Source organism: Amycolatopsis keratiniphila (assembly GCF_000400635.2).
GTDB lineage: Bacteria > Actinomycetota > Actinomycetes > Mycobacteriales > Pseudonocardiaceae > Amycolatopsis > Amycolatopsis keratiniphila.
In genome coordinates this window covers 8716767-8770929 of sequence record NC_021252.1, presented here as the reverse complement: position 1 = coordinate 8770929, position 54163 = coordinate 8716767, and the positions used below count along the sequence as shown (strand labels likewise).

Sequence of the window (54163 nt, the reverse complement as noted above, 5' to 3'; positions counted from 1 at the left end):
TGATCCCGAGACGGTCCACGCGATGCTCGAGGACTACCGCGCCGGCCTCGGGCCCGACCGCGAAGCCGACGACGCCGACAAGGCGGCCGGGCGGAAGCTCGCCTGTCCCGTCCTCATGCTGTGGTCCAGCCGCGACGACATGGCCGAGCTCTACGGCGACCCGATCGCGGTGTGGCGCGAATGGGCCGACGACGTCCGCGGCTTCGCCATCGAGTCCGGGCACCACGTCGCCGAGGACAACCCGGCCGACCTCGCGGTGGCGCTGCGGGAGTTCCTGGGCTGAGCGGGTCGTGAGTGGCGATTCGGGTTAGAACCCGAATCGCCACTCACGACCGACCGGACCCACGCCGCACCGCCGCCCTGGCCTAGGCGAACTTGTTCAGCGCCGCGGTCAGTTCCGTCAGCTGCGGCGTGAAACGCTGGTACGAGAACGGGGTTTCGTTGTTCCACGGGATCAGCTTCCCGGCCTTCACCGCGGGCAGCTGGGCCCAGGTCGGCACGCCGCCGAGCCCGTCCGGGCCGAGCGACAGCGAACCGCCGCGGTTGTCGTACATGATCACGTCGGCCGGGTACTTGCCGATGTTCTCCCAGCTGATCTGCTGGTAGTAGCCACCCTGGCTCTCGTCCGGCGCCTCCGGCGTGACGAAGTTCAGCCCCTTGCTCTGGTAGTGCTTCGAGGTCGCGAACTTCGGCGCGTTCGAGACGTAGACGGCGTCCTTCTGCGCGGACACGAGGAGGATTTTCAGCCCGGCGGCCTTCTTCGCCGCTTCGGCGAGCGCGGCGTCGGCCTTCTCGTACTCCTCCTTCGCGGCCTTGATCGCCGGAGTCTCGGTGTCGGCGCCGAGCGCCTTCGCGAGCGCGATGAACTTCGCGATCCCTTCGGGCATCGAGATGTCCTGCAGCCGGACGCCGACACTCGGCGCGGCCTTGTCGATCTTCTCCGTCTGCGTGTCCGGGACGTACCACATCTGGTCCTTGAGGTACATCACGCTGACCAGCAGCTGTGGATTCAACGAGACGAACTTGTCGAAGTTGAACTCGTTCCACACGTTCCCGAGCGAGGTCACCGCGTTCAGGTCGACGCCGCCCGCCTGCGGGTCCGGTTTGCCGTCGGCGAACTTCGACGGGCCGAAGATCCCGACCGACTTCACGCCGAGGTCCCACAGCGCCGCCGCCGCGGTCACCTGCGCGACGATCCGCGTCGGCCGCTCGCCTTCGAGCTTGCGGCCGCGGTCGTCGGTGAAGGACCAGGCCGCGCCCGCTCCCTGGGTGGGCGTCTCTTCCTGATAGCCGCAGGCGGTCAGGAGGCCGGTGGCGCCGAGCGCCGCCGTGCCGGCGAGAAAGCCGCGTCGGGAGAGGTGCATGGAGATCTTCTTTCGCCAGGTGACCGGATTTCGTCGTTAGGCTAGCCTTCCCTTATCGTGGACGCCATGGTCCAGGTCACGGAGCGCGGCACAACCATGAGGACCAGCGTTTCCGTGCGAACGCTGGTCCTCATGGGGTCCCTGGCAGCGCTCGTCGCGGTCATCCTCCTGTCGATCGGCTTCGGCTCGAACCTCCTCTCGCTCGGCGAAGTCCTGCACGCCCTCTTCGCCTACGACGGGAGCTACAACGACGTCGTCGTCCGCGACGACCGCCTGCCCCGCACGGTGCTCGGTGTCCTGGTCGGGATGGCGCTCGCGCTGGCGGGCTCGCTCATGCAGGCGATCACCCGGAACCCGGTCGCGGAACCCGGCCTGCTCGGCATCAACCACGGCGCCGCCGTCGCGATCGTGCTCGGCTCGACGCTGTTCTCGGTGACTTCGCCGGGCGAGTACGTCTGGTTCGCCTTCGCCGGGGCGCTCGCGGGCACCGCGCTGGTCTCGGTGATCGGCGGGACACGCGGTGCGACGAGCCCGCTGAGGCTGGTGCTGGCCGGTGTCGCCATCCAGGCGGTGTTCGTCGGGATCAACCAGGGCATGCAGCTGGTCAACACGCACAACCTGCAGGCCATGCGGTTCTGGCTGGTCGGTTCGCTGGTGAACCGGAACCTGGATCAGCTGTCGGTCTTGCTGCCGTTCTTCGTCGCGGGTGTCGTGATCGCGATCGTGCTGGCCCGCGCGCTGAACGCGCTGGCGCTGGGCGAGGACACGGCCCGCGGCCTCGGCGCGAATCCGGCGCTCGTCCGCGTCGCCGGGATGGTCGCCGTCGGCCTGCTTTCGGCGTCGGCGACCGCGGCCTGCGGGCCGATCGCCTTCGTCGGCCTGATGATCCCGCACGTCGTCCGGACGCTGATCGGCCAGGACGAGCGGTGGGTGATGCTGATTTCGGCGTTGCTCGGGCCGGTGCTGCTGCTCGGCTGCGACGTCCTCGGCCGCCTGCTCGGCTCGCCGGGCGAGATCCAGGTCGGCGTGATGACCGACGTCGTCGGCGGGATCGCGTTCGTGATCGTGGCCCGGCGTCTGAAGGCGGTGCGCCGATGACCGCGCCCGTCCGTCGTGAGTCCGGTTTGGACAGACGATCGGTACTCGTCGTCGCCGCGCTGGCCCTGGTGACGCTGACGCTCGTCGTGCTTTCCGTCGGCACCGGCGACTACGAGATGAGTCCCGGCGAGGTACTCGCCACCTTGTCCGGTCAAGGGACGAAGGCGCAGTACCTGGTCGTCATGGGCCGGCTTCCGCGCGTGCTGGTCGCGATCCTCGTCGGGGCCGCGCTGGCGCTGGCCGGGGCGGTCTTCCAGACGATCACCCGGAATCCGCTCGGCAGCCCGGACATCATCGGCTTCACCACCGGTTCGGCGACCGGCGGCATCGTGGCCCTGCTGCTCTTCGGCTCCGGCCCGGGGCTCGTCTCGGTCGGCGCGCTGGTGGGTGGGCTGCTGACCGCGCTGGTCGTGATGGCGTTGTGCGCGCCGCACGGCCTGCTGAGCTCGCGGCTGGTGCTGCTCGGGATCGCGATCAGCGCGGTACTGGTCGGGGTGAACTCGTATCTGCTGGTGAAGGCGAACCTCGAAGCCGCATCGCAGGCCGTCGGCTGGCTGGTCGGCGACCTTTCCGGTCGTGACTGGAGCTTCGTCGTGCCCCTGGCCGTCGCGGTGGCGGTGCTCGCCCCGGTCGTGTTCGCCAACGGCCGCGCGCTGCGCATGCTGGAGATGGGCGACGACACCGCCACCGGTATCGGCGTCGACGTCCACCGTGTGCGGCTGACCTTGGTGCTGGTCGCGGTCGCGCTGGTCGCCGCCGCCACCGCCGCGACCGGACCGCTGCCGTTCATCGCGCTCGCCGCGCCCCAGCTCGCGCGCCGGATGACGCGCCTGCCGGGGCCGAACCTGCTCGCCTCGGTCTTCGTCGGGGCGACGCTGGTCGTCACGGCGGACTACCTCGGCCAGCGTCTGCTGGAGTCGTCGCTGCTGCCCGCGGGTGTCGTGGCGGCGGCCCTCGGCGGCGCGTACCTGCTCTGGCTGTTGCTCCGGCGCAGGGCCTAGGTCAGCCGGGTCAGCTGCACCGAGACGTCCAAAGTGGACTGGCCGCCCCCGGTGAAGATGCCCTTGAGCGGCGGCACGTCGGCGTAGTCCCGGCCGTACGCGACCCAGACGTGCCGCGGCCCGACCGGGATCGCGTTCGTCGGGTCGTACGCCCACCAGCCGCCGGTCCAGACGTCGACCCAGGCGTGGCTTTCGCCTTCGACCGTCTCGCCGAGCTTCGCCTCCGGTTTCGTGTGCAGGTACCCGGAGACGTAGCGCGCGGGGACGCCGATCGCGCGCAACATCACCAGCGTGACATGCGCGAAGTCCTGGCAAACCCCTTCGCGCGCACGCCACGCGTCGGTCGCCGTGCTGTGCACGCCGGTGGTCCCCGGTTGGTACTTGAGCTGCTGGTTGACCCATTCGCACACCGCGAGCACGGCCTCCGCCGGGTCGAGCCCCTTGCGCAGTTCGCGCGCGACCTTCGTCAGCTCCGGATCGCGGGGCGTGTACGGCGTCGGCGTCAGGTACTCGGTGCGATGGTCGATCACAGTGTCACTGCGCAGGTCCTTCCACGTCGCCGAACGGACCGGCTCGCCTTCGTCGGCGGTCTCGACCACCGACGTCGCGAGCACGGTGAACTCGGTGTGCGGCGCGTGAAGGTCGAACGACGTCACGACGGTGCCCCAGTAATCCGTGTACCGGTAAGCACGGGTCGCGGGCGTCGTCTCGACCCGGTTCACGACCGTGGTCTGCCGCCGGTCGGAGCGCGGGGTCAGCCGCGCTTCGTTGTACGACTGCGTGGCCGGCGTCGCGTACCGGTACCCGGTCCGGTGGGCCACCCGAAGCTGCCAGGTCACAGCGAAACCTCCGCACCGCTCCAGGCCACCCAAGGCGACGAATGGAAGTACTGCACCGAAACCGCGTCGCCGATGTCCTTGATCGAGGTCTGCAGGGCGCCGAGCCGTTTCGGCAGATCCTCCAGCAGATCCGACGGCCGCAGGAACTCCAGCTCGCTGCGCGCGCGGCCGAGCTGCCGCAGCGCCTCGGACTTCTCGTTGGCACGCGAGTTGACGCCGGGGTCGAGCCGCTCCAGGCATTCCTCTGCCTGCCGCAGCGCGTGGAACACCGAACGCGGGAAGAGCGTGTCCCGCAACAGGAACTGCACGACCCGGGCGGCGTCGAGCGCGCCGCGATAGGTCCGCAGGTACGTGTCCTGCGCGCCCGCCGAACGGAGCACGGTGATCCAGCCGGGTGAAGACGCGCTGTCCTGCACTCGCGACAGCAGCAGCCGCACCACCATGTCCGCGCGTTCGACCGAGCGGCCGAGCACCATGAACAGCCAGCCGTCGTCGCGGCTCATCGTCGAATCGGCGAGCCCGGCGAACATCGCCGCGCGCTCCTCCACGAAGGAGAGGAACGCGTGCGGCCCGGCGCGGCGCGCGTACCGCTGCCTGTCCGGCACCGCGTTCCACGTCGCGTTCAGGCATTCCCACAGCTCTGTCGAGACGACCTCGCGGGCGCCGCGCGTGTTCTCGCGGGCGGAGTTGATCGAGCCGACGATCGACGCCGGATTGTCCTTGGCGTAGGCGACCAGCTCGGTCAGCTTCCACACGTCGAGGGTGTCCATGCCCTCCGGGCTGATGCCGAGGACGGCGAGCAGCTGGCGGCTCGCGTGGTCCGGGTCGACGCTCGCGTCTTCGAGCAGCTGATGCACGGAGACGTTGAGGATCCGGGAGGTGTCATCGGCGCGTTCGACGTATCGGCCGATCCAGTACAGCGATTCCGCGTTGCGGGCGAGCACATCAACCTCCCTTATGCCTGTTGCTGCTGCTGTTGCTGGGTGGTGGTCAGCTCCGGACCCTGTTCGGCGACCAGACCGTCCACTTGGGACAGTGCGCCGAGCGCGGGCCGCTCCAGCTCGCGCTCCGCCGTCGAAGATCGCGGCGCCAGCACCCAGGTGTCCTTGGAGCCGCCGCCCTGCGACGAGTTGACGACCAGGCTGCCCTCCGGGAGCGCGACCCGCGTCAGCCCGCCGGGCAGGACGAAGATCTCCTTGCCGTCGTTGACCGCGAACGGCCGCAGATCGACGTGCCGAGGCGCCAGTCTGTCATCCACTTTGGACGGAACGGTGGACAGCTGGACCACCGGCTGGGCGATCCAGCCGCGTTTGTTCGCGCGGACCTTGCGCTTCAGCGCGGTCAGCTCGGCCTGCGTCGCCTCCGGGCCGAACACGATGCCGTATCCGCCCGAACCTTCGACCGGCTTGATCACCAGCTCGTCCATATGCTGCATGACGTGGTCGAACTCGTCCGGCAGCCAGCACCGGAAGGTGTCCACGTTGGGCAGCAGCGGCTTCTCGTTGAGGTAGTACTTCACCATCTCGGGCACGTAGGTGTAGACGAGCTTGTCGTCACCGACGCCGTTGCCCACCGCGTTCGCGATCACCACGTTGCCCGCGCGCGCCGCGTTGAGGATCCCGGCCACGCCGAGCACGGAATCCGGCCGGTAGTGCACCGGATCGAGGAACTCGTCGTCGATCCGCCGGTAGATGACGTCGACCTGCTGCTCACCCTCGGTGGTGCGCAGGTACACGACGTTGTCCCGGCAGAACATGTCGCGGCCTTCGACCAGCTCGACCCCCATCAGCCGGGCCAGCAGCGAATGCTCGAAATACGCTGAGTTGTGCACGCCGGGGGTGAGCACGACGACCATCGGGTCGGCGACGTTCGCCGCGGCCGCCGCCCGGAGCGCACGCAAGAGATGCGAAGCGTAATCGCCGACCGGGCGCACCCGGTGCTGGGCGAACAGGTCCGGGAACACGCGCGCCATCGTGCGGCGGTTCTCCATCACGTACGACACGCCGGACGGGTTGCGGAGATTGTCCTCCAGCACCCGGAAGGTGCCCTCCTCGTCGCGCACCAGGTCCACACCGGACACATGGATGCGGACGCCGTTGGGCGGGTTGATCCCGAACGCCTCGCGCTGGAAGTGCTCGCACGAGGTGATCAGCCGTCGCGGAAGAACGCCGTCACGCAGGATCTGGCGGTCGCCGTACACGTCGGCGAGAAAGGCTTCGAGCGCGCGGACCCGTTGCGCCACACCGCGTTCGAGTTTGCTCCACTCGGCGGTGGTGATCACACGTGGCACCAGGTCGAGCGGGAACGGGCGTTCCTGGCCGGACAGCGAGAACGTGATGCCCTGGTCCACCATTGCCCGGTCGATCGCCGCCGACCGGGACGAGAGGTCCGCCGACGTCAGCGCGGAGATCGATTCGTACAGCGCGCGGTACGGCTGGCGGACCGTGCCGTCGGCGGTGAACATCTCGTCGTACGCGCCCGCGTGCGGCCGGGACGGCGAGAGATAGCCGTCGAACTGCGCCCCGGGTTTCGCCGCGCGCCGGGCCGACGTCGTCGTCCGGGGGCGGCGGCCCGCAGGTGGGAGCCGGGGCGCCGAGTTGTTGTTCATGGGGTCATCGTGACCCATGGACCCCGTCCGGCGCGAGATACCCGGGTTGGCTTGTTGGAATGATCAGCCTGATGCTAGCCTCGCCGCACGTATTCAAACCTGACTGGGGAAGGTTGGATTCTGTTCGGCGTTTTCGCCATGTGTAGAACTCGTTAACTCGCGCATTTACCTGCTGGATAAGCAGGCTCTGAATTTCACATGCAATTTTCAAGGGGAATTGTGAAGAATTTCGTGAAGACGTTCGTCGTGGCCGGTGCCGCGGTGGCGGCGTTGGCCGTTCCAGGTGTCGCCATGGCTGCTCAGGACGGTGTCACGGCGCCGTCGTCCAGTGTCGGCGTGGCGGATGTCAAGAGTCGTTGGTGCGGTCACAACTACAATAGCTGTGTCCGTGAGCGGAGCGACTTCGCCCGTTATTACAACGTCGGTCCGCTCCAGTACTTCCCTGTCGACCCGAGTTGTGCGGGTATCTGCTACAACGGCTACGTGTTCGATTACTGGCCCAAGTAATAAGGCGGCGGTGGGGCGCTTCGGCGCCCCACCGTGTTCCCGTGCCGGGCCGGTCGCGTGCCTGTCGGGACCCGCTGGGGCCGAGGTCCGCTCCATCCCGTCGTCGGGACGATCTTCGCTGGAAACAGCGCTGTAACGTCTCGGTGCTGTGCTTGCCGCCGGATGAGTGGCACTATGCATGCTCTCGACACATGGGAACTACAAGGAGTGACGACGTGGCTCGATTCAAAGCGCTCGCCCTGATCCCGGCGCTCGCCCTGGCCGCGGGTGCGCTGTCCGCGTGCGGCGAGGAAGGCGGAACCGCGGCCGGCGGCGTCCAGCTCGTCGCGTCCGGCAAGGTCACCACCTGCACGCACCTGCCCTACCAGCCCTTCCAGGTCAAGCAGGGCGACAAGATCGTCGGCTTCGACGTCGACCTGGTCGACCTGGTCGGCAAGAAGCTGGGTGTCGAGCAGAGCATCGTCGACATCGCCTTCGAGACCATCGAGTCCGGCGAAGCGATGAACACCGGGCAGTGTGACCTCGCCGCCGCGGGCATGACGATCACCGACAAGCGCAAGGAGAAGTTCGACTTCTCCGACCCGTACTTCGAGGCGACCCAGGCGCTGCTGGTCAAGACCGGTTCGCCGATCAAGGACCTGTCCAACGTCGCGGGCAAGAAGATCGGTGTCCAGTCGGCCACCACCGGCGCCGACTACGCCAAGGAGAAGGCCGCCGGCGCCGAGATCGTCACCTTCGACGACCTAGCGCTGCTGGAGCAGGCCGTCAAGAACGGCACGGTCGACGCGGGCGTCAACGACAACGGCGTGCTCTACGACTTCGCGAAGACGAACCCGGACACGACGGTCGTCACCGAGTTCAAGACGAACGAGTTCTACGGCATCGGCGTGAAGAAGGGCAACAGCGCCCTGCTCGGCAAGATCAACGAGGTGCTCAAGGCGTCCGCGGCGGACGGCTCCTACGCGCAGATCTACCAGAAGTGGTTCGGCAAGGCGCCGACCTGGCAGCCCGGAGCTGCGTCGAACTAGTCGAAGCCGCCCTGTGGCCGGTGCCGAGCGCACCGGCCACAGGCTTGTCGCCACCTGTTTGAGGAGAGAAATGGCTTTGAGCCGCCGCCAGCGCCGTTCGGCCTTCCGGACCGGGCAGTACGTCCTGCTGCTGGTGATCGTCATCGTGCTCGCGCTGCTGGCCGACTGGAGCAGGATCGGCAAGGCGTTCTTCGATCTCGAAGTCGCCGCCAAGCAGTTCCCGGACGTCATCACCGTCGCACTGAAGAACACCATCGTCTTCACGGCGCTGGGTTTCGCGCTCGGCCTCGGGCTGGGCCTGCTGCTCGCCTTGATGAGACTTTCCTCGGTCGGCCCGTACCGCTGGTTCGCGCGCGGGTACATCGAGTTCTTCCGCGGCCTGCCCGCGCTGCTGATCTTCCTCGCCGTCGGCATCGGCGTGCCGACCGCGTTCGACACCACGTTGCCGCGCAACGTCGCGATCATGCTGGCGCTGGGCATCGTGTCGTCGGCCTACATGGCGGAGACCATCCGGGCCGGCATCCAGGCGGTGCCGCGCGGGCAGGTCGAGGCCGCGCGTTCGCTCGGCATGTCGCCCGCCCGCACGATGATCACCGTCGTGATCCCGCAGGCGTTCCGGATCATCCTGCCGCCGCTGGCCAACGAGCTGATCATGCTGACGAAGGACTCTTCGCTGGCGTTCCTGCTCGGCACCACGCCGGCGCAGCAGGAACTCGCCCAGTTCAGCCGTCAGGCGCTGCTGGAGGCGAAGGGCCTGACCCCGATCGTCGTCGCCGGTCTGTGCTACCTCGTCATCACCATTCCGCTGTCGATCCTGCAGCAGCGGCTAGAGAAGAAATACGGAGCCGGAGTGCCCGGCGGAGGAACGGTATGAGCACCCAGACGATCGTCGAGGTTTCGGGACTGCACAAGGCGTTCGGCGAGCTCGAGGTGCTCAAGGGCATCGACCTGGAGGTCCAGCGCGGCCAGGTCGTCTGCATCATCGGCCCGTCGGGTTCCGGCAAGTCGACGTTGTTGCGCTGCGTCAACCTCCTCGAGGAGCCGCAGCAGGGCAAGATCGTGGTCAACGGCAGCGAGATCACCGACCCGGACGTCGACATCGACGGCGCCCGCACGAAGATCGGCATGGTCTTCCAGTCGTTCAACCTCTTCTCGCACCTGAGCGTGCTCGACAACCTCACCGTCGCTCAGCGCAAGGTGTTGAAGCGCGGCAAGGAAGAGGCGGAGCGCGTCGCGCGGGAAAATCTCGCGAAGGTCGGTCTGGCGGAGAAGGAGTCTTCGCTGCCGACGCAGCTTTCCGGCGGTCAGCAGCAGCGTGTCGCGATCGCGAGGGCGCTGTCGATGAACCCGGACGTCATGCTGTTCGACGAGCCGACGTCCGCGCTGGACCCCGAACTGGTCGGCGACGTCCTCGCGGTCATGCGGCAGCTCGCGCAGGAGGGCATGACGATGCTCGTCGTCACGCACGAGATGCAGTTCGCGCGTGAAGTGGCCGACATCGTGCTGTTCATGGACGGCGGCGTCGTCGTCGAGCAGGGCGCGCCGGACCAGGTGATCGGGGACCCGCAGGAGGAGCGCACGAAGACGTTCCTCTCGCGGGTCCTGAACCCGAACCACCAGGGCTAACGCCCGCGAAGCTGCGACTCCAGCTGGACGACCTTCGCGACGATTTCGTGCGGCCCGGCGCCCATGAGGCTCACCCAGCCCTTGGCGTCCGGGCCGAACACGACGCGGCCGTGTTCGGTGTCCATCCAGCCCGGTGGCCTTTCGACGCGTTTCCGGTTGCCGCCACCGTCACGGATGGCGACGTAAAGCCGTCCGAAGAAGGTGTGCGGCGACCGGATCCACTGGAGGATCTTCTTGGCGTCGCGGATGCTCGGGCCGGTGCCGGTGAGCATCTCGCCCTTCATCAGGACCTGGAGATCGGCTTCCGAACAGTTCAAGGACGGCGTGCGCGCGGCGGGCGCCTCGGGAAGCAGACCGGTGAAATCCTGCGCCAGCGTGTCCGGCCGTGTCGGCGTCAGATAGACGACCTTGTCGACCAAAACGACGTTGACCGCTTCCCGGCCACTTCCCGCGGCGCGAACCGTCCGTTCACGCCCCTCGGACTTCACCCACGAGTAGTACTCCACCGCCGGCCGCTGCAGGAACCGCAACGTGTCGAGGAATTCGTCGTCGATCCGGCCGCGCCTGAGCAGTCCTTGTCTGTCCAATTCGGACTGTGCGGTGGCGGCGAGCTCGCGCCGTTCCTCGGGCAGGTACCACTGCGCGCCACGGACGAGCGTTGGATGGATGTCGCCGAGATTATGTTGGTCCAGCAGGGTTTCGTAGGTCTGGAGCGTCAGTTCGACGGGTTTCTGCAGCACGTCACGCGCCGATCACCGGCGGAACCGGCTTGTCACCGTCGTAACCGCCGAAGAGGGAGTCGCCGTCCTCTTCCTGCAGCGTGATCTTGCGCTGGTGCTCCTCGTCCTCGCCGCCCTTGCCCTTGCCGGCACCGGCGCCCATCCCGCCGCCGCCCATCCCCGGCGCGCCGGGCCGCCCCGCCGCCGCGGGCCCGCCCGCCGGTGTACCGCGCATCGCACCTTCACCGGGCATGGCGGCGCCGACACCGCGACCGGGCCCCATGCTCCCCGGCCCGCCCGTCGATCCACCCGGCCCGAACCCGCCGCCGGGCCCGAAACCGCCGCTGAAGCCGCCCGATCCGGGCCCGAATCCGTTGCCGCCACCGGGTCCGCCGGTGCCCGGCCCGCCGGGCCCGAAGCCGGGTTGGCGATAGTCGATCGGCTTCGCTTGGATCCGGTCGTTCGCCCGGGAAAGGTCGGTCTGGTCGTTCGGCCGCGGAGACGGGAGTGGCCGCGGCATCTGCGGCACCCTCGGCGCCGGCGGAACCTGCGGCGGCCTCGGCGCCTGATACCCCTCTGCCCCGGGAGGCGCGCTGTACGAACTCGGCCCACCGGTGTACCCACTCGGACCGCTGTGCCGCCCGGAGTCGCCGGGGCCGCCGCTGAACCCGCTGACCTTGGTCTGCCCGGGATCGATCGGATCCGGCGTGATCGGCGCGGGCGACACGTTCGGATCATGCGCGGCCGGATAGACCGGCGCGAGCGACTGCTGCCGCGGCTGGGTGCTTTGGTAATACGGCTCGTAGATCTCGACGTTGTGTTTGGTGTCGGCGTCGAACTTCGCCGCGGCGATCTCGTCGTCACTCGCGCCGATGGACAGGATGTCCTCGGGCCCGCTGTCCCCCGCGCGCTCCTTCTCGACCGGGCGGACATTGCCGCGCGTGTAATGGAAGGAGGCGTTCTGGTCGTACATCGACTGGCGGGCGCGGTCCATGTTCTCGCCGGCGATCTTGGACGTCGCGATGAGCGGGGCGAGCCCTGCTGTTCCGCTGTCGGCGGCCTTGCCCTTCCAGAACGAGCTGAGCGCCGTTTGACTCTTCTCCAGCGTGCTGCTCATCCTGTGGTGGACGTCCATCAAGGTGTGAGAGGCCTGCTGTGCCCTGTCCAAAGTCGCTGTGGTTTCGGGGTAGGTGTTGAGCTTGGTGAAGATCTCCCAACCGCTGTAGGTCATGACCTACGCCCCTTTGAAGTTCTTGATCGCGGCGGTCGCGACCTTGGTCGCCATTCCGCACGCGTCGGAAAACCCGGGGTGCCTCATCGACAGGCGCGGAATCACGGTGTACACAAGGTCGTTCCGAATACCGACCGCCAACGTGCAGGTGCCTTCGTCCTCACCGCCGTTGGCATAGATGACCGCCGGATAGCCCTCGATGGGGTCGACCGGCTTGAAAGTGGTGAGACCACCGGACTTGTGCTGCGCGTAGAGAGAGCTGAGGCCGTCCTTGTTGCCGGTCACGAGTCCGGCATTGACGTTGCTGGGGCTCCCGGCGAACAACCAGGTGCAACCGTTGCCCAAGGCCATCTTGTCCAGACGGGAACTTTCGACCTTGCCGCCGACCTCTTCCACTTGAGCAGTCGGGATCGCGCGGCAAGGGTCTGTCTCGACCGCGGAGGTGTCAGTGATCGGATCAGTCACACTCGGTGCGCCATCGGAAGGCAGTGTCGAGGAGGACGGCGCGGTGGGCGCCGGAGTTCCGGTGTTTCCCGGATTCTTGTCGCTGCAACCGCCGGACAGCGCGACCACGGCGATGGTCGCGGCGATCATGGGAATGGCTCGAGGTCGCATCAGTCGACTTTTCCGATCTGGCGAAGCGCGTCGATCGCCGCTTGGTCTTGATTCTGATAGGCCGTTTTGATCTCGATCAGAGTGCTCACGTAGGCGTCCGTGTAGGCGCGGGCGCCCCGAAGGAAGTCTTGATATGACCGACCGGAATTGATGGCGGCTTGCGTGTAGCCCTCACTGCCGACCTCTGCACCCGGCGGCTTGATCTGGGTCAGCCATGTCGCTTCGTTCTGGGCGATCGAGAAGTCTCCTTGAAGGCAATCCTCAAGAGACTTGATCACCTTGTCCATGGCCTCGGCATCGAACTCCCAGCCGCCGTTCGCCGAGGCGGCTGCGAAGTCGGCCTTGGCCTGCCCAGTGCCCAGATCGCGGTAGTCGGGCGTCGCCGACGACCCGGGTCCGTTGGCCTGGTCATTGGCCCCCTGTGGGCCGCTTCCCGGTCCTGTCATGACGTGCCTCCCCGCACGGGCCGCGTTGGGCGCGACCTACCCGTAGTTCCCTGCTGACTCCAACCGGTGACGATAGCAGCAGGTAAACCGTAGATCTGCACCTTCGCTGAAGATCACCATCGAAAGATGGGATGGCTGGCGTAGTTTGCCGCGAAAGGCGGTTTTGCCTGATCAGGACTTCTTGAGGTGCTTGATCGCGGCGGCGGCCACCTTGGCTGCCAAGCCGCAGGGGTCTGAATAGGACGGGTGCTCGCTGGAAAGCCGCGGGATCACGTGGTAGACGAGGTCGTCCCGAACACCGACGGCGAGAGTGCAGTTCCCCTTGCCTTCACCCCCGTTGGCGTATACGACGGCGGGGTATCCGTCGATGGGTTCCACTGGTTTGAAGGTCGTGAGACTTCCCGAAGCGTGCTGCGCGTAGATGGCGCTTAGTCCGTCCTTGTTGCCCATGACAAGACCGGCATTGACCGTGGTCGGGCTCAATTCGAAGACCCAGGTGCAAGCCTTGCCCGCGGTCATGTCTTCCGCGCGGGTCCGCTTGACCTTCCCCGCGATGGATTCGATCTCAGCGCCGGGAATGGCTGCGCACGGCTCTGATTCGACAGCCGAGGTGTCCGCGATCGGATCTGTCACTGCAGGAGCTCCGGCGGATGGAAGCCCGGCAGAAGAGAGCGCGCCGGTCGCAGGCGGAGGCTCGGCCTTCTTGTCGCTGCAACCTCCGAGCAATGTGACCGATGCCAGCATTGTCAATGGTAGGAAGGCGGCTGTGGGTCGCATCAGGCGGTCTTTCCAATCTGGCGGAGGGCGTCGGGGCAACCTAGCCTTCGTTACATGGGCTCGATCAGAACTCCCAGCAAGCGTCCGCTGAAGCCGCCGCGAAGTCGGTCTTAACCCTGTCCGGTTGCCCAACTCGCCGTAGTTCGCGGCGGGCCAGGAGTTGTCAGCGCGTGGGCCATCCGCGGCATCACCCCGAGCCTGCGGCGACGCCCCGGCTGTCTGTCGCCGTGGATCTCCCAGGTGCTGTAGGTCATTGCGCCGCCCTGAGGTGCTGAACTGCATACCGACCGAGTTTGGCGGCCATGCCGCACGGGTCAGACCGGTTCGGGTTGCCGGTCCCAGGGGTCGCGACGATCGTGTACATGAGGTCGTTACGGACACCGACCGCGAGGTTGCAGGCATAGCTGCGCTCGCCGCCGTTCGCGAAGACAACCGAGGGATAGCCGTCGATCGGTTCCGATGGCTTGAACGTCGTGAGGCCGCTGCCCTGCGCGTTCAACGCGTACAGATGGCTCAGACCATCACGTTCACCGGTGTTCATCCCCGCGCTGACCGTGCCCAGCCCGTTGGCGAACACCCAGGTGCAGACCTTGCCGGAGGACAGGTGTTCCACCCGGGATCGGTCCATCGGACCACCACCGAAAGCTTGGACCTGATCGCTCTTCACGACGCTGCAAGGGTCGGCTTCGGCAGCGGCGGTGTCCAAGGGCTTTTCGACGTTTGGCGCGCCGGCCCTTGGTAGCGAGGTCGATTGCCCGACAGACGGCGAAGGGGCCGGCGTTGTCGGGTTGCCTTTGGAGCCGCTGCATGCACTGACGAGTAGCGCCGCTGTCGCCAAAATCAAAAGGGCAGAAGGCGATCCCGTTCCTGAAGGACGGTGGCGTGGATTGGACCATGTCGAGGTCATTGGGCGACCTTCAAGTGCTGGATCGCGAACGCGGCGAACTGTCCGAGAAGGTCACAGGGAGCTTCGTACTGAGGGTTCCCCTTGAAGAGTTGCGTGGTCAGGACGTACATCAGGTCATCGCGAACTCCGATGGCGAGATTGCACACGCCGGCTCCTTCGCCGCCGTTGGCATAAATGACGCCTGGATATCCGCTGATCTCGCCGACCGGCTCGAATGTGGTCAAACCGCTGCCTTGAGCTTTGAGCGCGTAGAGGTGGCTGAGTCCGTCCGGTTCACTGACATTCAGGTTGCCGGTCACCGTCCCGGAGGCTTCCGTGAAGATCCACAGGCACCCTTTACCTCCCGCGATTACCTGAGGTTCAGCCGTCTTGAGGGTGACCCCCGTGCTGCGGACCTGCGGTTCTGTCGCTGCGGCGCAGGCATCGGACTCCAGCGCTGAGGTCTTCAGGGGATTCGAAACCTTGGGTGCACCTGCCCTCGGCAGGGATGTGGCGTCGCGTGCGGACGCCACTGGTACCGCTGTCCCGCCGGATTTGGCACCGCAAGCAGTGGCAAGGAGCAGGGCCACCGCAGTGAGAACGTAGGTGACAAGGACGCGCATCACAGACGGTCGATCAACTCGATCTCGGCGGCGACCACGCTGTACGGATCCATCTCGACGGCCGCTGTCTCGGTGATCGGATTCGCCACGGCGAACTCCGCCCGACGACAGCTTCGTTGTCCTGGTCATGTCGTGCCTCCCCGCACGGGCCGCGAAGGGCGCGACCTACCCGTGGTCCACCACTGACTCCGGTGAGTGACCGTAGCAGCGAACCGCCGCCCCGGCGGCGAATCCGGTCAAGATCACCGCCGCGGACGCAAACGACCTGTTCCAGCACCCGAGGCGGCCGTTCTGCCGTCGCGTTCCCGTGGCATGTTCCGGTCTACTGTCCCGGGCCACTTGCGAACCCCGTGCGTGATCGGCTTCGCTTGAGGCCGAAGGACGACGGGGGAGGGAAGCGAAACGATGCCGGGTTTTCGGCGCAACAACGGGCCGCGTGATCCGGGGGAAGGTGACCAGAACGGCGACGCGTCCCTGCCGCCGCTCGACCCGTTCGACCCGAACCCCGACAAGCGGTACGAGGTCCCGGCGTCCGAGCTGATGAAGCCGGGGACGACTGGGCTGCTCCGGTGGCGCCGCCAGACGACCAACGCGCCGATCGTGCAGGTCGAGGACGCGTACATCACCGGGACGCTCGATCTGCGCGCCGCCGACATCAAGTATCTGTTCCGCTTCGAGCGGTGCCGGTTCGAGCATCCGCCGGACGTCCGCGAGGCGCATCTGCTCGGGCTCGTGTTCCGCAAGTGCTGGCTCCCCGGCCTCAAGGCGCGCAATCTCCGCACCCGCAACGACGTCCGCCTCATCCGCAGTGTCGTGCACGTCGACGCCGAGCACGAGATCGAGGAGACCACGGTCCAGCGCGGCGACGATCGCGAGCGCGGGATGCCCAACGCGGCGGTCAATCTCACCGACGCGGTCATCGAGGGTTCGGTCGTGCTGACGCGTACGGTGATCACTCATCCGCGCGGCAAGGCGATCCAGGCCGACCGGGTCAACATCGTCGGCGCGCTGCTGGCGTATCGGTTGGTGGCCAACGGAGAAGTCCGCATCCCGGGTATGCGGGCCGGCGGTAACGTCAACTTTTCCGGCGCGACGCTGAACAACCGGGACGGCTTCGCGCTCAACGGCAACGGCATCCACATCGGCGGCAGCCTGCTGTGCGAGGTGGACAACTACGGGCCCGCCGCGCAGCGGAAACGCTTCTCCGCCAGTGGGATCATGTACCTGCCGAGCGCCACTGTGGACAGTGACATCATTTTCCGCGAGGCCAAGCTTTCGGTGAACCAGTCCGGGCCGATCGTCGTCGACGCGTGGAAGTCGAACGATCCGTACATCGATCCGCGGCCGGCGTTGGTCGCGGACCGTTCGACGGTCAACGGAAACCTCGAGCTGAGCGACGGCATGCAGGCCACCGGGACGCTGCGGATGGTCAACGCCCGCATCGGCGGTTCGCTGCGGTTGGCCGGCGCCGAGGTCCAGGTCGTCCGCGGGCAGAGCATTCCCTACTACGACCGCGCCATCCACCTCGACGGGACCACCATCGGCGGCGACCTCGAGGCGACGAGCCTGCGGGTGCCGTCCGGGCAGCTGCGCATGGCCGACATCACCGTCGGTGGCAACGTGCTGGCGTGGAACTCGATGTTCCTGCACCCGCGCCGCGACGTCTTTTCCGCGCGACGCGCGAAGATCGCGGGCAACTTCCAGCTCACGGACGCGACCGTCCAGGGCACCTTGCGGCTGCAGGGTGCGGAGATCGGCGGCAGCGTGAACCTCTTCGGCACGAGCCTGACCGAGCCCGGTGCGCGCACGCGGACCAGCTACTCGCTGGACGTCCGCACGGCGCGGATCGGCCGGGATCTGATCCTCACCGAGAACAAGGAACGCCCGTTCGTCGCGCAGGGCGGAGTCAACCTCGACGGCGCGCAGATCGCACGACGCGTCGACTTCCGCGGCGCCCGGCTCGGTTCCCTGCCGCAGCACGGGATCGCGCTCGACGGCAGTGACGTGTCGGCCGACGAATTCCTGCTCACGCCCGCCGTTCCACCGGACGGCCGCATCGTGCTGCGCCGGGCGCATTGCGGGACGCTGGGCGACAACGAGGCGTTCTGGGCGTCGGCGACGGGGATCGAGCTGGAGGATTTCCGTTACGACGCATTGCAAGAGGACATCGCGCTCGACGACGACCGGGCGATCGACCATCGGATCGCCTTGCTGCGCAAAGCGATGGACGGTTACCGGCCCGGTCCCTACGACCAGCTGGCGGCGACGCTGCGCGCGTCCGGTAATGAAGAGCACGCCTCCACGGTGCTGCTGAAGAAACAGCAGTTCCGATACGAGGCGCTCGCGAAGGGCTTCAAGTTCTTCGGGCCCGGCGTGCACGTGTGGAGCTGGTTGCAGCGGTCCATGGTCGGCTACGGCTTCCGTCCGGTGCGTGCGCTCGGCTGGCTGCTGACGCTGCTCGTGCTGGGCAGTCTGTGGTTCGGCTTCGGGGTCGACGACTGTGTCACCAAACCCAATCTCACCGTGAGCGGGCCGCGCTGCCTGGTCAACCAGGACGACACCGGGCTGCAATGGAACCCGGTGCTGTACACGATCGACCTGCTGGTCCCGATCGTCGATTTCGGCAACAAGTCACGCTGGTACATGCACGGTATGGACAACTGGGTCGCCGCCGGGTTCACCGCGTCGGGCTGGGTGCTGGCGACGACGGTCGCGGCCGGGATCAGTCGCATGCTCCGCCGCGACAACTGAGGGTATTTCACATACCCTCAGTACGGAGGTAAGTCATGACGGAGCCCAGTGCCACCGGAAAAATCGCGATCGCCGCCCCGCCCGGGAAGGTGTATTCCCTGGTCAGCGACCCGGGTGCGCTCGCGGGTATGGCCGAGGAATACGAGGGGCACCGCTGGGTCGGTGCCGCGGAGGCCGCCGTCGGCGCCAAATTCCGCGGCCGAAACCGCCGTGGGTTCCGTCGCTGGAGCACGCTCTCGACGATCACGGACGCCGACGAGGGCAAGCGGTTCGCGTTCGAGGTGACCACCTTCGCCGGCCTTCCCGTCGCGCGCTGGCAGTACGACATCGAGGCCTCTGGCGACGGGTGCGTGGCCGTCGAGAGCACGTGGGATCGGCGGCCGGGCTGGCTTCGCGGGCCGACGTCGCTGTTCACCGGGGTCTGGAAGCGGGACGACGCCAACCGGGCGAACATCGCCGCGACGCTGGCCCGGCTGAAGGCCGCCGCCGAATCCTGACCCATACCACGGCGGGTCGCGGATCACCGAAAAGAGCAAGGGACCTTTGCTACCACTTGGGGCACATGTGGTGACGTCCCACGTCCAACCGCACGACATGTAGCGGTCCCAACCCGAAAACTCAAGTCATGAACGGACCGTTCATTCGACGAACCGCGACCAGAACTCGACGTGCCGCGGCCCGCCCTCCGGAGGCGGACCCAGCGGCTGGCCGCAGAAGTCGTGCTGCAGGTATCCCCGCAGGTCGTAGCCGTAATAGACGATGTCGGTCTGATACACCGAAAGCACCGGATTTCCCGAGCTCCCGGCGATCCCGGGCAGATACCGGTGCCCGCAGACGGGCACCAGCTGCGGGGCGAGCGCCAGGTGCGATCGGGCCCGCGCAAGCGCGTCGGCGAGGTCGATCGGGCGCATGCCCCAGTCCGGCAGCCAGAAGCCGTTGTGTTCGACGTCGTAAAGCACCCCGTCGACCGGCCAGGCCAGGCGTTTTCGCAGTTGATCGGGGTTACCGCAGCGCCAGTCCGGCCAGCGGTCGCCGATCGGCACCCCGGCGGACAGGAACGTCCGGTGGTCGGCGGCGAACCGGAAGCCGAAGCGGGCTTCGACGTCGTCGAGCTCGGCCTCGCTCAACCCGGGACGCACGGGTTCGGCCAAGCTCGCCTGGAGGTCGTGTGCCTCCTCGATGGTGAAGGCGTGCTCAACAGTGGACATGTGTTCGAGCCTAAATTGCACAACGCGAAGGCGCCTTCCCTTTTAACACCCCTCCCTCATCACCCACATGGGCATCCTCCCGAGGGGTGAGCTCGCCCTCTCAACGCCTGGACCTCGGAACAGCACGGCCGAGCGTGTAGTTCACTCATGTCGTGACTTCCCCACGAACGCAGTCCCGTGTGCGCGCGCCCGAGCTCGCCGGTGACGGGTGGCTCAACACCGGCGGCGAGCGGATCACGCTCGCCGGGCTGCGCGGCCGCGTCGTCCTGCTGGACTTCTGGACCAGCGGCTGCATCAACTGCCTGCACGTGCTGGACGAGCTGCGCCCGCTGGAGGCCGAGTTCGCCGACGTCCTGGTGACCATCGGCGTGCATTCGCCCAAGTTCCTGCACGAGGGCGAGGCGGCCGCGATCGAAGCCGCCGTACGGCGTTACGAGGTGCACCACCCGGTCCTCAACGACCCGAAGATGACCACCTGGTCGCAATACGCGGTCAAGGCGTGGCCGACGCTGGTCGTCGTGGACCCCGAGGGTTACGTCGTCCACGTCGCCGCCGGCGAGGGACACGCCGAGGCGCTGCGCCGGGTGATCGCCGACCTCGTCGCGACCCACGAGGCCAAGGGCACGCTCCGCCGCGGCGGCAGCCCGTACGTCCCGGCCGAGGAGCAGCCCACCGAGCTGCGTTTCCCGAGCAAGGCCGTCACCACCGCCGAAGGCCGCATCCTGGTCGCCGACACCGGCAACCACTCCATCGTCGAGTTCGCCTCCGACGGCGAGACCATCATCCGCCGCTTCGGCAGCGGTGAGCGCGGCGCGCAGGACGGCCCCTTCGACCTGGCGAGCTTCACCGAGCCGTCCGGGATCACCTTGCTGCCGTACGAGGTCGCCGAGCGCGCGGGCTATCACGCCGTCGTCGCCGACACGGCCGGTCACCGGCTGCGCGGTATCGACCTGATCACCGGCGAGGTCTCCACCGTCGCCGGCACCGGCCGCCAGTGGCGCGACGGTGTCGACACCGGCAAGGCGCTCGACATCGACCTCACGAGCCCCTGGGACGTCGCCTGGTGGGGCCCCGCGGGCGGCGTCGTGGTCGCCATGGCGGGCAACCACACGCTGAGCGTGTTCGAGCCGGTCTCGGGCACCATCCGCCGCTTCGCCGGCACGACCGTCGAAGGGCTGCGTGACGGCGACGTCCACGAAGCGTTCTTCGCGCAGACGTCCGGCCTGACGCCCGACGGGCAGAAGCTGTGGCTCGCGGACGCGGAGACGTCGGCGCTGCGCTGGATCCAGCCCGAGGGTGAGACGTTCACCGTGCACACCGCGGTCGGCGTCGACCTGTTCTCCTTCGGCCACGTCGACGGACCCGCCGACAAGGCCCTCCTGCAGCATCCGCTCGGCCTCGCCTTGCTGCCCGGCGACACCGTCGCCATCGCCGACACCTACAACGGCGCCGTCCGCCGTTACGACCCGCTCACCCGCCAGGTCACCACGCTCGCGACCGGGCTCGCGGAGCCGTCCGGGCTGCTGGTGCACGACGGCGAACTGCTGGTCGTCGAGTCGGCGGGCGGCCGGATCGGGCCGGTGCCGCTCGGGGAGCAGGCCGTGGCGGGCGACGCGCACGCGGTCCGTCGTCCGCCGACCGTGCTGGCGCCGGGTGAGCTGGAGTTCTCCGTCGTCTTCACCCCGCCGCCCGGCGAGAAGCTCGACGACCGGTTCGGCCCGTCGACGCGGCTGGAGATCAGCGCGTCGCCGCCGGAACTGCTCGCCGACGGCGCCGGGGTGGGCACGGACCTGTTCCGCAAGCTCCGCTTCGCCGAGGGCGTCACCGGAGGGGTGCTGCAGGTCGTCGCGCAGGCGGCGAGCTGTGACGACGGCGGCGAGCATCCCGCCTGCCGCATCACCCGCCAGGACTGGGGCGTGCCGGTGCGGTTCGAAACCGGAGGAGAAAGCGTGCTGAGCCTGGTCATGGCGGGCGACCCGGGTAAGTAGAGTCGTACCTGTGTCAGATCGGCCGAAACTCGAGATTCAGATGCTGCAGGACAGGGTGCTCGTGAAGCTGTCCCCCGAGGACGGGGAGCGCCGAAGTTCCGGCGGCATCGTCATCCCCGCCACCGCGCAGGTGGCGCGGCGGCTCGCGTGGGGTGATGTACTGGGCGTGGGCAACAGTGTGCGGAACGTCAAGACCGGCGATCGCGTGCTGTTCAACCCGGACGACCAGCACGAGGTCGAGATCCAGGGCGAGGGGCATCTGGTGATGCGGGAACGCGACATCCACGCCGTGGCCACCGAACGGACCGAACACGGCACGGGGTTGTACCTGTAACTCGAGCCACGGGAGGGGTGGTGAGGGGCGGTGCGCGAAGACCATGACGAGCCGGGCACCGACCTGTTCACCGAAGACCTCCTCTCGGCGCCCGAAACCGATGAGGGCCTGGTAGACGAGCTCTTCGAGGGCGACAGGGTGGTGCATCCGCCGCCGACGCCCGCGTCGAAATTCCGCAGGGGGCTTGGCAAGGCCCTGATGCTCACCGGCGTGCTCATGGGCCTGTTCGTGCTCCTGTACGCGGTCGATCTGATCGTCAGCGCCGGGGACGTCCCGCGCGGCGTCACGGTCGCCGGGATCGACGTCGGCGGTCTCACGCACAAGGAGGCCGAGTCGAAGCTGCGCCGTGAGCTGGAGCCGAGGCTGATCGAGCCGGTCCGGGTGCGGGCGGGCGACGTCCGCACGGTGCTGTACCCGACGTCGTCCGGGCTCGGCCTGGACTGGCCGCAGACGCTGGGCCGCGCCGGCCATCAGCCGCTGAGCCCGTACACGCGGCTGATGTCGTTCTTCACCAGCCGCGAGGTCGGCGTCGTCACCTGGACCGACGCGCCGAAGCTCGAAAAGGCCGTCTCAGACCTCGCCGCCACGAAGCTGAACCGTCCGCCGGTCGAAGGGAGCATCACCTTCCGGCCGATCGCGGGCACCGACGGCGGGGTCGTCCCGGCCGCGGTCGAGCCGCGGAACGGGCAGACCCTCGCCGACCTCAAGGAGGCGGTCGCCGCGGTCACCGACGGCTGGCTGAGCGACAACGGTGTCGAGCTGGAGGTGAACGTCGCGCCCGTGAAGGCGACTTCGCCGGGGGTGCACGCGGCGCTCGTCAAGATCGTCGTCCCGGCGGTCGCGAAGCCGCTGCTCATCCGCGGTGAAGGCAAGGACGCGACGCTGAAACCGGACGTGATCGCGGGCTCCTTCCAGTTCGCCGCGCGCGACGACGGCAACCTCGAAGTGCGGATCGACCAGAGCAAACTGCGGGCGGTGGCGCAGCCGCAGCTCAAGGAGACCGAGACCGACGGCGCCGACGCGCAGATCGTCTTCGTCGGCGACAGACCGGCCGTCCAGCCGTCGAAGGACGCGAGGAAGGTCAACTGGGACCTCACGTTCTCGTCGCTGACCTCGACGCTCGCCAAGAGCGAAGAGCGGGAGCTGAAGGCGGTCTACGACGCCAGCAGCCCGGCCGTCAGCACCGAGGCGGCGAACGTCCTCGGCATCAACGAGGTCATCGGCGAGTTCACCACGTCGGGGTTGAGCGGTCCGGCGATGACGAACGTGCAGGCGCTGGCCGCCAGGGTCTCCGGCACCATCGTGAAGCCGAACGAGCGGTTCAGCCTCGGCGCGCGGTCCGGGCCGAGGACGGCGGACGCGGGCTACGTCCCCGCCCCGGTGAACGAGGACGGCACCGGGCCGGTCGTGGTCGGCGGCGGCGTCTCACAGCTCGCGACGACGCTCTACAACGCCGCGTACCTGGCGGGCCTCGCCGACGGTGGTCACCTGGAGCACGACAACTACCTGGACCGGTATCCGGTCGGGCGCGACGCCAAGGCGATCAACACCGACGGAACGCCGGTCGACCTGCAGATAGTCAACGATGCCCCGACCGGCATCGCGATCCAGGCGATCCCCGCCAACGGCTCGGTGACGGTGCGGATCTGGGGTACGAAACGGTTTTCGGTGCAGAGCGTCGCCGGTGAACGGCATTCGTACGTCCCCCAGCCGGTGCAGATGGGCTCGGGGCCCGGCTGCGTCCCGGATCCCGGCGCGGCCGGGTTCAGCACCTCGGACACCCGCGTGCTCGTCGACGTCGTCACCGGTACGGAGGTCCGCCGGGAGACCCGCAACGCGACCTATTCACCGAGGGCCACGATCATCTGCGCCTGAGTGCCTGTAGGCGAACCCGCCTCCGCGATCGACGTCGGCAGGGCGCCGCCTGGTCTTTCCCGTCACGACGGCGGATCAGGCGCCCTGCCACCGCGATAGCGGGGCCTTCGGCCAGGGCGGGTTCACGCGTTCGGCCACTTTCGGAGTACGTCCTCAGCTCCGCCAACGGGCCTGAGGTTCACCGCAGCACCATGCAGCCCCGCGCCTCGAAGTCCGCGAGCCATGGAGGCTCGCGCAGTTCCTTGTTCCACCGCAGATCTAGTTTGTCCAATTTGGACAGCCGGGTGATGGACTCCGGCAGCGAGGTGAGCCGGTTCTCCCGCAGGTCCAGCTGGCGCAGCTCGCTCAGGTCGCCGATGGAGGACGGCAAGGAGGTCAGCAGGTTCTTCCGCAGGTGCAGTTCGCGTAGCGCCGAAAGCGTCCCCATCGATTCCGGGATCCCGGTCAATCCGTTGCCGTACAAGCGGAATTCGCGCAGCGAAGCCAACCCGGAGAGGTCTTCCGGAAGCGTGGGGATGCGATTGTCCGTGCACCCCAGGTATTTCAGCCGCCCGAGCGAGCACAGCGCGGCGGGGAACTCGGTCAGCCGGTTGTCGCTCACGTAAAGGTATTCCGTCAGCCCGGAAAGCTCGCCGAGCTCGTCCGGCAGGGTGGAAAGCTCGTTGTGCCCCAGATCCAGCGTGTGCAGATTCCGCAAGGCGCCGATGGCGGACGATACGGAGGTCAGCCGGTTGGTGGCCAGATTCAGCACGCGGAGTCCGGAAAGCGACCACAGCTCGTCGGGAACGGACGTCAGCCGGTTGTCGTACAGATCCAGGTACTCAAGCGTCGCTGGGAGGGAGATGCCGGACAGGGAGGTCAGCCCCTGGCCACCGAGTTCGAGTCGAGTGGTCACAGGGGCCGACCGTAGTCCTGGGTCAGGTCGCGGCGCGATGCCCGCCCTTGACCTTGGCGTAGATCGCGGCCGCGGCGATCACGCCGACGACGGCCGCGCCGACCTGGAAGGCGTGCCGGATCCAGTCGATGCCGGGGGTGTCACGGACCCCGAACACGCCGGCCAGCCAGTTGCCGATGAACGCGGCGATGATGCCGACCACGATCGTCAGCCACATCGGGATCTTCTGATCGCCGGACGCCAGCATCCGGCCGATGACGCCGAGGATCAGCCCGACCACGATCGTGGTGATGATGCCCCAAAGGCCACCCAACATGGTTCCTCCTTCGCTGGAGAATCGAGTGAACCCACGGTGACACCGAAACCGGCTCGTCGCGCCTCAAGCCCCCTTACCGGGTGACACTGCGGCGTCCGTAAAGGTTCGCGGCCAGCGTGACCCCGATACCGGCGATGACGATCTGGGTGATGAGTTCGAGCCAGTCGAAGCCCTTCGTGTCCGCGTAGCCGAGCCCGCGGGCGATCGCGGTGCCGATGAAGGCGGCGACGATACCGACGACGATGGTCAGCCAGATCGGGATGGACTGCTTGCCGGGGGCGAAGAACCTGCCGAGCACCCCGAGGATCAAACCGACCACGATCGCCGTGATGATGCCGGTGACTGTCATTGAGACTCCTTTGCCGAGGTCTCCGCCAATGGGCGGACTCAGCACGGAAATTCCCCCGGAATTCCTCCTCGAAACCACGAAGAGCCCCCTCCGGGCCGGAGAGGGCTCTTCGTCACTAAACCGTTTAGAACGCGGCTTCGGGGATGTCCATGAGGCTGTTGTCCGCGGCCTCGACGATCGCGCGGCGCGAAGTCAGCTCCGGCAGCACGTTCTTCGCGAAGAACGACGCCACGGCGAGCTTGCCCTCGTAGAACGGGACGTCCTTCGCCGACGCGCCCGAGTCGAGCTTGCCGATGGCGACCTCGGCGTGCTTGATGAGCTGCCAGCCGATGAGCAGGTCGCCGACCGACATCAGCAGGCGGACCGTGTGCTGGCCGACCTTGTTGATGTTCTGCGGGTCTTCCTGCGACGAGGTCAGGTAGCCGATCAGCGAGCCGAGCATGCCCTGGGTGTCCTCGAGCGCCTGCTTGAGCAGACCGCGCTCGTTCTTGAGCCGCCCGTTGCCGATCTCCGACTCGATGGTCTTCGTGATCTCCCCGGCGACGTAGGCCAGCGAAGCGCCCTTGTCGCGGACGATCTTGCGGAAGAAGAAGTCCAGCGACTGGATGGCCGTGGTGCCTTCGTACAGCGAGTCGATCTTCGCGTCACGGATGTACTGCTCGATCGGGTAGTCCTGCAGGAAGCCCGACCCGCCGAGGGTCTGCAGCGACTGCACGAGCTGCTCGGTCGCGCGCTCGGAGCCGACGCCCTTGACGATCGGCAGCAGCAGGTCGTTGACGCCGTGCGCGATCTTCTGCGAGGCCTCGTCGCCTTCGCCGGTCCACACCTGGTCCTGGAAGGTCGCGGTGTAGAGGTACACCGCGCGCAGGCCCTCGGCGTACGCCTTCTGCAGCATCAGCGAGCGGCGGACGTCCGGGTGGTGGGTGATGGTGACGCGCGGCGCCGCCTTGTTCAGCATGTTCGGCAGGTCCGCGCCCTGGACGCGCTCCTTGGCGTACTCGAGCGCGTTGAGGTAACCGGTCGACAGCGTCGCGATGGCCTTCGTGCCGACCATCATGCGGGCGTACTCGATGACCTGGAACATCTGCGCGATGCCGTCGTGCACCTCGCCGAGCAGCCAGCCCTTGGCGGGGGTGCCGTGCTGGCCGAAGGTCAGCTCGCAGGTGGTGGAGGCCTTGATGCCCATCTTGTGCTCGACATTGGTGACGAAGGCGCCGTTGCGCTCGCCCAGCTCACCGGTCTCGCCGTCGAAGTGGAACTTCGGCACGAGGAAGAGCGAAAGGCCCTTGGTGCCGGGCTTGGTCTCGATGCCGGGGCCCTCGGGGCGGGCCAGTACCAGGTGCATGATGTTCTCGACCATGTCGTTCTCGGCCGAGGTGATGAACCGCTTCACGCCGTCGATGTGCCAGGAGCCGTCCTCCTGCTTGACGGCCTTGGCGCGGCCGGCGCCGACGTCGGAACCGGCGTCGGGCTCGGTGAGCACCATGGTGGCGCCCCAGCCGCGGTCGATCATGATCTGCGCCCAGCGCTTCTGCTCGTCGGTGCCGTTCTTGTCGACGATGCCGGCGAAGTTCGGGCCCGCCATGTACATGAACAGCGGCGCGTTGGCACCGAGGATCAGCTCGGCCGCGGCCCACTGCACGGTCGGGGGCAGGCCGAAGCCGCCCAGCTCGTTCGGCAGGCCCAGCCGCCACCATTCGCCGTCCATCAGCGCCTGGTAGCTCTTCTTGAACGACTCGGGGATCTTCACCGAGAAGGTCTTCGGGTCGTACACCGGCGGGTTGCGGTCCGCGTCGGCGTACGAGTCGGCGAGGGGACCGGAAGCGAGCTTGTTCAGCTCGGTCAGCACGCCGCGGGCGGTCTCCTCGTCGGATTCCGCGAGGACGCCCTTGCCGAGGCGGTCCTGCACGCCGAGGACCTCGAAGAGGTTGAACTCCAGGTCTCGGACGTTGCTCTTGTAGTGGCCCATTTCGTCACTCCAATGTGTTCGGCTCCCCGGCCGGGCACACGTCCCTACTCGCCGGTAACATCAGGATATTACCTGTGGGTAACCGGCGGCAAGTGAATGGCCACTGTTGTGATGTGGAAATCAGCAATTTGGGGGTCTAGGTGCTGGTTCAGCGGGGTGACGGCGCGATCGAAGCGGCGGCGGCCGGTTCGACCGGGGTGTGCGCGTCGTCGGGATTCGCCACCAGGATGCCGGAGCGGAACGCGATCGTCACCGCGTGTGTGCGGTCGCGGGCCGAAAGCTTGCGCAGGATGCTCTTGACGTGCGTCCGCACGGTTTCGACGGACAGGAACAGGATCTTCGCGATCCCGGAGTTCTCCAGCCCTTCTGCCACCAGCTGCAGGACCTGGTACTCGCGGCGGGACAGCGGCATCAGGCCGCGCGCGGCCGCCGGCTTGGGGGCGTCGCCGGGCTTCGGGAGGACGGGCTGGCGCTTCGGCCGTGCCGTCAGCGCGGCGAGCGTCGGATCGATGTAGCGGCGGTCGCTGTGCGCGCGCCGGATCGCCTCGGCGAGATGCCGCCCGTCGGTCGCCCGCGGCACGATGGCGTGCACGCCGGCCGCGATCGCCGCGGCGAGGTACTGCTGGGTGCGGTTGGTGTCCCTGATCATCGTGATGATGACCAGCGCCGGATCGCCGCCGCTGAGCAGCCGGGACAGATGGCAGTTCGGGTCGAGCGCCGAATCCAGCACGATGACGTCCGGTTTGAGCTGCTCGCACAGCTGGAGCGCGGCGTGATGGCTCGCCGCGTGGCCGAGCCAGGTCAGCCCCGGCGTGCGGTGGACCAGCGAGCTCAATCCCTCGCAGAAGATCGGGATCGGATCGACGGCGGCCACGCCGAGTCCGCGGCCGCCTGGCGACAGTCCGCCAGGCCTGCCGGCCTGCGTTCGGTTCGGCTCGATGCTTCGCATCACGGACCCCTCCGTTTTCGTGCCCGCCATCTCCGGACGAGAGGACTCGGAAGTCCATTCGGTGACCACTGCCCCCCGGCGTGGTCACCCTCGCCAACCGGTCCCCCCTGCGGGACCGGACAGAGATGACACCTCGTAACTATTACGAGTCAGTAGGTCGGGGCACGTGACGCGATATCCCCCTCATAGATGTATCGCCTCGTCGCAGCAAACTCTGCGTATCGGCTGGTTGTGGATCTCTTGCTCAAATGAGCGCGCCGACGGGAGAATCTGACCCGATCGCTACTCAGAGTGGACTTCGGCGCGGAGGCGCCCGAACTCGTCGCCGAGCGCGGCGGGCGTCCAATGCGCGTTCAACCCGCTCGGATTCGGCAGCACCCAGACCCGCGCGCCGCCGATCTCGCCGTCCTGCGGGCCGATCTTCGCCTTCGGCAGGCCGAACGCGGTCCGGTAGGCCGTGATCCCGACCACCGCGAGCCAGCGCGGCCGGTATTCGGCGACCCTCGCGGTGAGGAGACGGCCGCCTTCCCGGAACTCGTCCGGCGTCAGCTCGTCGGCCCGTGCCGTCGTCCGCGCGACGACGTTCGTGATGCCGAGACCGAGGGCGAGCAGTTCGTCCTGTTCGCTGGGATCGAGCAGGCGCGGGGTGAAGCCGCCGCGGTACAGCGCGGGCCAGAACCGGTTCCCCGGCCGGGCGAAGTGCAGGCCGAGGGCGCCCGAGTAGAGGCCGGGGTTGATCCCGCAGAACAACACGTCCAGATCGGGCGCGATGACGTCGTCGATGGTCTTGCCGTAGGCGGCGGCCAGCTCGTCCTTGGTCGGTTTGGTCCTCACCCGGCCAGTTTCCGGCACGCTGGCGGGTATGGAACAAGGGGCGTTCACGGCGGACGGCTGTTCGGTGGAGGTGTACCGGCTGTTGCCGCCCGGCGACGAGCCGGGCATCGTGCACGCGGCGGCCCCGGCGGGGGCTCCGATCCTGGAACTCGGCAGCGGCGCCGGGCGGGTCACCCACGCGCTGATGGAGTTGGGGCATCGGGTGGTCGCGGTGGACGACTCGCCGGAGATGCTCGCCCACGTCCGCGCCGAGACGGTGTGCTCGAAGATCGAAGACCTGCGGCTCGGCCGGGTCTTCGACGTGGTGCTGCTCGGCAGCCACCTGATCAACACCGCCTCGGAAGCCGATCGGGCGGCCTTCCTGGCCACCGCCCGCGCGCATGTGGCGCCCGGCGGGCGGGTGCTCGTCGAATGGCATCCGCCGGAGTGGTTCGACTCGGTCCGCGACGGTCAAGGTGGCGCGCTCGGCGAGGTCGACGTCCGGCTCGGCCGGGTCTCCCGTGACGGAGACCTGCTGTCGGCCGTCGTGCGCTACACGGCGGGCAACCGATGGTGGAGCCAGGCCTTCACCTGCCGACGGCTGGACCCGCCGGCCCTGAAAGCCGCTCTGACCAGCGCAGGCCTGGTCTTCGAACGCTGGCACACCGAAGACCGGACGTGGTTCTCCGCGAATCCCGAGTGACCCGGGACACCCACTTTCGTCTCAAGGGGTGGTCAACTCAGCACGATGTGCGTACTGTTTGTGATCTCGCACACAAGGTCGTCTTCGAGGAGGAGTTTTGCAGCTCTCGCTCATCCTCGGCGTGGTCGCGTTGATCTTCGTGGTGGCCACCGTGCTGGTGATCGCGGAAGACCGGCGGGCCGCGCGGCGCGCGGCCCAGCGACGGCAGGCGAGGCTAGCGGATCTGGGCGAGGTCGACCCGCTCGCGGCGCGGAAGCTGAAGCTCGACCGTTGAGGGGACGGGCTTCCGCACGAGGCTGAGCAGCAGTGCCCCGGCGATCCAGCCGAGCATCGCGCCACCGGTGTTGTTGAGCAGGTCGTCGACGTCGAAGATCCGGTAGACGTAGGGCGCGGTGCCGAAGTTCGCGGTCAGCTGCGCGACTTCGATCAGCAGTGAAGCGGCGAAGCCGATCAGCGTCGTGCCGACGAGGCCGCGCTTCCAGAGCGTCCTGGCGAAGAAGCCGAGCGGGACGAACAGCAGCACGTTCATGGTGGCCTGCTGGAAGGTCTGCGTGGTGAACCAGTCGGCCATCGGCAGCCCGTGCTTGAGCAGTTCGGTGTGGATGTCGGCGACCCACTGGAACGGGTTCAGCTGCACGGTCTGGCTCAGCCGTTTGACACCCGGGCCGGGCAGCGGCAGGAAGGTCACGGCCAGCGTCATGGTCCCGTAGAGCAGCACGGCGGCCATGGTCAGGACGGGACGAAGCCGCACTCGGCCGTGCCGCGCGTGCAGCACGATCAGCTGCGGGATCAGCACCGTCGCCCAGAGCGCGAAGAAGCCGATCAAGCCGTACTGCAGGGCGGTGACCTGTGCGTTCGTCATGACCATGACGTTATGGATCACGAGGGGGTCGCCACTTCGGTCGAAGGGCCGCGGCGGTCGGCGCCGGATCGGCCGAGTGGCCGACCCCGATCTTGGCCGATCGGCGATATTCGTTCCGCGGTCAGCCCGCCGACGTGGGATTCTGCCCGGATGCTGCTCGTTCGACGGCTCGTCCCCTCGGACCTCGACGTCTTCCGCGAGGTCCGCCTGCGTGCCCTGACGGACACCCCCGAGAACTACGGCTCGATCGCCGCGGCCGAAAGCGCGCAATCGGATGAGGAATGGCTCGCGAAGCTGGAGGGCGACGTCTGGTTCGCCGCCTTCGACGACGGGCGTCCGGTCGGTCTCGTCGCCGGCCGGGCGCGGGACGACGGCTGGATCGTCTACTCGATGTGGGTCGCGCCCGAAGCCCGGGGCCGCGGGCTGGGCACCAGGCTGATGGGCGAGGTGCGGTCGGCCGCCGAAGACGACGGCGCGCGTGAGGTGTGGTTGCACGTCGCGGAGGACAACGACCGGGCGCGGCGGCTGTACCTGAAGCTGGGCTTCATCGCGACGGGTGAACTGGAACCGATGCCGAACGACGTCACCCGTCGGCGCGAACGTCTTTATTTACCTGTTACCGCCGGTAGCAGTAAATAGCTTAACCTCGCGGGATGGACAACGTCGTCTTCGACCGCGCCGGCACGGGCGAGCCCTTGGTGCTGATCCACGGGGTCGGCCATCGCCGCCAGGCCTGGTCGCCCGTACTCGGCTTGCTCACCCCGCACCGGGACGTCATCACCGTCGACCTGCCCGGTTTCGGCGAATCGGCGCCGCACTCCGGCGGCTACGGCGTCGAAGCCGCCGTCGAGATGTTCGTGAAGTTCTTCGACGACCTCGGCCTCGGCAAACCGCACGTCGCGGGCAACTCGCTCGGCGGGCTGCTCTCGCTCGCGCTCGGGGAGGCGGGCCTGGTCCGCAGCGTGACGGCGTTGTCCCCGGCGGGGCTGTGGACACCCCGGCAGCAGCGGTACGCGCTGAGCATGTTGCGCACCCATCGCCTGCTCGCCGAGCGGATCCCCGAACGCACCGCGCGGCGGCTGGCCGCGACCCCGGCGGGCCGGTCGATGCTCACCGGGATGATCGTCGGCCGCCCGGACCGGCTCACCACGCAGGTCGTCATGGAGGACATGCGCGCGCTCGCGGGCTGCCCCGGCTTCCGGCCGACGCTGGAGCAGGCCCGCGGCGGATTCCGGTTCGAAGGCGTCGTCCGGGACGTGCCGGTGACCATCGCGTGGGCGGAACGCGACCGTATCCTCGCCCGCCCGAAGGCCGCCGAACTGCGCCGGATCGCGCCGGAGGCCGAGCTGCTGGTGCTGCGCGGATGCGGGCACGTGCCGATGAACGACGAGCCGGAGCTGGTCGCGCGGGTACTGCTCGACGGCAGTTCACGCGCCATGTGACGGTTGCCTATCGTCCTCCTTTTTCCTCTGGTGAAGGTCAAATCCGCAAGGCAGACTCCTCCGCCGTGCGCCCAACAATGAAGCTCTCCACCCGGCTGGCCGTCGTCACCGGTGCCGCGCTGACCGCGCTGGCCGCCGTCGCCGCGCCCGCGTCCGCCGCGCCGGCGACCACCGAAGTCCGGCTGATCACGTTCAACGACCTGCACGGCAACCTCGAACCGCCGTCCGGTTCGAGCGGTCGCGTCACGCTGCCCGACGGGAAGACCGTCAACGCGGGCGGCGCCGCCTACCTCGCGACGCACCTGAAGAAGCTTCGCGGCGAAGTGCGTAACTCGGTCGTCCTGTCGGCCGGTGACAGCATCGGCGCGTCGCCGGTGATCTCGGCGCTGTTCCACGACGAGCCGACGGTCGAGCTGCTGAACCAGCTCGGCGTCGAGGCTTCCGTGGTGGGCAACCACGAATTCGACGAGGGCCTCAAGGAGCTCCGCCGGATGCAGCACGGTGGCTGCCACCCCACCGACGGCTGCCAGTTCCGCGAATCCTTCAAGGGCGCGAAATTCCCGTTCCTCGGGGCCAATGTGTACTACGAGAACGGTGTCCCGGCGTTGCTGCCGTTCAGCATCGAGGTCTCCGGCGGCGTCCCGATCGGCGTCATCGGTGCGACGCTGAAGGATCTGCCGCAGGTCGTCACCCCTGAGGCGATCAAGGGCCTCAAGTTCGGCGAAGAGGTCCAGGCCATCGATCGCACCGCGAAGCTGCTCGACATGTTCGGCGTCAAGGCGCAGGTCGTGCTGCTGCACCAGGGCGACAACTCCGAGACCGCCGGCCCGGACGAGTGCAAGGTCAAGCCGGGCGCGGCGACCGCGATCGCGCAGCAGGTTTCGTCCAAAGTGGACGCCATCTTCACCGGGCACAGCCACCAGCAGTACAACTGCGTCATCAACGATCCCGGCGGCGCGCCGCGTCCGGTGATCCAGGGCGCGTCGTTCGGCCGTCTGCTGTCGGTCGTCGACCTGAAGATCGACCGCCGGACCCGCGACGTCGTCCGTGGCGAGACCAAGGCGCACAACCAGATCGTCACCCGCGACGTCACGCCGGACGCCGACGTGCTGAAGCTGATCGACGAGGCCAAGACCAAGGCCGCGCCGATCGCGAACAAGGCCGTCGGCACCATCACCGCGGACCTGACCGCCAAGGGTGCGGCCTCCGGTGAGTCCCCGCTGGGTGACGTCATCGCCGACGCCCAGCTCGAAGCCACGAAGTCGAACGGCGCGCAGATCGCCATGACGAACCCGGGCGGTATCCGCACGGACTTCACCTACGCGTCGTCGCCCGCCGGCGAAGGCGACGGTGTCGTGACCTACGGCGAGGCGTTCGCCGTGCAGCCGTTCGCGAACATCATGCAAACGATCACGCTCACCGGGGCGAACCTGAAGAGCGTGCTCGAACAGCAGTGGCAGGCCAACGGAGTCGTGCGCATCCTGCAGATCTCGAAGTCGCTGAAGTACACGTATTCGGCGTCGGCGGCCCAGGGCTCACGCGTCTCGAACCTGACGCTCGACGGCGCGCCGATCGACCCGGCGGCGTCGTACCGCGTTTCGGTGAACAACTTCCTCGCCGCTGGAGGGGACGGCTTCACCGAGTTCACGAAGGGGACCAACCTGTCGGGTGGTCCGGTGGACCTGGACGCGCTGATCGCGTACTTCGGGGCGCACCCGGGCATCGCTCCGCCGCCCGCGGACCGGATCACCGCCCTGCCGTAGCTTCCGCGAGTGTCATGAAAGGGTCGTTCCTGACGTTTTTCGTCCTGAACGGCCCTTTCATGACATCAACGGGGTGGTTTTGTCAGTGACCCAGGGCACAATGTCCGCCATGACGACCTGGGAAGAAGTCGTGGCTCTGGCGGGCAGGTTGCCGGAGGTCGAGGAGTCCACGTCGTACCGCACGCCGTCGCTCAAGGTCGCGGGCAAGAGCTTCGCCCGGCTGCGCACCGAGGCCGAGGGCGGGCTGATGCTGCTGTGCGAGCACGCGGAGAAGGAGGCCCTGCTGGCTTCCGGCGACCCCGCGTACTTCACCACGCCGCATTACGACGGCTACGGCGCGATCCTCGTCGACCTCGAGAAGGTGGAGAAGGCGCAGTTGAGCGAACTCATCGAGGAGGCATGGCGGATGAAGGCACCCGCCAGGCTCACGAAAGGACTGAACGACTAGCGGAGTTCCCCTTCGAGCAGGCTCATCAGGTACTCGTCGTGCCACTGGCCGTTCTGGCCGCGGAACGACTGCCGATGCCTGCCGTCCACCTGGAACCCGAGCTTCTTGTAGATGTGGATCGCGGCCTCGTTGTCGACCACGACCCACAGCGCGATCATGTGCAGCCGCATCATGTCGAAGCCGTAGCGGCAGAGCGTGCGCATGGCGTCGGTGCCGTAACCGCCGCCCCAGTGGTCCTTCTCGCCGAGGTAGATGTCGAGTTCCGCGCGGCCCTGCTCCGGGGTGGCGTCGCGCAGGGTGCAGGTGCCGATCAAGGTGCCGACGGCGAGGCTCTCGATCGCGAAGTCCACCTGGCTGAAGCTGTTGGGTTTCCGGCGGGCGAAGCGTTCGCGGATCTGGGCGAGGGATTCCGGGTGGTCCGCGGGCAGCCAGCGCGTGACCTCCGGGTCGTTGTGCCAGCGCCACAGCGTGTCCGCGTCCTCGGGTTCCAGCGGGCGCAAGCGGATCAGTTCACCGGTCAGCATCGTCCATCCCAAGATCGGTATCGGACTTTCCAGACTATTGGGCGACACCTTCGAGTAGCCACCGCTTAACGGGCACTTCCAGCAGCACCCTTGCGCCGAACGGGGCGATCTCGACCCCGGCCGCCCAGCCGTCGTACTTCGCCGCCAGCGCGGCGAGGACGTCCTCGCGGAGAGTCCCTCGATGAACGCGCGCCACGCCTTCGGCGACAGCGGGAGCGTCGCCGTCCTCAAGCGCGACGCTGACGCGCGGATCGCCGTCGATGTTGCGCACCTTCACGTTCCGCTCGCCGCTCCCGATCCAGAAGACGTCGTCGAGATAGACGAACCACACCGGCGTGACGTGCGGGGATCCGTCCCCGCGGAGCGTGCACAACCAGGCATTGCGCTCCCGGGCGAGCCGTTCGATAAGCGATTGATCACGTTTCACCTGGTCAGCCTGCCCGAAAGCTAGGGTGCCGGGCGTATGAAGGTCCACCAGTACTGCTACTTCGCCTTGAAGAGCGAAACCGTGTCCGCCGGGGAGATCACCGCGCGGCTCGGCATGGAGCCCGACGAGGTCCTGGTACTGGGTTCGCGGTCCGCCGAACACCGGTTGCCGCGGATGCACGCCTGGAAGGTGACGCATCGCGGTTCGGAACCGGTCGACGACCAGATCGAGAGTGTGATCGGCAGGCTCGCCCCCGTCCGCCCGGAAATCCGGCGGCTGGTGGACGAAGGCGTGAGCGCGGTACTGCAGGTGGTGCGCTACTTCCATCACCGTGACGGCGGTGAGGAATTCGGCTGGCACCTCTCGCCCGCCGTGATCGCGTTCCTCACCGAAGCGGCGGCCGCGCTCGACGTCGACGAGTACGACCTCAGCGAATGAGCTTCCGCCGGTCCGGTGCGCGACGGGAACGCCGGAGATGGTGGGATGGTGCCCCACAGCCGGACAACCCCGTTGGGAGCCCAGCATGTCGAGCGAGAACTGGCCGCTGAGTCAGGATCCCGAGTCGCCGGTGATCATCTCCCGGTCGCTGGTGGACGATCCGTCGAACCTCGCGTTCGTCGTCCTGGACGACGACGGCGATTGGTTCATCAGCGACGGCAACGAGTTCTCCGAGGACATGGAGGAGAACAAGGACGCGTTCGGCGCGCTGCCCCTGCGGGAGGCGGTGGAGCTCATCCCGGAGATCGCCGCGCTGGCCGGCCTCCCCACCGGCATGGCCGCCGACTGGGATCCGGAACGGCGCACCTGGCTGCTGAGCTCGGTCGCCGACTCGGACGACGACGAGGAAGACCTCCTGGTGCGCGCCGCCCGCCTCGCCGCGTGGACGCATCCCGGCTCGCCGCTGGAAGAAGTCCAGGTGAGCACCGAACTCGCCGAGATCTCCACCGACCCCGCCGCCCCGGTGCGCGCCGTGCGCCAGGTCGTCCGCGAGGCCGACGGAAGCTGGCTGCTCGTCGGCTTCCAGGTTCCGGAGAGCGAGGACTTCGAGGTCGAAGCCCTCGAGATGGAACACGCCGTCACGCTGTACCCGGACGTCGCCCTGGTGCTGAGCGCCGCGCCCGGCCAGGTGTACGACCGGCCGAGCGCCGACGCTCCGTGGGAACTCGTCGAAGGCTGACGCTCAGCCGCGGCCGAAGTCGCAGTACATGACGTGCAACCCGATGCGCCCCAGCGTCGGATGCTGGAACGCGCCCGGCACCGTCCCGACGATCTCGAAGCCGAGCCGTTCGTAGACCCGGATCCCGGCCGCGTTCGACTCGGCGACCGCGTTGAACTGCATACCGGCGAAACCCTGTTTCCTGGCCCAGTCCAAGGCATCCGCGCACAGCGCACTCCCGATGCCCTTGCCGCGAACTTCCTTGTCCACCATGAAACTGGCCGTCGCCACATGGGACCCGGGCCCGCCGCGGTTCGGGCCCATCTTGGCCGTGCCGAGCACGCGGCCGTCCTCGACCGCGACCACCGTCCGGCCCGGCGGCGTCTCGACCCATGAGCCGCGGGCGTCGTCCTCGGTGAGGTTCGGGTCGTAGGTGTACGTGTCCGCCGCCCGCACGACTTCGCGCATGATCGGCCAGACCTGCGCCCAGTCGTCTTGGCTGAACTCCCGGATTTCCATACCTGGCACGGTAACGACGCAGGGAAGTCAATAACCGGTCCGGCGGTTCCGCCGCCACCGCCAGGCGAAGCCGGAAAGCAGGAGCAGGCCGGCGATGGTCAGTCCCGAGCCGATCCAGATCCGCGTCGAGCCGGATTCCGGCTCGACGCGGACCCCTGGCGGCAACCCGGCCACGATCCCGTCGATCTTCGCCTGGACCGAACGATGGTCGAAGACGCTCAGCTCGCCGTCGTCCGCCAACGTGGCCAACCAGCGGCGAACTTCGTCGTTCTGTTCACGGGAGAAACCGGGGAATTCGAGCGAGGCGTCCCTGAGCACTCCCGGACCCATACACCTCAGCGGTTCCCCGGTGGACGTCGAGATACTGGCCTGTCGCCCCGCATTCGTCACCCGCCTCGGCGAAAACGACGGTGTACGGCCCCGGGGTGCTGCCCGTGTTCACGCCGACGATGAGGAAGATCCCGCCGACCAGGAGGAGCGGAAGGATCAGCGATCCGGCCAGCACGGTCAGCAAGGCCGCGGCCGTACCGTCGCTCGACATTTTCCGCACGGTGCAGAAGGTAACCGCGGGGCGCGGGGAGGAGTCCCCGGCCAGGTCGTGTTCACTGGAGGCGTGCATGGGGCTAAGACGACCGGCGGAAGCCCGGACCCGGTTACAGCTCGCGTGTCCGCTGTGCCGACACCACCTCGGCAGTTGGCCGAATCGCAGCCGGACGCTGAGCCGTCGCGCCGTCGCTTTCGCATGGCAGGTGTGTTCGACGGCGAGCATGATCTCGGCCGGCGTTCCAGGGAATTGGCTCGCCATGAACTCGGCGGTGGATCGAGCAAGTCGGCGTGATCCTGGGTTGGCGCGATCGATCTGTCACACAAGACGTTCGCTGAAGCCAGCCTGGGCCAAGCGGTCGTACGCCTCGGCGACGCTGCTCGGCATGTCCTGCTGGACAGCGAAACCACGCTCGGCATAGACGGTGATCCGTTGTGTATCACCGACAAGCATGTTGATCACCCGGTCCGCGTCGCCGATGCTCCCGACGTAGTCGTCCAGCGGCAACGGCCGGGATGCGCAGATGACATCGACCTCCGGCCACAGCTTCTTGCAGGTCGCGTAGGCCCGCCGTTGCTGGTACGGCCGAGAGATGAGGATGACCGACTCGACCTCGATGCCGCGTGACTCCAGAAGCTCCCGGGTGAACGCGATGTTCTCCCCGGTGTTCCGTGCCTCGGGCTCGACCAGGACGGCGTCCTCGGGTACGCCCAGCTCAAGCGCGTGTTCGCGGTAGTGCACCGCCTCGCCGCGCGGGAAGCGTTCGACGGTGGTCGGCGCGTTGGCTCCGGTGAAGACGATGCGCGGGAACATTCCGGCGTGGAACAGCTCCGCGGCGCAGGTGGCGACGCCGAGGTCGTGGCTGCCGAGTCCGATCCCGATGTCTGCGGGCCGGAGGTCGTGGCCCATGTCGTGGTAGTCCCAGAGTGTCCGGACGTCGTGGCGGAGATCATCCGGCAAGGTCATAGGACTCCAAAACGAAAGCCCCAGGTCCTAAGTGGACATCCACTGACCTGGGGCTTTCGCGTGAGAGCGGATGACGGGAATCGAACCCGCGTATTCAGCTTGGGAAGCTGATGTTCTACCATTGAACTACATCCGCAGTGCTCGGCCAGCATACATGGCCCGGATCTCCTCTTGCCAAGACCCCGCCCATCTTGACGTCGCCGCCGAAAGTGACAACACTTGTTGTCTACCTCGGAGGTGATCCGGATGGGCGAGCGGCTGCCTGATCCCGAACTGTTCCGTCAAGGCGGGTTCCGGGTCGCGTCGAGGTTGTTCATCGAGGGCGACATCAGGGGTGACGAGCGCCAGGTGGCGCGGTTGCGGCGGTTCGCGCAGCGGGAGGATCCGGCGGCCGACGTGCTGGTGCCGTTGCTGCGGGAGAGCCGGCCCGAGTTCGAACAGGCGCTGCGGCAAGGCATCGACAGTGTCGAGAATCCGCCGGAGGAGCTCGAAGCCTTCTTTCGCAACGTCGAGGCGACGCCGTACTGGGTCGATCCGGACCGCCTTGACCGCGGAGCGCGGGCGATCACGCGTGCCGGGTTGCTCGGGCTCTTCCCACTCGGCGACGTGTCGTTGATGGGCGGCTATCTCGCTTCGCGCGCCACGAAGTCGCTCGTCGGCACCGGCGAGATCGAGTACAAGGCGGCACGACGGCTCGTCGAGACGGCGACGTGGTGGATCCACGTGACGACGCCGGGCGCGCTGGTGCCCGGCGGGCGCGGGTACGAGTCCGCGTTGCGGGTGCGGATCGTGCACGCCCACGTCCGAGCGGCGATGAACCGCCGCAAGGACTGGGATTACGCGGCTTGGGACAGGCCGGTCAACCAGGTCCAGACCGCGGGCACGCTCCTGCTCTTCTCCCTCGTCTACGTCTTCGGCACCCAGCTGCTCGGACTCCGCTACAGCGCCCGCGAGCGCGCCGACATCCTGCACCTTTGGCGTTATGTCGGCTGGCTGATGGGCGTCGACGAGGAACTCCTGCCCGCCGGCGAGGACGACGCCTGGCGGCTGCTGTGGCTGCTCGCGAGCACCGAGTTCATCCCTGACGACGATTCCAAGCGGCTCGCCGCGGCGCTCATGAAAGCCCATGCCGGGATCGGCGACGGCCGCGGCGCGCTCGGCAAGGTCCTCGCGCACGTGTCGGTCGCGGGGCACGGGGCGATCAGCAGGCTCCTGCTCGGCAAGACCAACGCCGACTTCCTCGAACTGCCCGACGATCCGATCGCCCAGGCGGCCGTGGTCGCGGCGGCCGGAGTGAACTTCGCCGCCGAGACGGTCCGGCGGGTGGTGCCCGGCGCGACGGCCCTCCAGGAGCTGATCGGGGCCGCCGGCCGTCGTCACTACCTACGCCAGGTCACCAAGGTGTTCGGGCTCGACCCGACCTACGGCAGGCACATGAAGGCCGCTTGACTACGCTGATCGCGTGCTCCTCAGCGACCGTGACCTCCGTAAAGAGCTCGACGCCGGCCGTCTCGGCGTCGACCCGTTCGACCCGACGATGGTCCAGCCGTCGAGCATCGACGTGCGACTCGACCGCTTCTTCCGCGTGTTCGACAACAGCAAGTACACGCATATCGACCCGCAGCTGCAGCAGGACGAGCTGACTTCGCTGGTCGAGAAGGAGGGCGAAGACCCCTTCGTGCTCCATCCCGGCGAGTTCGTCCTCGGCTCCACCTACGAGACCGTCACGCTCGCCGACGACCTCGCCGGCCGCCTGGAGGGCAAGTCCTCCCTCGGCCGTCTCGGCCTGCTGACGCACTCCACCGCGGGCTTCATCGACCCCGGCTTCTCCGGCCACATCACGCTGGAGCTGTCGAACGTCGCCAACCTGCCGATCACGCTCTGGCCGGGCATGAAGATCGGCCAGCTCTGCATCTTCCGTCTGTCCAGCGCGGCGGAGTTCCCGTACGGCTCGAACGAGGCCGGTTCGCGGTACCAGGGGCAGCGGGGCCCGACCCCGAGCCGCGCGTACAAGAACTTCCACCGCGTCGACACCTGGCGGTGACGTTGGTCGAGCGCTGACGGAAACCCGCCGAAGGGGCGACGCCGCATACCCGGCTCCGTCGAGGTGCAAAGCGCCCCTTCATCGTGTTTCCGTGGGCCTCCGGCCCAAGAGCGGGCGCTCGACGGTGAAGTCTCCGTCGGGCGCAGAGCGCCCTTGGGGAGACAGGTGTCAGCTCACTGGGGCATCCCAGTCGATCCGGTGCCGCCACATGAAGGCGTTCGGATCCTCCTTCGGCAGGTTCTTGAACGCCCGCGTGAGGAAGAAGTCCCGGATCACCCGCCCGACGGGTCCGGCCGCCTTGTCGTCGCCGTTGCGCTTGCCGCGCTCGACGACGGCCTCGACGCGCTCGCGCCGTAGTCCTTCGTAGACGGCGAGCGCCTTCGGGATCGAGGGCACGTCACGCAGGCATCGCGCCAGCGTGACGGCGTCCTCGATGGCCATGGCGGCGCCTTGCCCGGCCGCGGGTGAGGTCGCGTGCGCGGCGTCGCCGATGATGACCATCCGGTCCGTCCGCCAGGTCGGCACGCTCGGGAAGTCGTACGTCGCCCACGGCCGGTAGATCTCGCGCGTCGCGCGCACGATCTCGACGGCCGGGGTGCGGTCCACCGCCAGCCCCCGGATCAGGTCCTCTCGCCAGGTGGTCGTCACGGCGAGGTCGGCCGGGGACGGCTCGCGCTTCCGGGGGACATTCGCGAACCACCAGACACCCCCGTCCGGGTGGACGACGTGGGCGAAGAACAGCCGCTTGCCGAACGTCATGTGCATGACGCCGGGTTCGTCGGCCAGGCGCAGGCCTTCGGCCAGCCCGCCCGTGTTCAGCAGCGGCACGTAGCGCGGTGACGGCGCCTTCGGGTCGATGATCGTCCGCACCCGCGAGCGGAGCCCGTCCGCGCCGATCAGCAGGTCGCCTTCGGCCGACGAGCCATCCTCGAAGGTCGCGAGGACGCCGTCGCCGGTCTCCCGCGCGTCGGCCAAACGCTTGCCGTAGCGGATCTCGATGCCGCGTCTGACGGCTTCGTCGCGTAGGCCGATGTACAGCTCGGAGCGCAGCACCGTCTGGCTCACGGTGCCGTCCTCGAGCTGCCCGCCGAGCGCCAAATCCGCCAGCTCACGACCGTCGCCGAGCTGCATCTTGATCCGCGGCGTGTCGAATCCCAAGCCCTTGACCAGGCCTTTCAGTCCTAATGGGCCCAGTGCGTCGAGGCCGTTCACCGCCAGGGTCAGGAACGCGCCGACCCCTTCGGCGGTCCGGTCGTACGCCTCGTGGATCACCGGCTCGTGACCCGTCTCGTGCAGTGCGATCGCCGTGATCGTGCCCGCGATACCCCCGCCGGCGATCAGTGCCTTCGCCATGTCGTTCACCCCATCGAATCTCTTAGAAACTAATTCGTTCTATCGAACTAAAGACTCCGCTAGGCTGGCCGACGTGTCAAGCGAGCGAGCGGAGCTGGTCGAGCGGATCCTCAACGGATCGCGCGCGCTGTCGACGGAGACGGTCATGTTCCACACGGCCATCGCCGAGCTGAGCGGCCTTTCAGCGGTCGAAAGCAAGGTGACCGACTACCTCGCCCGCTTCGGGCCGCAGACGCCGAAGGCCCTCTCGCAGCTGTCGGGGCTCGCGCCGGCGTCGATCACCGCGCTCATCGACAGGCTCGAAGGCAAGGGGATCGTCGCCCGGAAGCCGCATCCCGAAGACCGGCGAAAGATCCTGATCGAGATCGACGCGGGCAGGATGAACGCCGTCGCGCCGCTGTGGGATCACCTGGTGAAGTCGGTCCGCGAGGCCTGCGAGAACTACACGGACGGTGAGCTGGAGACCGTGATCCGGTTCCTCGCCGACGCGACGGCGATCACGCACGACTCCACGGGCCGCCTCGGCCGCTGACCGGTATTACTACTTTCGGGGGTATTGCCGTAACCAGTTCGTGATAGTTTTCGGCCCCGTGTCCCCCAATAGAACACGAAGCCGGTTACTGCTTGTCACGCTCAGTGTCTTGCTGGGCGGGGTGATCGCCAGTGCGAGCTACCTGATGGTGACCGATCGGTTCCAAGGCACCGCGCTGAGCAATCTCTCACTCAGCGTCCCCGACACCAAGGGCAGACCCGGCGACGCCCTCGCGAAGCCGCCCGCCTACTTCGGTCAGACGTCCTCTCCGGCACCGGAGGGTTCCGCGCCCGGCTCGGCCGCTCCGACGTCGTCCTCGGCGGCTCCCACGTCGTCCTCCGCTCCGCCCAGCTCGTCCTCCGCCCCGGCCGAGCCGCCCGCCCAGTCTTCCGAGGCGCCCAAGCCCACGCCGAGCAAGGCGCCGGAACCGCCCCGTTCGCAGGACAGCTCGCTCGCCGGGCAGGTCATCGACCTCGTCAATGCCGAGCGCGCCGACGCGGGCTGCTCGCCGGTGAGCAACGAGTCGCGTCTCGCCGCCGCCGCGCAGGGTCACAGCGACGACATGTCCGCGCGGAACTACTTCTCGCACACCACGCCGGAAGGCGTCACGTTCGACCAGCGCATCCGGGCCGCCGGCTACGACAAGCCCGGCGCCGAGAACATCGCCAAGGGCCAGTCGAGCGCCGCCAAGGTGATGGACGCCTGGATGAACTCCGAGGGCCACCGCGCGAACATCCTCAACTGCAAGCTGAAGAAGATCGGTGTCGGCGTCAACACCAAGGGCATGTACTGGACGCAGAACTTCGGCTACTGACCCTTGCCCCAATCGCCGTAGCGGGCCAGTACGGCCGCGCGCAGCTCGGCGTCCGTGCGGGGGACCGGTTCGATGAACACTTCGGTGACGTCGCCGAAGGTCCCGGTCAGCTCGGTCGCCAGCCGGACGCAGGCGCGTTCGACCTCCGCCGCGCCGAGTGCGTCGTCGAAGTCGACGCGGGCGCAGACGAGCACCTGATCGGTGCCCATCAACATGGTCTGCAGGTCGACGACGGCCTCGATCTCCGGCGCGTTCCGCAGGTGGTCCCGCACCCCGCGCACCAGCTTGGGATCCGCCTGCCTGCCGATCAGCAGGCCGCGGTTGGTCCGCCCCAGCACGTAGGCGACCAGCGCCAGCAGGACCCCGATCGCGATCGACGCCGCGCCGTCCCAGACATGCGAGCCGGTGAGCTGGTGCAGCCCGATCCCGGCGAACGCGAGCAGCAGGCCGATCAGCGCGGCCGAGTCTTCGAACAGCACGGTCTTCGGCGCCGGGTCGTCGATCATCCGCAGGTAGACCGAGACCTTCTGGCCGGAGGCGGCGGCGTCACGGCGCACCTGCCGCACGGCCTGGAACCACGAGACGGATTCGAGGGCGAACGCGATCGCGAGGACGATGTAGCCGACGATCGGATCGGTCTGCTCGGTCTCCTCGCCGAAGACCGTCGAGAAGCCTTCGTAGAGCGCGAACATCGCGCCGGAGGCGAAGATCGACACCGCCGCGAGCAGCGACCAGAAGTACCGCTCCTTGCCGTAGCCGAAGGGATGGACGCGGTCGGCGGGGCGGTCCGACCGTTTCAGCGCGGTCAGCAGGAGCACCTCGGTGATCGTGTCGGCCACCGAATGCGCGGCTTCCGACAGCATCGCGCCGGAGCCGGTGATGATCCCGGCGATCAGTTTCAGCACGGCGATGGCGAGGTTGACCCCACCCGCCAGCACCACGGTCAGGGTGCTTTCGCCACCGGATTCTTCACTCACCTCGCGTAGCGTAGTGCGAGTGCGCCGATCTCACAGGCGACGCAATCCCTGCAGGACACGTTCCATCAAGGCGAGTGCCGGATGACCGTCGAATTCAGCCTGTGTTTCATGAACGGTGACCAAACCGAGTTCGGCCATATCACCCAAAAGGACCTTTGCAACGCCGAGTGGAACACATAAGGAAGCGGCCACTTCGGCGACGGAAGTGGGACGGCGGCACAGTGCTCTCACGGAATGGAATTCGACGCTGAATCCCGGCGCGGTCCACGGTGCGTCGTTCCGGACGGAAATCATCGCTTCGATCGCGAAGTTCCGCTTGGACTGGGTGCGCCCGCCCGTGCGGACGTACGGGCGGACGCGCGTGCGTTTCCGCTCCTGTCGCGGCGGTCGCCGGGCGGCCGGGATGCTGGGGATGGTCGCTTCCTGAGCCATCCTGGCGAAGGCCGCGGACGAGGGGACCCTGGCGGGCGGGCGAACGGTCGGCGATCCCGGTGTGGCGAGCCGGTGCTCCCTTGCCGAGCGGAGTTCGTGACGGTTGCCCATTGATTCCTCGCCCCTTTTTTCCGGATCCGCTGCAGCCTATCGCCACGGTGTACCGCCGAACGGGTAATGGAACGAAATGGCCCGCGTCCGGATAAAACAAGAGGGAACATTCTCTCGCATTATGTGCGAGAGAATGTCCCCTCCGGGTGTGACGTTCTACTTGTCTTCCTCGGGCAGCGGGGTTCCGGTGGCCGTTTCGTCGGTCGGCACGTCGGCCTTTCCGTCGAGTTCGGCGTCCGAGACCGCGTCCAAAGAGGGCGCACCCGCCGGCACCAGTTGCGGCTCCGGCTTCCGCTTGACGGCGGTCAGCAGCAGCTGGGCGACGTCGACGACCTCGACCTTCTCGCTCGCCTGCCCGTCGCTCTGGCGCGCGGTGACGCCGTCGGTGAGCATCACGCGGCAGAACGGGCAACCGGTCGCGATCTTCGAGGGGGCGGTGCCGAGCGCTTCGTCGACGCGTTCGACGTTGATCCGCTTGCCGATCTTCTCTTCCATCCACATCCGCGCGCCACCGGCACCACAGCACATCGAGCGGTCGCCGTGCCGCGGCATCTCGCGCAGCTGCGCGCCCGAAGCGCCGACGAGCTCACGGGGAGCGTCGTAGACCTTGTTGTGACGGCCCAGGTAGCACGGGTCGTGGTAGGTGACGTCCTCGGCGACCGGCGCCACCGGGGTCAGGTGCTTCTCCCGCACCAGGCGGTTGAGCAGCTGCGTGTGGTGCACGACGTCGAACTGGCCGCCCAGCTCCGGGTACTCGTTCGCGAGGGTGTTGAAGCAGTGGGCACAGGTGACGACCACCTTGCGCGCCTTGCGTTCACGGCCCTCGAACACCGAGTTCAGGATCTCGACGTTCTGCTGCGCCAGCATCTGGAACAGGAACTCGTTGCCCGCGCGGCGGGCCGGGTCACCGGTGCAGGACTCCTCCGAGCCGAGCACGGTGTACTTGACGCCCGCGATGTGCAGCAGCTCCGCGACGGCCCGCGTGGTCTTCTTCGCGCGGTCCTCGAACGCGCCGGCGCAGCCGACCCAGAAGAGGTACTCGGTGTCGCCGAGGTCGCCGTCGAACACCGGCACCTCGAAGTCCAGGTCCTCGGTCCAGGCGAGCCTGTCCTTGGCGTTCTGGCCCCACGGGTTGCCCTTGTTCTCCAGGTTCTTGAACATCCCGTTGAGTTCGCTGGGGAACGCGGATTCGATCATCACCTGGTAGCGGCGCATGTCGACGATGTGGTCGACGTGCTCGATGTCCACCGGGCACTGTTCGACACAAGCGCCACAGGAGGTGCAGGACCACAGCACCTCGGGGTCGATGACGCCGCCGTCGTCGCCGACGAGCGCCTTCTGCGACTCGGCGATCGCGAGAACGTCGATGCCCGCGTACATGTTGTCGCCGGACAGGCCGATCTCGTCGCCGGCCATGTCGCGCTTGCCGCCCGCGAGCAGGTACGGCGCCTTCGCGTACGCGTGGTCGCGAAGCTGCGTGATGACGAGCTTCGGCGAAAGCGGCTTGCCGGTGTTCCACGCGGGGCACTGCGACTGGCAGCGGCCGCATTCGGTGCAGGTCGAGAAGTCCAGCCAGCCCTTCCAGCTGAAGTCCTCGATCTTGCCGACGCCGAAGGTGTCCTCGTCCGGGTCCGCCTCTTCGAGGTCGAGCACCTTGCCGTTGCTCATCATCGGCTTGAGCGCGCCCAGTGCGACGCCGCCGTCGTCCTCGCGCTTGAAGTAGATGTTGAAGAAGGCGCTGAACCGGTGCCAGGCGATACCCATCGTCATCGTGCGGGCGATGACGAACAGCCAGATCGTGGCACTCATCAGCTTGACGAAGGCGAACACCGAGACCAGGTTCGGGCTGGCCGGCAGCAGCTCACCGATCGGGTGCGAGACGAACGCCGCCCAGATCGGGGTTTCGTGGACGTTCATCGCGGACTTCGCGGCGCGGACACCGATGATGCCGATGCCCTCGATGAGCACGACGGCCTCGATGAAGTACGCCCACTTGAAGTTGGAACCCTGGAAGCGGGACTGGCGGTCGGCGCGGCGCGGGTGGTTCTTCTGGCGGATCCCGATCAGCACCAGGGCACCGACGATGGTGCCGACCCCGAGCACCTCCATAAGCAGCTGGAACAGCGACCAGTCGTCGAGGATCGGCCAGCCCCAGGTGGGCACGAAGACTTCGCCGTACGCCTCGAACAGGGCGAGCGACCCGAGCAGGAAGCCCCACATGACGAGCCAGTGCGCGGCGCCGACGCTGCGGATCTTGTTCATCCGGGTGTGCGCGGCGAATTCCTTGATCAGGGTCTTCATACGCGGCACGAACGGGCCGTTGCGGGTCGAGTCCGGCTGACCGAGCCGGATCACCCGCACGAAGCGGGCGATGGTCGCGAAGAACATTCCCCAGGCGACGACGCCGAGCAGGACCGAGATCCCGCCGAGCGTCAGCTGTACAGCGCCCATCTTCGGGTGCCTTTCGTCCGAGTGAAGCGTGTGGTGGTTCGGGCAGACTAATGCTTCTTACTGATGGGTAACCCACTGACCGCGCCCAAGTCCCACCGATGTGGTGTACGCCTCTCTTGGTTTTAAGACGATCGTCCAGGTAGTTTTTGTGACATGGGTGCGTACTTCCTCCTCGCTTTCGCCATCGCCGCTGAGGTAACCGCCACGGTCTCGTTGAAACTTTCCGAGGGCTTCAGCAAGGTGGGGCCGTCGATCGTCGTCGTCGCCGGCTACGCCTGCGCGTTCGTCGCGCTCGCGTATGTACTGAAGGCGGGCGTGCCGGTGAGCGTCGCGTACGCGATCTGGGCCGCGGCCGGGGTCGCGCTGGTGGCGGCCGTCGGGATGGTGTTCTTCAAGGAGCCGGTCAACCTGTCCGTGATCGCCGGTCTGGTGCTGGTGATCGGCGGCGTCGTGTTGATCGAGGCGGGAGGCGCGCACTAAGTGAAGATCCAGGTCGACGGCCGCAAGGCCAGGGGTGAGAAGCGGCGCGAGGAGATCATCGCGGCCGCGTTGCGGGTGATCGAACGGGACGGCGTCGCGGGCGTCACCCATCGGACGGTCGCCGCCGAGGCGGGCGTGCCGACGGCTTCGACGACCTATCACTTCTCGAGCCTCGACGATCTGCTGATCGCCACCCTCATCTCGTGCGCGCGGGATATGGCGACGGAGGTCTACTGGATGATCGACCGCGCCCGCTCGCGTGGCAGTCGCGGCGCGGAAGAGGTCGCCGGGCTGCTCGCGGAGGCGCTGGGCCCGCGCCGCGGGCGGACGATGGCGGAGTACGAGCTGTACCTGCTGGCCGCGCGCAAACCCGAGCTGCGGCCCGCCGCCCGGCGCTGGCTGGACGTGCTCACCTCGATGGTCCGGCACGACGACGAGGTCGCGTTCCGGGTGTTCCTCGCCGGGATCGACGGCCTGCTGATCCAGGGCCTCATCGACGACGAGCCGCCGTCCGCGGAGGAGCTGCGGCCGGTGGTGGACTATCTGCTGAAACCTCGTTGACCTGCTGGGTAGCGTTCGGCTCATGAGGATCGTCGGCGCGTACGAACTGGATGACGACCCGGCACGGGTGGACCTCGACGTGGTGTGGAAGCACCTGTCCACCGGCGTCTACTGGGGCAAGTGGCGAGACCGCGAGCAGGTCGAGAAGGTCTTCAAGAACGCTTGGCGCGTCGTGGGCGCGTACGAGGCTTCGAGCGGTCGTCTGGTCGGCTTCGCGAGGGCGTTCTCCGACACCATCGGCAGCGCGTATCTCGCGGACGTCTTCGTCGTCGACGAGGCACGCGGCGCGGGGCTCGGCAAGGAACTGGTCCGGGAGATGATCGACAACGGGCCGGGCGCGGAGTTCCGGTGGATGCTGCACACCGCCGACGCGCACGGGCTGTACCGGCAGTTCGGCTTCGGCGACCCGCCCGAGGGGCAGTACATGGAGCGGGGCCGGGCGAACGGGCAGGTCTGAAGGGGACCTTCCCCGCATGAGACGTGGTGAAGGCGTCCTTCACCGCGTGCCATGCGGGGAAAGCGTCCTTCAGCCCTTGTTCTCGTGCAGGGCCGTCAGCGACGCCCGGGCGATCGCGTGGCCGAAGAGGTTGAAGCCGAGGAAAGCCGGCGTCGCGTCCTCGCCGACGTCCAGCTTTTCGACGTCGACGGCGTGCACCGTGAAGATGTACCGGTGCGGCCCGTGTCCGGGCGGCGGGGCGGCTCCGAGGAACTGCTTCACGCCACCGTCCCCCTTCAGGGTGACAGCGCCCTCCGGCAGACCGGAGCCCGCCTCGTCGCCGGCGTTCGCGGCCAGCGCGGTCACCGACGCGGGGATGTTGAACACCGCCCAGTGCCAGAACCCGCTCGCCGTCGGGGCGTCGGGGTCGTAGCAGGTGACCGCGAAACTCTTGGTCTCCGCGGGGAAACCCTCCCAGGACAGCTGCGGGGAACGGTCTTCGCCGCCCGCGCCGAAGATCCCGGAAAGCTGGGGCGTCGGCAGGAAGCCGCCTTCCTCGATGTCGGTGCTGCTCAAGGTGAAGGCAGGCAGATCGGGCAGGAATTCGTACGGATCGGGTGCCTGCGGCATGCGTCCTCCTGATCGTCGAACAGATGACGGAGCCAGGTTATGACCCCGAGAGCCCTGGCGCGGGATCAGGGATGAATCCGGGGGTTACCCCTATGTCCAACCCGCCGCGCTGCCCTTAGCGTCGAGCTACACGAAAACCTGCTCTGGAGGGACTCAAGACCATGGCGCGCCCACTCCTCGCGATCGGAGGCATCGCGTTGATCGGCGTCGGTGTTCTCACCGGCCTCGGCTGGTGGTGGCCGTCCGACGCGGAGGCCACCTCGGAGGTGACCCAGCCGATCCGCAGCGTGCGGATCGACAACGACGAGGGCCGGGTCAAGATCCGCGCCGGCGAAGGGCCGGTCCGGATCCACCAGGAGTTCCAGTACCGCTGGAACAAGCCGGGTGACGCGTTCCGCGTCGAAGGCGACACGCTGATCCTGGCCGGGTGCGGCACCGCCTGCGAGGTCGGCTACGACGTGGTGGTCCCGGCCGGTGTCCCCGTCTCGGGCAAGCTGAACTCGGGGGCGCTCGACGTCGCTGGAGTGTCCACTGTGGACGTCATGGTCGATTCCGGGGCCGTGTCCGTCGCCGACGTGCCGGGCACCGTCAAGGTGCGGTCCGACGCCGGTCGCGTCGAGCTGGCGAACATCGGCCAGGCCGTCACCGTGCAGGCGGCGTCCGGTGCCATCAAGGGGGAACGGCTCGGCGGCAACGTCGAGGCCCGCACCGACAGCGGCCGCATCGAACTCGAACTGCTCAAGGGCGCCGACGTCACCGCGCAGACCGACAGCGGTTCGGTCGAGGTCACCGTCCCGCCCGGCGAGTACAACGTCACCGGTGGTTCCGGCAGCGGGCACCGCGACATCGACGTGAACCAGTCCGGTTCGGCACAGCACAAGCTCGATCTCAACACCGACAGCGGAAGCGTCCAGGTCAAAGCGGCCTGACGGACTTATCGGGGGAACACTTTCTCATGGGGAACAAAGAAAAGCGCGTCCTCGGCGCGCTCGCTCTCGGCGCGCTGACCGCCTTCGGGATCGTCGGCTGCACAGGGGAATTCCAGCAGAAACTGAGCGACGGCGCGCCCGTCACCGAGCAGATCACCGCGATCCGGGTGGACGTCCCGGTCGGCGGGGTCACGCTCCGGGTCGAGGACGGCGCGCCCGTCTCACTGCGCCGCGAAGTGACGTACACCGGCAAGAATCCCGGAAAGACGCACAGCGTCGAGAACGGCACGCTGGTCCTCGGCGGCTGCCAGCAGTGCGGCGTCGATTACGACGTCGTGGTGCCGCGCGAACTGGCGATCTCCGGGTCCATCGGCACCGGCAAGATCACGCTCGCCCGCGCCGCCTCGGTCGACCTGAAGGGCGACGTCGGCGATTTGAAGGTGCTGAGCACGTCCGGGCCGGTCAACCTGCGCACCGGCACCGGCGACATCGAAATCGGGCTCGCGAAGCCGGGCGCGGTCACCGCGAACGCGGAGGTCGGCAAGGTCGTCGTCACCGTTCCCGACGGCGCGTACCAGGTCCGCGCGAAGGCGGAGGTCGGCACGGTCGAGACCGGCGGAGTCCGGCAGGACCAGGCTTCGGCGAACGTCCTGGACCTCCAGTCCGGCACCGGCTCGATCACGGTGAAGCCCGCATGAAAACCGTCGCCGCCGTCGCCGCGCTGACCCTGCTTCCGCTCACCGCGTCGCCGGCGTCCGCCGCGTCCGGGATCGACTGGAAGCCGTGCGCGACCGAGCACGCGCCGACGCTGGAATGCGCGAACCTCCGCGTGAGCGGTGGCTTTTCGATCGCGCTGGCGAAACTGCCCGCGACCGATCCCGCGCGCCGCATCGGTTCGCTGCTGACGAATCCGGGTGGTCCCGGTGGCGCCGGGGTCACCGTGCTCAAGTACGGCGGCCGCGGTTTCGCGCTCGACAAGCCGGAAATGGCCGAAGTGCGGCAGCGGTTCGACGTCATCGGATTCGATCCGCGCGGCGTCGGCGAAAGCACGCCCGCGATCACCTGCGGGCCGGATCTGCACGATCCGGCGGTCAGCCGGTTCCCGCGGAGTCGCGCCGATTACGACAAGCTCCTCGCGCACAACCGCGCGTCGGGCGAGGAATGCCTGAAGCGGACCGGGCGCACATTGTCCTCTGTGGACACTTGGCACGCCGCGGACGACATCGAAGCGATCCGGGGCGCTCTCGGCGAGCCGAAGGTGAACTGGCTCGGCGTCTCCTACGGTTCCGAACTCGGCGCCGTCTACGCGGAGAAGTACCCGGACCGTATCCGGACGATGGTGCTCGACGGCGCCGTCGACCACTCGCGGCCGACCAGGCAGGCGGTCCTCGAAGAAGCCGTCGCGACCGAAGGCGCGCTCAAGGACTTCGCGAAGTGGTGCACGACGTCGGCCGACTGTGTACTTCGCGGCAAGGACGTCCTCGCCACCTACGACGCCTTGATGCGGACGCCCGGTGGCGTGCCGTCGAAGCAGCTCGGGCGGAACGTGACCGCCGAGGAGATGGCGTCCGGGGTCTACGGCAATCTCATCCTGCCCGCGTTCTGGCCCGGCCTGGCGAAGGCGATCGACGCCGCGACGGCGGGTGACGCGGACGGGTTGCTGCCGTACTCCCAGCTCGACCCGTCCTACGGCGCGTACCGCTCGATCGGCTGTCACGACTTCGGCTCGCCGTTCACCTCCTACGCCGACATGAGGGCGATGCAGGGACTGGTGAAGGCGCTCTCGCCGCACGGCTGGCGGTACTCGGAGTTCTGGGACATGGCGAGCGGGTGCGCGGGCTGGCCCGTGCCGTCCGCCTACCTGCCGCGACCGCAGAAGGTGACCGGCGCCGCGCCGATCCTCGTGGTCGGCGGTGAACACGATCCGGCGACGCCGCTCGTTTGGGCGAAGGGGCTCGCGAGGAACATCGAGAATTCGACGTTGCTCGTCGACGCCGGGTACGGGCACACGGGCCTGCTGAACTCAGCCTGCGTGCGCACGGAAGAGACGAAGTACCTGGTGAGCGGCGTCACACCGGCTCCGGGCACGGTCTGCCGGTAGCCCGGGAACAAGACGGCCGCGCCGCACGTTGAGCCGGATACAAGGTTGAGTGAGGGTGACTCAAGTCCGGCTTGACGGAAGCCCTGCCATCCCGATACAACTTGCGTTGAGCCCACTCAAGGTGGGTGAGAACGTGCAGGTCACGAACTAGCAGGAGGATCACACCATGGCGCGAGCGGTCGGCATCGACCTCGGCACGACCAACTCGGTCGTCGCTGTCCTTGAGGGCGGCGAGCCGACGGTCATCGCCAACTCGGAAGGTTCACGCACCACCCCGTCCATCGTCGCCTTCGCCAAGAACGGCGAAGTGCTGACCGGTCAGCCGGCGAAGAACCAGGCCGTGACGAACGTCGACCGGACCATCCGGTCGGTCAAGCGGCACATCGGTACCGACTGGAAGACCGAGATCGACGGCAAGGCCTACACCTCGCAGGAGATCAGCGCCCGCGTGCTGATGAAGCTCAAGCGCGACGCCGAGGCGTACCTGGGCGAGACCATCACCGACGCGGTCATCACCGTCCCCGCGTACTTCGAGGACGCGCAGCGGCAGGCCACGAAGGAAGCCGGGCAGATCGCCGGCCTGAACGTGCTCCGCATCGTCAACGAGCCCACCGCGGCGGCGCTGGCGTACGGCCTCGACAAGGGCGAGAAGGAACAGACCATCCTGGTCTTCGACCTCGGTGGCGGTACGTTCGACGTCTCGCTCCTGGAGATCGGCGAGGGTGTCGTCGAGGTCCGCGCGACCTCCGGTGACAACCACCTCGGCGGTGACGACTGGGACGAGCGGATCGTCACCTGGCTGGTCGACAAGTTCAAGTCGTCCAACGGCATCGACCTCACCAAGGACAAGATGGCGCTCCAGCGCATCCGTGAGGCCGCCGAGAAGGCGAAGATCGAGCTGTCCAGCTCGAACTCGGCCAGCATCAACCTGCCGTACATCACCGTGGACGCGGACAAGAACCCGCTGTTCCTCGACGAGCAGCTCTCCCGCGCCGAGTTCCAGAAGATCACCTCGGACCTGCTCGAGCGCACCCGCAAGCCGTTCAACAACGTCATCCGTGACGCGGGTGTCGCCGTCGGCGACATCGACCACGTCGTGCTCGTGGGTGGTTCCACCCGTATGCCGGCCGTGTCCGAGCTGGTCAAGGAGCTGACCGGCGGCCGCGAGCCGAACAAGGGCGTGAACCCGGACGAGGTCGTCGCGGTCGGCGCGGCGCTGCAGGCCGGTGTGCTCAAGGGCGAGGTCAAGGACGTCCTGCTGCTCGACGTGACCCCGCTTTCGCTGGGCATCGAGACCAAGGGCGGCGTGTTCACCAAGCTCATCGAGCGCAACACCACGATCCCGACCAAGCGTTCGGAGATCTTCTCCACCGCGGACGACAACCAGCCGTCGGTGCAGATCCAGGTGTTCCAGGGTGAGCGCGAGATCGCCGCGCACAACAAGAAGCTCGGCATGTTCGAGCTGACCGGTCTCCCGCCCGCCCCGCGTGGCGTGCCGCAGATCGAGGTCACCTTCGACATCGACGCCAACGGCATCGTGCACGTCCTCGCGAAGGACCTGGGCACGAACAAGGAGCAGTCGATGACGATCACCGGTGGCTCCGCGCTGCCGAAGGACGACATCGAGCGCATGGTCAAGGACGCCGAGGCGCACGCCGAGGAGGACAAGCAGCGCCGCGAGGAGGCGGAGACCCGCAACCAGGCGGAGACGCTGGTCTACCAGACCGAGAAGTTCGTCAAGGACAACGAGGACAAGCTGCCCGACGAGCTCAAGGGCAAGGTGAAGTCCGCGATCGACGAGGCCAACGAGGCGCTCAAGGGCACCGACTCGGCGAAGATCCGCGAGTCCATCGAGAAGCTGAACACCGCTTCGCAGGAGCTGGGCACCGCGCTCTACGCCAACGCCACCCCGGGCGCCGAAGGTGCCGCCGGTGAAGGCGCCGCCGGTGCGGCGGGCGCGGGCACCGGTTCGCAGGCCAAGGCGGACGACGTCGTCGACGCCGAGATCGTCGAAGAGGACGAGAAGGACAAGAAGTGACGGGACGCTACGACGAAACCGAGGGCCGGGGCCCGGAGGAACCGGTGGTCGTGCGGGACCGTAGGCGGATCGACCCGCTGACCGGTGAGGTCCGCTCGGCCGCCC

Annotated in this window: 62 protein-coding genes and 1 tRNA gene (2 of these 63 only partly in view); 32 read left to right on the top strand and 31 right to left on the bottom strand. The window is 67.8% G+C overall.

Annotation, left to right across the window (positions count from 1 at the left end; all coding sequences use genetic code 11):
* Positions 1-283, top strand: partial view of an alpha/beta fold hydrolase gene (locus AORI_RS80840; RefSeq protein ID WP_016338207.1) — the final stretch only. 575 nt of this gene lie to the left of the window's left edge; the window shows 283 of its 858 coding nt (coding positions 576-858); its start codon lies beyond the left edge, outside the window; the stop codon is at positions 281-283.
* A gap of 82 nt (positions 284-365) precedes the next feature.
* Here AORI_RS80840 and AORI_RS80835 read toward each other — a convergent pair whose 3' ends face one another.
* Positions 366-1364, bottom strand: a complete 999-nt coding sequence (locus tag AORI_RS80835; protein ID WP_016338206.1) for an ABC transporter substrate-binding protein — start codon at positions 1362-1364, stop codon at positions 366-368.
* A gap of 132 nt (positions 1365-1496) precedes the next feature.
* On the opposite strand from AORI_RS80835, the gene AORI_RS80830 reads away from it, so the two are divergent.
* Both AORI_RS80830 and AORI_RS80825 read left to right on the top strand, forming a co-directional pair.
* Complete coding sequence (locus AORI_RS80830) at positions 1497-2462, top strand: FecCD family ABC transporter permease (protein ID WP_228688272.1); 966 nt, start codon at positions 1497-1499, stop codon at positions 2460-2462.
* On the top strand, positions 2459-3463 hold the full coding sequence (locus AORI_RS80825; RefSeq protein ID WP_016338204.1) for a FecCD family ABC transporter permease: 1005 nt from the start codon (positions 2459-2461) through the stop codon (positions 3461-3463). Before AORI_RS80830 ends, AORI_RS80825 begins: the two co-directional genes overlap by 4 nt.
* Here AORI_RS80825 and AORI_RS80820 read toward each other — a convergent pair.
* The 3 genes from AORI_RS80820 to AORI_RS80810 are packed head-to-tail and all read right to left on the bottom strand — an operon-like array spanning position 3460 to position 6910.
* A complete protein-coding gene (locus AORI_RS80820; protein WP_016338203.1) occupies positions 3460-4302 on the bottom strand; it encodes a transglutaminase family protein in 843 nt (280 codons plus the stop codon). The genes AORI_RS80825 and AORI_RS80820 overlap by 4 nt on opposite strands.
* The gene (locus AORI_RS80815) at positions 4299-5246 is read right to left on the bottom strand and encodes an alpha-E domain-containing protein (protein WP_016338202.1); all 948 of its coding nucleotides are present in this window, start codon (positions 5244-5246) and stop codon (positions 4299-4301) included. Before AORI_RS80815 ends, AORI_RS80820 begins: the two co-directional genes overlap by 4 nt.
* Positions 5247-5257: 11 nt before the next feature.
* Entirely contained in the window at positions 5258-6910 is a 1653-nt protein-coding gene (locus tag AORI_RS80810) for a circularly permuted type 2 ATP-grasp protein (RefSeq protein WP_016338201.1), read from the bottom strand.
* Positions 6911-7141: 231 nt separating this feature from the next.
* Here AORI_RS80810 and AORI_RS80805 point away from each other — a divergent pair, with 231 nt between their 5' ends.
* From AORI_RS80805 to AORI_RS80790, 4 genes are all read left to right on the top strand, one after another.
* Positions 7142-7417 carry a hypothetical protein gene (locus AORI_RS80805; RefSeq protein ID WP_123798698.1) on the top strand — a complete coding sequence of 92 codons (276 nt, stop codon included), beginning with the start codon at positions 7142-7144 and terminating at the stop codon, positions 7415-7417.
* Positions 7418-7632: 215 nt separating this feature from the next.
* Positions 7633-8445, top strand: coding sequence for a basic amino acid ABC transporter substrate-binding protein (locus AORI_RS80800; RefSeq protein ID WP_016338199.1), 813 nt, complete (start codon positions 7633-7635; stop codon positions 8443-8445).
* Between the two features lie 70 nt (positions 8446-8515).
* Complete coding sequence (locus AORI_RS80795; RefSeq protein WP_016338198.1) at positions 8516-9319, top strand: amino acid ABC transporter permease; 804 nt, start codon at positions 8516-8518, stop codon at positions 9317-9319.
* The gene (locus AORI_RS80790; protein WP_016338197.1) at positions 9316-10071 is read left to right on the top strand and encodes an amino acid ABC transporter ATP-binding protein; all 756 of its coding nucleotides are present in this window, start codon (positions 9316-9318) and stop codon (positions 10069-10071) included. The genes AORI_RS80795 and AORI_RS80790 overlap by 4 nt, the downstream gene beginning before the upstream one ends.
* Here the strand turns inward: AORI_RS80790 and AORI_RS80785 are convergent.
* The 7 genes from AORI_RS80785 to AORI_RS83175 all read right to left on the bottom strand — a co-directional run bounded on the left by AORI_RS80785 (position 10068) and on the right by AORI_RS83175 (position 15368).
* The gene (locus AORI_RS80785; RefSeq protein ID WP_016338196.1) at positions 10068-10811 is read right to left on the bottom strand and encodes an ESX secretion-associated protein EspG; all 744 of its coding nucleotides are present in this window, start codon (positions 10809-10811) and stop codon (positions 10068-10070) included. The two genes, AORI_RS80790 and AORI_RS80785, sit on opposite strands and share 4 nt — an antisense overlap.
* 1 nt (position 10812) lies before the next feature.
* Positions 10813-12021: a hypothetical protein gene (locus tag AORI_RS80780; RefSeq protein ID WP_016338195.1), complete on the bottom strand. Its 1209-nt coding sequence runs from the start codon at positions 12019-12021 to the stop codon at positions 10813-10815.
* Positions 12022-12024: 3 nt separating this feature from the next.
* The gene (locus AORI_RS80775; RefSeq protein ID WP_016338194.1) at positions 12025-12615 is read right to left on the bottom strand and encodes a DUF3558 domain-containing protein; all 591 of its coding nucleotides are present in this window, start codon (positions 12613-12615) and stop codon (positions 12025-12027) included.
* Between the two features lie 20 nt (positions 12616-12635).
* Positions 12636-13082 (bottom strand): hypothetical protein, encoded by a 447-nt coding sequence (locus tag AORI_RS80770; protein WP_016338193.1) that lies wholly within the window; start codon positions 13080-13082, stop codon positions 12636-12638.
* A 171-nt stretch (positions 13083-13253) separates the two neighbouring features.
* Positions 13254-13826 (bottom strand): DUF3558 domain-containing protein, encoded by a 573-nt coding sequence (locus AORI_RS80765; RefSeq protein WP_081809754.1) that lies wholly within the window; start codon positions 13824-13826, stop codon positions 13254-13256.
* A 283-nt stretch (positions 13827-14109) separates the two neighbouring features.
* Positions 14110-14766 (bottom strand): DUF3558 domain-containing protein, encoded by a 657-nt coding sequence (locus AORI_RS80760; protein ID WP_123798694.1) that lies wholly within the window; start codon positions 14764-14766, stop codon positions 14110-14112.
* The gene (locus AORI_RS83175; RefSeq protein WP_081809826.1) at positions 14763-15368 is read right to left on the bottom strand and encodes a DUF3558 domain-containing protein; all 606 of its coding nucleotides are present in this window, start codon (positions 15366-15368) and stop codon (positions 14763-14765) included. Before AORI_RS83175 ends, AORI_RS80760 begins: the two co-directional genes overlap by 4 nt.
* A gap of 405 nt (positions 15369-15773) precedes the next feature.
* On the opposite strand from AORI_RS83175, the gene AORI_RS80750 reads away from it, so the two are divergent.
* A complete protein-coding gene (locus AORI_RS80750) occupies positions 15774-18119 on the top strand; it encodes a hypothetical protein (RefSeq protein ID WP_016338189.1) in 2346 nt (781 codons plus the stop codon).
* A 35-nt stretch (positions 18120-18154) separates the two neighbouring features.
* The gene (locus AORI_RS80745; protein WP_016338188.1) at positions 18155-18616 is read left to right on the top strand and encodes an SRPBCC family protein; all 462 of its coding nucleotides are present in this window, start codon (positions 18155-18157) and stop codon (positions 18614-18616) included.
* A 141-nt stretch (positions 18617-18757) separates the two neighbouring features.
* On the opposite strand, the gene AORI_RS80740 is transcribed toward AORI_RS80745, so the two are convergent.
* Positions 18758-19327 carry a hypothetical protein gene (locus AORI_RS80740; protein ID WP_016338187.1) on the bottom strand — a complete coding sequence of 190 codons (570 nt, stop codon included), beginning with the start codon at positions 19325-19327 and terminating at the stop codon, positions 18758-18760.
* Positions 19328-19506: 179 nt separating this feature from the next.
* Between AORI_RS80740 and AORI_RS80735 the strand changes: the two genes are divergently transcribed.
* From AORI_RS80735 to AORI_RS80725, 3 genes are read left to right on the top strand one after another with little or no spacing between them, the layout of a single operon-like run.
* On the top strand, positions 19507-21315 hold the full coding sequence (locus AORI_RS80735; RefSeq protein WP_016338186.1) for an NHL domain-containing thioredoxin family protein: 1809 nt from the start codon (positions 19507-19509) through the stop codon (positions 21313-21315).
* A gap of 40 nt (positions 21316-21355) precedes the next feature.
* Positions 21356-21649: a GroES family chaperonin gene (locus AORI_RS80730; protein WP_007032412.1), complete on the top strand. Its 294-nt coding sequence runs from the start codon at positions 21356-21358 to the stop codon at positions 21647-21649.
* A 30-nt stretch (positions 21650-21679) separates the two neighbouring features.
* Positions 21680-23524: a VanW family protein gene (locus AORI_RS80725; RefSeq protein ID WP_016338184.1), complete on the top strand. Its 1845-nt coding sequence runs from the start codon at positions 21680-21682 to the stop codon at positions 23522-23524.
* 178 nt (positions 23525-23702) lie between these two features.
* Here the strand turns inward: AORI_RS80725 and AORI_RS80720 are convergent, their stop codons facing one another.
* The 6 genes from AORI_RS80720 to mug all read right to left on the bottom strand — a co-directional run bounded on the left by AORI_RS80720 (position 23703) and on the right by mug (position 28836).
* Positions 23703-24419, bottom strand: a complete 717-nt coding sequence (locus AORI_RS80720) for a leucine-rich repeat domain-containing protein (RefSeq protein ID WP_016338183.1) — start codon at positions 24417-24419, stop codon at positions 23703-23705.
* Positions 24420-24441: 22 nt separating this feature from the next.
* Complete coding sequence (locus tag AORI_RS80715) at positions 24442-24735, bottom strand: GlsB/YeaQ/YmgE family stress response membrane protein (protein WP_016338182.1); 294 nt, start codon at positions 24733-24735, stop codon at positions 24442-24444.
* A 73-nt stretch (positions 24736-24808) separates the two neighbouring features.
* A complete protein-coding gene (locus AORI_RS80710; RefSeq protein WP_016338181.1) occupies positions 24809-25084 on the bottom strand; it encodes a GlsB/YeaQ/YmgE family stress response membrane protein in 276 nt (91 codons plus the stop codon).
* 124 nt (positions 25085-25208) lie between these two features.
* Complete coding sequence (locus AORI_RS80705) at positions 25209-27053, bottom strand: acyl-CoA dehydrogenase (protein WP_016338180.1); 1845 nt, start codon at positions 27051-27053, stop codon at positions 25209-25211.
* Between the two features lie 148 nt (positions 27054-27201).
* Positions 27202-28002 (bottom strand): response regulator transcription factor, encoded by an 801-nt coding sequence (locus AORI_RS80700; protein ID WP_043848468.1) that lies wholly within the window; start codon positions 28000-28002, stop codon positions 27202-27204.
* Between the two features lie 282 nt (positions 28003-28284).
* Positions 28285-28836 (bottom strand): G/U mismatch-specific DNA glycosylase, encoded by a 552-nt coding sequence (gene mug / locus AORI_RS80695; RefSeq protein ID WP_016338178.1) that lies wholly within the window; start codon positions 28834-28836, stop codon positions 28285-28287.
* A gap of 28 nt (positions 28837-28864) precedes the next feature.
* Here mug and AORI_RS80690 point away from each other — a divergent pair, with 28 nt between their 5' ends.
* The gene (locus AORI_RS80690; RefSeq protein ID WP_016338177.1) at positions 28865-29518 is read left to right on the top strand and encodes a class I SAM-dependent methyltransferase; all 654 of its coding nucleotides are present in this window, start codon (positions 28865-28867) and stop codon (positions 29516-29518) included.
* A 97-nt stretch (positions 29519-29615) separates the two neighbouring features.
* Positions 29616-29792 (top strand): hypothetical protein, encoded by a 177-nt coding sequence (locus tag AORI_RS83970; RefSeq protein WP_167337785.1) that lies wholly within the window; start codon positions 29616-29618, stop codon positions 29790-29792.
* On the opposite strand, the gene AORI_RS80685 is transcribed toward AORI_RS83970, so the two are convergent.
* On the bottom strand, positions 29733-30380 hold the full coding sequence (locus tag AORI_RS80685; RefSeq protein WP_043849260.1) for a VanZ family protein: 648 nt from the start codon (positions 30378-30380) through the stop codon (positions 29733-29735). The two genes, AORI_RS83970 and AORI_RS80685, sit on opposite strands and share 60 nt — an antisense overlap.
* Before the next feature lie 150 nt (positions 30381-30530).
* Between AORI_RS80685 and AORI_RS80680 the strand changes: the two genes are divergently transcribed.
* From AORI_RS80680 to AORI_RS80665, 4 genes are all read left to right on the top strand, one after another.
* Positions 30531-31019, top strand: a complete 489-nt coding sequence (locus AORI_RS80680; RefSeq protein ID WP_016338175.1) for a GNAT family N-acetyltransferase — start codon at positions 30531-30533, stop codon at positions 31017-31019.
* A gap of 14 nt (positions 31020-31033) precedes the next feature.
* Positions 31034-31822, top strand: a complete 789-nt coding sequence (locus AORI_RS80675; RefSeq protein ID WP_016338174.1) for an alpha/beta fold hydrolase — start codon at positions 31034-31036, stop codon at positions 31820-31822.
* Positions 31823-31899: 77 nt separating this feature from the next.
* Positions 31900-33585 carry a bifunctional metallophosphatase/5'-nucleotidase gene (locus AORI_RS80670; RefSeq protein ID WP_016338173.1) on the top strand — a complete coding sequence of 562 codons (1686 nt, stop codon included), beginning with the start codon at positions 31900-31902 and terminating at the stop codon, positions 33583-33585.
* A gap of 109 nt (positions 33586-33694) precedes the next feature.
* Positions 33695-34033 carry an MmcQ/YjbR family DNA-binding protein gene (locus AORI_RS80665; protein ID WP_043849259.1) on the top strand — a complete coding sequence of 113 codons (339 nt, stop codon included), beginning with the start codon at positions 33695-33697 and terminating at the stop codon, positions 34031-34033.
* Here the strand turns inward: AORI_RS80665 and AORI_RS80660 are convergent.
* Positions 34030-34557: a GNAT family N-acetyltransferase gene (locus AORI_RS80660; protein ID WP_016338171.1), complete on the bottom strand. Its 528-nt coding sequence runs from the start codon at positions 34555-34557 to the stop codon at positions 34030-34032. The genes AORI_RS80665 and AORI_RS80660 overlap by 4 nt on opposite strands.
* Before the next feature lie 34 nt (positions 34558-34591).
* Positions 34592-34984: a pyridoxamine 5'-phosphate oxidase family protein gene (locus AORI_RS80655; protein WP_043848467.1), complete on the bottom strand. Its 393-nt coding sequence runs from the start codon at positions 34982-34984 to the stop codon at positions 34592-34594.
* Positions 34985-35020: 36 nt separating this feature from the next.
* On the opposite strand from AORI_RS80655, the gene AORI_RS80650 reads away from it, so the two are divergent.
* Complete coding sequence (locus AORI_RS80650; RefSeq protein WP_016338169.1) at positions 35021-35422, top strand: DUF4279 domain-containing protein; 402 nt, start codon at positions 35021-35023, stop codon at positions 35420-35422.
* Positions 35423-35507: 85 nt separating this feature from the next.
* Complete coding sequence (locus AORI_RS80645; protein ID WP_016338168.1) at positions 35508-36161, top strand: hypothetical protein; 654 nt, start codon at positions 35508-35510, stop codon at positions 36159-36161.
* A gap of 3 nt (positions 36162-36164) precedes the next feature.
* Here AORI_RS80645 and AORI_RS80640 read toward each other — a convergent pair whose 3' ends face one another.
* The 5 genes from AORI_RS80640 to AORI_RS80625 all read right to left on the bottom strand — a co-directional run bounded on the left by AORI_RS80640 (position 36165) and on the right by AORI_RS80625 (position 38305).
* Positions 36165-36659: a GNAT family N-acetyltransferase gene (locus AORI_RS80640; RefSeq protein WP_016338167.1), complete on the bottom strand. Its 495-nt coding sequence runs from the start codon at positions 36657-36659 to the stop codon at positions 36165-36167.
* Between the two features lie 27 nt (positions 36660-36686).
* Positions 36687-36977 carry a hypothetical protein gene (locus AORI_RS84510; RefSeq protein WP_016338166.1) on the bottom strand — a complete coding sequence of 97 codons (291 nt, stop codon included), beginning with the start codon at positions 36975-36977 and terminating at the stop codon, positions 36687-36689.
* Positions 36934-37200, bottom strand: coding sequence for a hypothetical protein (locus tag AORI_RS84505; protein WP_228688271.1), 267 nt, complete (start codon positions 37198-37200; stop codon positions 36934-36936). Before AORI_RS84505 ends, AORI_RS84510 begins: the two co-directional genes overlap by 44 nt.
* 321 nt (positions 37201-37521) lie before the next feature.
* Entirely contained in the window at positions 37522-38169 is a 648-nt protein-coding gene (locus AORI_RS80630; RefSeq protein WP_016338164.1) for a YdcF family protein, read from the bottom strand.
* Between the two features lie 65 nt (positions 38170-38234).
* Positions 38235-38305, bottom strand: a tRNA-Gly gene (locus tag AORI_RS80625).
* Between the two features lie 110 nt (positions 38306-38415).
* Between AORI_RS80625 and AORI_RS80620 the strand changes: the two genes are divergently transcribed.
* Together AORI_RS80620 and dcd are read left to right on the top strand one after the other, a co-directional pair.
* Positions 38416-39618, top strand: a complete 1203-nt coding sequence (locus tag AORI_RS80620; protein WP_016338163.1) for an oxygenase MpaB family protein — start codon at positions 38416-38418, stop codon at positions 39616-39618.
* Positions 39619-39631: 13 nt separating this feature from the next.
* On the top strand, positions 39632-40213 hold the full coding sequence (dcd, locus tag AORI_RS80615) for a dCTP deaminase (RefSeq protein ID WP_016338162.1): 582 nt from the start codon (positions 39632-39634) through the stop codon (positions 40211-40213).
* Positions 40214-40381: 168 nt separating this feature from the next.
* On the opposite strand, the gene AORI_RS80610 is transcribed toward dcd, so the two are convergent.
* Positions 40382-41566 carry an FAD-dependent oxidoreductase gene (locus tag AORI_RS80610; protein WP_043849258.1) on the bottom strand — a complete coding sequence of 395 codons (1185 nt, stop codon included), beginning with the start codon at positions 41564-41566 and terminating at the stop codon, positions 40382-40384.
* A 73-nt stretch (positions 41567-41639) separates the two neighbouring features.
* Here AORI_RS80610 and AORI_RS80605 point away from each other — a divergent pair, with 73 nt between their 5' ends.
* Both AORI_RS80605 and AORI_RS80600 read left to right on the top strand, forming a co-directional pair.
* Positions 41640-42098: a MarR family winged helix-turn-helix transcriptional regulator gene (locus AORI_RS80605; protein ID WP_016338160.1), complete on the top strand. Its 459-nt coding sequence runs from the start codon at positions 41640-41642 to the stop codon at positions 42096-42098.
* Positions 42099-42219: 121 nt separating this feature from the next.
* Complete coding sequence (locus AORI_RS80600) at positions 42220-42912, top strand: CAP domain-containing protein (RefSeq protein ID WP_123799209.1); 693 nt, start codon at positions 42220-42222, stop codon at positions 42910-42912.
* Here AORI_RS80600 and AORI_RS80595 read toward each other — a convergent pair.
* The 3 genes from AORI_RS80595 to AORI_RS80585 form a co-directional block, all read right to left on the bottom strand.
* Complete coding sequence (locus AORI_RS80595) at positions 42906-43889, bottom strand: cation diffusion facilitator family transporter (RefSeq protein WP_016338158.1); 984 nt, start codon at positions 43887-43889, stop codon at positions 42906-42908. The two genes, AORI_RS80600 and AORI_RS80595, sit on opposite strands and share 7 nt — an antisense overlap.
* A 30-nt stretch (positions 43890-43919) precedes the next feature.
* Positions 43920-44321, bottom strand: a complete 402-nt coding sequence (locus AORI_RS83170; protein ID WP_228688270.1) for a DUF742 domain-containing protein — start codon at positions 44319-44321, stop codon at positions 43920-43922.
* Between the two features lie 267 nt (positions 44322-44588).
* Positions 44589-46883 carry a (Fe-S)-binding protein gene (locus AORI_RS80585; RefSeq protein ID WP_016338156.1) on the bottom strand — a complete coding sequence of 765 codons (2295 nt, stop codon included), beginning with the start codon at positions 46881-46883 and terminating at the stop codon, positions 44589-44591.
* A gap of 153 nt (positions 46884-47036) precedes the next feature.
* Here AORI_RS80585 and AORI_RS80580 point away from each other — a divergent pair, with 153 nt between their 5' ends.
* The 3 genes from AORI_RS80580 to AORI_RS80570 are packed head-to-tail and all read left to right on the top strand — an operon-like array spanning position 47037 to position 48381.
* The gene (locus AORI_RS80580; protein WP_016338155.1) at positions 47037-47363 is read left to right on the top strand and encodes a DMT family transporter; all 327 of its coding nucleotides are present in this window, start codon (positions 47037-47039) and stop codon (positions 47361-47363) included.
* Entirely contained in the window at positions 47364-47924 is a 561-nt protein-coding gene (locus AORI_RS80575) for a TetR/AcrR family transcriptional regulator (RefSeq protein WP_016338154.1), read from the top strand.
* A gap of 22 nt (positions 47925-47946) precedes the next feature.
* Positions 47947-48381, top strand: a complete 435-nt coding sequence (locus tag AORI_RS80570; protein WP_016338153.1) for a GNAT family N-acetyltransferase — start codon at positions 47947-47949, stop codon at positions 48379-48381.
* Positions 48382-48450: 69 nt separating this feature from the next.
* On the opposite strand, the gene AORI_RS80565 is transcribed toward AORI_RS80570, so the two are convergent.
* Positions 48451-48990 (bottom strand): YbhB/YbcL family Raf kinase inhibitor-like protein, encoded by a 540-nt coding sequence (locus tag AORI_RS80565; RefSeq protein ID WP_016338152.1) that lies wholly within the window; start codon positions 48988-48990, stop codon positions 48451-48453.
* Positions 48991-49151: 161 nt separating this feature from the next.
* Here AORI_RS80565 and AORI_RS80560 point away from each other — a divergent pair, with 161 nt between their 5' ends.
* The 5 genes from AORI_RS80560 to grpE all read left to right on the top strand — a co-directional run.
* The gene (locus AORI_RS80560; RefSeq protein ID WP_016338151.1) at positions 49152-49919 is read left to right on the top strand and encodes a DUF4097 family beta strand repeat-containing protein; all 768 of its coding nucleotides are present in this window, start codon (positions 49152-49154) and stop codon (positions 49917-49919) included.
* Positions 49920-49945: 26 nt separating this feature from the next.
* A complete protein-coding gene (locus AORI_RS80555; RefSeq protein ID WP_016338150.1) occupies positions 49946-50617 on the top strand; it encodes a DUF4097 family beta strand repeat-containing protein in 672 nt (223 codons plus the stop codon).
* Positions 50614-52020, top strand: a complete 1407-nt coding sequence (locus AORI_RS80550; protein ID WP_016338149.1) for an alpha/beta hydrolase — start codon at positions 50614-50616, stop codon at positions 52018-52020. The genes AORI_RS80555 and AORI_RS80550 overlap by 4 nt, the downstream gene beginning before the upstream one ends.
* A gap of 166 nt (positions 52021-52186) precedes the next feature.
* Positions 52187-54058, top strand: coding sequence for a molecular chaperone DnaK (gene dnaK / locus AORI_RS80545; protein ID WP_016338148.1), 1872 nt, complete (start codon positions 52187-52189; stop codon positions 54056-54058).
* Positions 54055-54163 carry the 5' portion of a nucleotide exchange factor GrpE gene (grpE, locus tag AORI_RS80540; RefSeq protein WP_016338147.1) on the top strand. 629 nt of this gene lie beyond the right edge of the window, so 109 of the gene's 738 nt are visible here — the first part of the coding sequence; it begins with the start codon at positions 54055-54057; its stop codon lies beyond the right edge, outside the window. Before dnaK ends, grpE begins: the two co-directional genes overlap by 4 nt.

Excerpts from the sequence above, each read along its gene's own strand:
- AORI_RS80580 (WP_016338155.1), top strand. The coding sequence starts at position 47,037 with ATGGGTGCGTACTTCCTCCTCGCTTTCGCCATCGCCGCTGAGGTAACC.
- AORI_RS80685 (WP_043849260.1), bottom strand. The coding sequence starts at position 30,380 with ATGACGAACGCACAGGTCACCGCCCTGCAGTACGGCTTGATCGGCTTC.
- AORI_RS80740 (WP_016338187.1), bottom strand. The coding sequence starts at position 19,327 with ATGTCCACTGTTGAGCACGCCTTCACCATCGAGGAGGCACACGACCTC.
- dnaK (WP_016338148.1), top strand. The coding sequence starts at position 52,187 with ATGGCGCGAGCGGTCGGCATCGACCTCGGCACGACCAACTCGGTCGTC.
- AORI_RS80690 (WP_016338177.1), top strand. The coding sequence starts at position 28,865 with ATGGAACAAGGGGCGTTCACGGCGGACGGCTGTTCGGTGGAGGTGTAC.
- AORI_RS80810 (WP_016338201.1), bottom strand. The coding sequence starts at position 6,910 with ATGAACAACAACTCGGCGCCCCGGCTCCCACCTGCGGGCCGCCGCCCC.
- AORI_RS80715 (WP_016338182.1), bottom strand. The coding sequence starts at position 24,735 with ATGTTGGGTGGCCTTTGGGGCATCATCACCACGATCGTGGTCGGGCTG.
- AORI_RS80830 (WP_228688272.1), top strand. The coding sequence starts at position 1,497 with ATGGGGTCCCTGGCAGCGCTCGTCGCGGTCATCCTCCTGTCGATCGGC.
- AORI_RS84505 (WP_228688271.1), bottom strand. The coding sequence starts at position 37,200 with ATGTCGAGCGACGGTACGGCCGCGGCCTTGCTGACCGTGCTGGCCGGA.
- AORI_RS80730 (WP_007032412.1), top strand. The coding sequence starts at position 21,356 with ATGCTGCAGGACAGGGTGCTCGTGAAGCTGTCCCCCGAGGACGGGGAG.
- AORI_RS80645 (WP_016338168.1), top strand. The coding sequence starts at position 35,508 with ATGTCGAGCGAGAACTGGCCGCTGAGTCAGGATCCCGAGTCGCCGGTG.
- AORI_RS80550 (WP_016338149.1), top strand. The coding sequence starts at position 50,614 with ATGAAAACCGTCGCCGCCGTCGCCGCGCTGACCCTGCTTCCGCTCACC.
- AORI_RS80650 (WP_016338169.1), top strand. The coding sequence starts at position 35,021 with ATGAAGGTCCACCAGTACTGCTACTTCGCCTTGAAGAGCGAAACCGTG.
- AORI_RS80560 (WP_016338151.1), top strand. The coding sequence starts at position 49,152 with ATGGCGCGCCCACTCCTCGCGATCGGAGGCATCGCGTTGATCGGCGTC.
- AORI_RS83170 (WP_228688270.1), bottom strand. The coding sequence starts at position 44,321 with ATGGCTCAGGAAGCGACCATCCCCAGCATCCCGGCCGCCCGGCGACCG.
- AORI_RS80620 (WP_016338163.1), top strand. The coding sequence starts at position 38,416 with ATGGGCGAGCGGCTGCCTGATCCCGAACTGTTCCGTCAAGGCGGGTTC.
- AORI_RS80795 (WP_016338198.1), top strand. The coding sequence starts at position 8,516 with ATGGCTTTGAGCCGCCGCCAGCGCCGTTCGGCCTTCCGGACCGGGCAG.
- AORI_RS80680 (WP_016338175.1), top strand. The coding sequence starts at position 30,531 with ATGCTGCTCGTTCGACGGCTCGTCCCCTCGGACCTCGACGTCTTCCGC.
- AORI_RS80825 (WP_016338204.1), top strand. The coding sequence starts at position 2,459 with ATGACCGCGCCCGTCCGTCGTGAGTCCGGTTTGGACAGACGATCGGTA.
- AORI_RS80705 (WP_016338180.1), bottom strand. The coding sequence starts at position 27,053 with ATGGGCCACTACAAGAGCAACGTCCGAGACCTGGAGTTCAACCTCTTC.
- AORI_RS80585 (WP_016338156.1), bottom strand. The coding sequence starts at position 46,883 with ATGGGCGCTGTACAGCTGACGCTCGGCGGGATCTCGGTCCTGCTCGGC.
- AORI_RS80710 (WP_016338181.1), bottom strand. The coding sequence starts at position 25,084 with ATGACAGTCACCGGCATCATCACGGCGATCGTGGTCGGTTTGATCCTC.
- AORI_RS80675 (WP_016338174.1), top strand. The coding sequence starts at position 31,034 with ATGGACAACGTCGTCTTCGACCGCGCCGGCACGGGCGAGCCCTTGGTG.
- AORI_RS80555 (WP_016338150.1), top strand. The coding sequence starts at position 49,946 with ATGGGGAACAAAGAAAAGCGCGTCCTCGGCGCGCTCGCTCTCGGCGCG.
- AORI_RS80570 (WP_016338153.1), top strand. The coding sequence starts at position 47,947 with ATGAGGATCGTCGGCGCGTACGAACTGGATGACGACCCGGCACGGGTG.
- AORI_RS80765 (WP_081809754.1), bottom strand. The coding sequence starts at position 13,826 with ATGCTGGCATCGGTCACATTGCTCGGAGGTTGCAGCGACAAGAAGGCC.
- AORI_RS80660 (WP_016338171.1), bottom strand. The coding sequence starts at position 34,557 with ATGCTGACCGGTGAACTGATCCGCTTGCGCCCGCTGGAACCCGAGGAC.
- AORI_RS80780 (WP_016338195.1), bottom strand. The coding sequence starts at position 12,021 with ATGACCTACAGCGGTTGGGAGATCTTCACCAAGCTCAACACCTACCCC.
- AORI_RS80790 (WP_016338197.1), top strand. The coding sequence starts at position 9,316 with ATGAGCACCCAGACGATCGTCGAGGTTTCGGGACTGCACAAGGCGTTC.
- AORI_RS80750 (WP_016338189.1), top strand. The coding sequence starts at position 15,774 with ATGCCGGGTTTTCGGCGCAACAACGGGCCGCGTGATCCGGGGGAAGGT.
- AORI_RS83175 (WP_081809826.1), bottom strand. The coding sequence starts at position 15,368 with ATGCGCGTCCTTGTCACCTACGTTCTCACTGCGGTGGCCCTGCTCCTT.
- AORI_RS80630 (WP_016338164.1), bottom strand. The coding sequence starts at position 38,169 with ATGACCTTGCCGGATGATCTCCGCCACGACGTCCGGACACTCTGGGAC.
- AORI_RS80700 (WP_043848468.1), bottom strand. The coding sequence starts at position 28,002 with ATGCGAAGCATCGAGCCGAACCGAACGCAGGCCGGCAGGCCTGGCGGA.
- AORI_RS80835 (WP_016338206.1), bottom strand. The coding sequence starts at position 1,364 with ATGCACCTCTCCCGACGCGGCTTTCTCGCCGGCACGGCGGCGCTCGGC.
- AORI_RS80670 (WP_016338173.1), top strand. The coding sequence starts at position 31,900 with ATGAAGCTCTCCACCCGGCTGGCCGTCGTCACCGGTGCCGCGCTGACC.
- AORI_RS80770 (WP_016338193.1), bottom strand. The coding sequence starts at position 13,082 with ATGACAGGACCGGGAAGCGGCCCACAGGGGGCCAATGACCAGGCCAAC.
- AORI_RS80610 (WP_043849258.1), bottom strand. The coding sequence starts at position 41,566 with ATGGCGAAGGCACTGATCGCCGGCGGGGGTATCGCGGGCACGATCACG.
- AORI_RS80640 (WP_016338167.1), bottom strand. The coding sequence starts at position 36,659 with ATGGAAATCCGGGAGTTCAGCCAAGACGACTGGGCGCAGGTCTGGCCG.
- AORI_RS80565 (WP_016338152.1), bottom strand. The coding sequence starts at position 48,990 with ATGCCGCAGGCACCCGATCCGTACGAATTCCTGCCCGATCTGCCTGCC.
- AORI_RS80665 (WP_043849259.1), top strand. The coding sequence starts at position 33,695 with ATGACGACCTGGGAAGAAGTCGTGGCTCTGGCGGGCAGGTTGCCGGAG.
- AORI_RS80775 (WP_016338194.1), bottom strand. The coding sequence starts at position 12,615 with ATGATCGCCGCGACCATCGCCGTGGTCGCGCTGTCCGGCGGTTGCAGC.
- AORI_RS80760 (WP_123798694.1), bottom strand. The coding sequence starts at position 14,766 with ATGACCTCGACATGGTCCAATCCACGCCACCGTCCTTCAGGAACGGGA.
- AORI_RS80745 (WP_016338188.1), top strand. The coding sequence starts at position 18,155 with ATGACGGAGCCCAGTGCCACCGGAAAAATCGCGATCGCCGCCCCGCCC.